At 62.5% G+C, this 56889-nt stretch carries 58 protein-coding genes and 1 tRNA gene (2 of these 59 running past the window's edge); 20 read left to right on the plus strand and 39 right to left on the minus strand.

Annotated elements, in window-relative coordinates; all coding sequences use genetic code 11:
• On the plus strand, positions 1-408 hold the 3' end of the coding sequence (locus tag GN300_RS01270; protein ID WP_063316838.1) for an amino acid permease. It extends 975 nt beyond the left edge of the window; only the last 408 of its 1383 coding nucleotides appear in the window; the start codon falls outside the window, past its left edge; its stop codon occupies positions 406-408.
• Positions 409-417: 9 nt separating this feature from the next.
• Here GN300_RS01270 and GN300_RS01275 read toward each other — a convergent pair whose 3' ends face one another.
• Positions 418-1176 carry an ABC transporter permease gene (locus tag GN300_RS01275; protein ID WP_063316837.1) on the minus strand — a complete coding sequence of 253 codons (759 nt, stop codon included), beginning with the start codon at positions 1174-1176 and terminating at the stop codon, positions 418-420.
• Positions 1176-2180: an ABC transporter ATP-binding protein gene (locus GN300_RS01280; RefSeq protein ID WP_063316836.1), complete on the minus strand. Its 1005-nt coding sequence runs from the start codon at positions 2178-2180 to the stop codon at positions 1176-1178. Before GN300_RS01280 ends, GN300_RS01275 begins: the two co-directional genes overlap by 1 nt.
• Before the next feature lie 211 nt (positions 2181-2391).
• On the opposite strand from GN300_RS01280, the gene GN300_RS01285 reads away from it, so the two are divergent.
• Entirely contained in the window at positions 2392-3612 is a 1221-nt protein-coding gene (locus tag GN300_RS01285; RefSeq protein ID WP_233405557.1) for an HNH endonuclease signature motif containing protein, read from the plus strand.
• On the opposite strand, the gene GN300_RS01290 is transcribed toward GN300_RS01285, so the two are convergent.
• From GN300_RS01290 to GN300_RS01325, 8 genes are all read right to left on the minus strand, one after another.
• Positions 3609-5210, minus strand: a complete 1602-nt coding sequence (locus GN300_RS01290) for a substrate-binding and VWA domain-containing protein (RefSeq protein ID WP_063316834.1) — start codon at positions 5208-5210, stop codon at positions 3609-3611. The two genes, GN300_RS01285 and GN300_RS01290, sit on opposite strands and share 4 nt — an antisense overlap.
• Positions 5211-5423: 213 nt before the next feature.
• Positions 5424-6836 (minus strand): acyl-CoA synthetase, encoded by a 1413-nt coding sequence (locus GN300_RS01295; protein WP_063316869.1) that lies wholly within the window; start codon positions 6834-6836, stop codon positions 5424-5426.
• Positions 6837-6848: 12 nt separating this feature from the next.
• Positions 6849-7529, minus strand: a complete 681-nt coding sequence (locus GN300_RS01300) for a hypothetical protein (RefSeq protein ID WP_007726255.1) — start codon at positions 7527-7529, stop codon at positions 6849-6851.
• 64 nt (positions 7530-7593) lie between these two features.
• A complete protein-coding gene (dapC, locus tag GN300_RS01305; RefSeq protein ID WP_063316833.1) occupies positions 7594-8697 on the minus strand; it encodes a succinyldiaminopimelate transaminase in 1104 nt (367 codons plus the stop codon).
• Positions 8698-8702: 5 nt separating this feature from the next.
• Positions 8703-9026, minus strand: a complete 324-nt coding sequence (gene fdxA / locus GN300_RS01310; protein ID WP_003945248.1) for a ferredoxin — start codon at positions 9024-9026, stop codon at positions 8703-8705.
• A 146-nt stretch (positions 9027-9172) separates the two neighbouring features.
• A complete protein-coding gene (locus GN300_RS01315; RefSeq protein WP_003945247.1) occupies positions 9173-9931 on the minus strand; it encodes a hypothetical protein in 759 nt (252 codons plus the stop codon).
• Positions 9931-12489: a bifunctional FO biosynthesis protein CofGH gene (locus GN300_RS01320; protein WP_063316832.1), complete on the minus strand. Its 2559-nt coding sequence runs from the start codon at positions 12487-12489 to the stop codon at positions 9931-9933. Before GN300_RS01320 ends, GN300_RS01315 begins: the two co-directional genes overlap by 1 nt.
• A gap of 118 nt (positions 12490-12607) precedes the next feature.
• Positions 12608-12796: a hypothetical protein gene (locus GN300_RS01325; RefSeq protein ID WP_003945217.1), complete on the minus strand. Its 189-nt coding sequence runs from the start codon at positions 12794-12796 to the stop codon at positions 12608-12610.
• A gap of 82 nt (positions 12797-12878) precedes the next feature.
• On the opposite strand from GN300_RS01325, the gene GN300_RS01330 reads away from it, so the two are divergent.
• Together GN300_RS01330 and GN300_RS01335 are read left to right on the plus strand one after the other, a co-directional pair.
• A complete protein-coding gene (locus GN300_RS01330) occupies positions 12879-13382 on the plus strand; it encodes a PH domain-containing protein (protein WP_007726268.1) in 504 nt (167 codons plus the stop codon).
• Positions 13379-14950, plus strand: coding sequence for a PH domain-containing protein (locus GN300_RS01335; RefSeq protein ID WP_082845820.1), 1572 nt, complete (start codon positions 13379-13381; stop codon positions 14948-14950). Before GN300_RS01330 ends, GN300_RS01335 begins: the two co-directional genes overlap by 4 nt.
• Here the strand turns inward: GN300_RS01335 and GN300_RS01340 are convergent.
• From GN300_RS01340 to typA, 6 genes are all read right to left on the minus strand, one after another.
• A complete protein-coding gene (locus tag GN300_RS01340; protein WP_030536223.1) occupies positions 14910-15755 on the minus strand; it encodes a uroporphyrinogen-III synthase in 846 nt (281 codons plus the stop codon). The genes GN300_RS01335 and GN300_RS01340 overlap by 41 nt on opposite strands.
• A 51-nt stretch (positions 15756-15806) precedes the next feature.
• Positions 15807-16223, minus strand: coding sequence for a hypothetical protein (locus tag GN300_RS01345; protein WP_030536224.1), 417 nt, complete (start codon positions 16221-16223; stop codon positions 15807-15809).
• Positions 16224-16315: 92 nt separating this feature from the next.
• Positions 16316-16474, minus strand: coding sequence for a hypothetical protein (locus GN300_RS01350; RefSeq protein WP_003945210.1), 159 nt, complete (start codon positions 16472-16474; stop codon positions 16316-16318).
• 107 nt (positions 16475-16581) lie between these two features.
• On the minus strand, positions 16582-17466 hold the full coding sequence (mshB, locus tag GN300_RS01355) for an N-acetyl-1-D-myo-inositol-2-amino-2-deoxy-alpha-D-glucopyranoside deacetylase (RefSeq protein WP_007726273.1): 885 nt from the start codon (positions 17464-17466) through the stop codon (positions 16582-16584).
• The gene (locus tag GN300_RS01360) at positions 17463-19247 is read right to left on the minus strand and encodes an ABC transporter family substrate-binding protein (RefSeq protein ID WP_030536226.1); all 1785 of its coding nucleotides are present in this window, start codon (positions 19245-19247) and stop codon (positions 17463-17465) included. The genes mshB and GN300_RS01360 overlap by 4 nt, the downstream gene beginning before the upstream one ends.
• Positions 19248-19398: 151 nt before the next feature.
• The gene (gene typA / locus GN300_RS01365) at positions 19399-21306 is read right to left on the minus strand and encodes a translational GTPase TypA (RefSeq protein ID WP_007726276.1); all 1908 of its coding nucleotides are present in this window, start codon (positions 21304-21306) and stop codon (positions 19399-19401) included.
• Positions 21307-21630: 324 nt separating this feature from the next.
• Here typA and GN300_RS01370 point away from each other — a divergent pair, with 324 nt between their 5' ends.
• Positions 21631-21807, plus strand: a complete 177-nt coding sequence (locus GN300_RS01370; protein ID WP_003945207.1) for a hypothetical protein — start codon at positions 21631-21633, stop codon at positions 21805-21807.
• On the opposite strand, the gene GN300_RS01375 is transcribed toward GN300_RS01370, so the two are convergent.
• Positions 21785-22210, minus strand: coding sequence for a (deoxy)nucleoside triphosphate pyrophosphohydrolase (locus GN300_RS01375; RefSeq protein ID WP_007726279.1), 426 nt, complete (start codon positions 22208-22210; stop codon positions 21785-21787). The genes GN300_RS01370 and GN300_RS01375 overlap by 23 nt on opposite strands.
• 16 nt (positions 22211-22226) lie before the next feature.
• Here GN300_RS01375 and GN300_RS01380 point away from each other — a divergent pair, with 16 nt between their 5' ends.
• The 3 genes from GN300_RS01380 to GN300_RS01390 all read left to right on the plus strand — a co-directional run bounded on the left by GN300_RS01380 (position 22227) and on the right by GN300_RS01390 (position 24021).
• The gene (locus GN300_RS01380) at positions 22227-22529 is read left to right on the plus strand and encodes a 4a-hydroxytetrahydrobiopterin dehydratase (protein ID WP_003945236.1); all 303 of its coding nucleotides are present in this window, start codon (positions 22227-22229) and stop codon (positions 22527-22529) included.
• Between the two features lie 271 nt (positions 22530-22800).
• Positions 22801-23544 carry a hypothetical protein gene (locus tag GN300_RS01385; RefSeq protein WP_003945233.1) on the plus strand — a complete coding sequence of 248 codons (744 nt, stop codon included), beginning with the start codon at positions 22801-22803 and terminating at the stop codon, positions 23542-23544.
• Positions 23545-23622: 78 nt separating this feature from the next.
• Positions 23623-24021: a hypothetical protein gene (locus GN300_RS01390; protein ID WP_042448789.1), complete on the plus strand. Its 399-nt coding sequence runs from the start codon at positions 23623-23625 to the stop codon at positions 24019-24021.
• Here the strand turns inward: GN300_RS01390 and GN300_RS01395 are convergent.
• Positions 24012-24470 (minus strand): MarR family winged helix-turn-helix transcriptional regulator, encoded by a 459-nt coding sequence (locus GN300_RS01395; protein ID WP_003945257.1) that lies wholly within the window; start codon positions 24468-24470, stop codon positions 24012-24014. The genes GN300_RS01390 and GN300_RS01395 overlap by 10 nt on opposite strands.
• Positions 24471-24555: 85 nt before the next feature.
• On the opposite strand from GN300_RS01395, the gene GN300_RS01400 reads away from it, so the two are divergent.
• Positions 24556-25986 (plus strand): MFS transporter, encoded by a 1431-nt coding sequence (locus tag GN300_RS01400; RefSeq protein WP_063316831.1) that lies wholly within the window; start codon positions 24556-24558, stop codon positions 25984-25986.
• A gap of 235 nt (positions 25987-26221) precedes the next feature.
• Positions 26222-26722 (plus strand): nuclear transport factor 2 family protein, encoded by a 501-nt coding sequence (locus tag GN300_RS01405; RefSeq protein WP_007726289.1) that lies wholly within the window; start codon positions 26222-26224, stop codon positions 26720-26722.
• On the opposite strand, the gene GN300_RS01410 is transcribed toward GN300_RS01405, so the two are convergent.
• The gene (locus GN300_RS01410; protein ID WP_042920828.1) at positions 26709-27491 is read right to left on the minus strand and encodes a DUF1906 domain-containing protein; all 783 of its coding nucleotides are present in this window, start codon (positions 27489-27491) and stop codon (positions 26709-26711) included. The genes GN300_RS01405 and GN300_RS01410 overlap by 14 nt on opposite strands.
• An 876-nt stretch (positions 27492-28367) precedes the next feature.
• Here GN300_RS01410 and GN300_RS01415 point away from each other — a divergent pair.
• The gene (locus GN300_RS01415; protein ID WP_007726301.1) at positions 28368-28598 is read left to right on the plus strand and encodes a PLD nuclease N-terminal domain-containing protein; all 231 of its coding nucleotides are present in this window, start codon (positions 28368-28370) and stop codon (positions 28596-28598) included.
• Here GN300_RS01415 and GN300_RS01420 read toward each other — a convergent pair.
• From GN300_RS01420 to GN300_RS29635, 8 genes are all read right to left on the minus strand, one after another.
• Positions 28586-29527, minus strand: coding sequence for an antibiotic biosynthesis monooxygenase (locus tag GN300_RS01420; RefSeq protein ID WP_007726302.1), 942 nt, complete (start codon positions 29525-29527; stop codon positions 28586-28588). The two genes, GN300_RS01415 and GN300_RS01420, sit on opposite strands and share 13 nt — an antisense overlap.
• A 1-nt stretch (position 29528) precedes the next feature.
• Entirely contained in the window at positions 29529-30929 is a 1401-nt protein-coding gene (locus tag GN300_RS01425) for an amidohydrolase family protein (protein ID WP_003945240.1), read from the minus strand.
• A 69-nt stretch (positions 30930-30998) separates the two neighbouring features.
• The gene (locus tag GN300_RS01430; protein ID WP_051720844.1) at positions 30999-31697 is read right to left on the minus strand and encodes a CPBP family intramembrane glutamic endopeptidase; all 699 of its coding nucleotides are present in this window, start codon (positions 31695-31697) and stop codon (positions 30999-31001) included.
• Between the two features lie 153 nt (positions 31698-31850).
• Positions 31851-32834 (minus strand): iron-siderophore ABC transporter substrate-binding protein, encoded by a 984-nt coding sequence (locus GN300_RS01435; RefSeq protein ID WP_058037415.1) that lies wholly within the window; start codon positions 32832-32834, stop codon positions 31851-31853.
• Positions 32835-32923: 89 nt separating this feature from the next.
• Positions 32924-33403, minus strand: coding sequence for a VOC family protein (locus GN300_RS01440; protein WP_007726307.1), 480 nt, complete (start codon positions 33401-33403; stop codon positions 32924-32926).
• 85 nt (positions 33404-33488) lie between these two features.
• Positions 33489-34421, minus strand: coding sequence for an alpha/beta hydrolase family protein (locus GN300_RS01445; protein WP_231915196.1), 933 nt, complete (start codon positions 34419-34421; stop codon positions 33489-33491).
• Positions 34422-34471: 50 nt separating this feature from the next.
• Positions 34472-35476: an alpha/beta hydrolase family protein gene (locus GN300_RS01450; RefSeq protein ID WP_063316829.1), complete on the minus strand. Its 1005-nt coding sequence runs from the start codon at positions 35474-35476 to the stop codon at positions 34472-34474.
• A 315-nt stretch (positions 35477-35791) separates the two neighbouring features.
• Positions 35792-35917, minus strand: a complete 126-nt coding sequence (locus GN300_RS29635) for a hypothetical protein (RefSeq protein ID WP_019744544.1) — start codon at positions 35915-35917, stop codon at positions 35792-35794.
• Between the two features lie 271 nt (positions 35918-36188).
• Here GN300_RS29635 and GN300_RS01455 point away from each other — a divergent pair, with 271 nt between their 5' ends.
• Both GN300_RS01455 and GN300_RS01460 read left to right on the plus strand, forming a co-directional pair.
• Positions 36189-37310 carry a winged helix DNA-binding domain-containing protein gene (locus GN300_RS01455; protein ID WP_063316828.1) on the plus strand — a complete coding sequence of 374 codons (1122 nt, stop codon included), beginning with the start codon at positions 36189-36191 and terminating at the stop codon, positions 37308-37310.
• A gap of 114 nt (positions 37311-37424) precedes the next feature.
• On the plus strand, positions 37425-39122 hold the full coding sequence (locus tag GN300_RS01460) for a fumarate hydratase (protein ID WP_063316867.1): 1698 nt from the start codon (positions 37425-37427) through the stop codon (positions 39120-39122).
• Between the two features lie 60 nt (positions 39123-39182).
• On the opposite strand, the gene GN300_RS01465 is transcribed toward GN300_RS01460, so the two are convergent.
• The 7 genes from GN300_RS01465 to GN300_RS01495 all read right to left on the minus strand — a co-directional run bounded on the left by GN300_RS01465 (position 39183) and on the right by GN300_RS01495 (position 43837).
• Entirely contained in the window at positions 39183-39533 is a 351-nt protein-coding gene (locus tag GN300_RS01465; RefSeq protein WP_003945214.1) for a hypothetical protein, read from the minus strand.
• Positions 39534-39585: 52 nt separating this feature from the next.
• Entirely contained in the window at positions 39586-40149 is a 564-nt protein-coding gene (locus GN300_RS01470; protein WP_063316827.1) for a mismatch-specific DNA-glycosylase, read from the minus strand.
• Positions 40150-40169: 20 nt separating this feature from the next.
• Complete coding sequence (locus GN300_RS01475; protein ID WP_063316826.1) at positions 40170-41498, minus strand: WS/DGAT domain-containing protein; 1329 nt, start codon at positions 41496-41498, stop codon at positions 40170-40172.
• Between the two features lie 32 nt (positions 41499-41530).
• On the minus strand, positions 41531-42007 hold the full coding sequence (locus GN300_RS01480; RefSeq protein WP_030536240.1) for an SRPBCC family protein: 477 nt from the start codon (positions 42005-42007) through the stop codon (positions 41531-41533).
• A gap of 75 nt (positions 42008-42082) precedes the next feature.
• Entirely contained in the window at positions 42083-42448 is a 366-nt protein-coding gene (locus GN300_RS01485) for a VOC family protein (protein WP_042448820.1), read from the minus strand.
• A complete protein-coding gene (locus tag GN300_RS01490) occupies positions 42445-42831 on the minus strand; it encodes a phage holin family protein (RefSeq protein WP_003945275.1) in 387 nt (128 codons plus the stop codon). The genes GN300_RS01485 and GN300_RS01490 overlap by 4 nt, the downstream gene beginning before the upstream one ends.
• A 40-nt stretch (positions 42832-42871) precedes the next feature.
• Positions 42872-43837 (minus strand): L-lactate dehydrogenase, encoded by a 966-nt coding sequence (locus tag GN300_RS01495; RefSeq protein WP_063316825.1) that lies wholly within the window; start codon positions 43835-43837, stop codon positions 42872-42874.
• Positions 43838-43944: 107 nt separating this feature from the next.
• On the opposite strand from GN300_RS01495, the gene GN300_RS01500 reads away from it, so the two are divergent.
• Positions 43945-44787: a PE-PPE domain-containing protein gene (locus GN300_RS01500; protein WP_037126338.1), complete on the plus strand. Its 843-nt coding sequence runs from the start codon at positions 43945-43947 to the stop codon at positions 44785-44787.
• Positions 44788-44849: 62 nt separating this feature from the next.
• Positions 44850-45947, plus strand: coding sequence for a glycerophosphodiester phosphodiesterase family protein (locus GN300_RS01505; RefSeq protein WP_172827019.1), 1098 nt, complete (start codon positions 44850-44852; stop codon positions 45945-45947).
• 296 nt (positions 45948-46243) lie between these two features.
• Here the strand turns inward: GN300_RS01505 and GN300_RS01510 are convergent.
• Positions 46244-46319: transfer RNA gene (locus tag GN300_RS01510), tRNA-His, on the minus strand.
• A 189-nt stretch (positions 46320-46508) separates the two neighbouring features.
• Between GN300_RS01510 and GN300_RS01515 the strand changes: the two genes are divergently transcribed.
• Positions 46509-47471, plus strand: coding sequence for a pseudouridine synthase (locus GN300_RS01515; protein WP_063316824.1), 963 nt, complete (start codon positions 46509-46511; stop codon positions 47469-47471).
• Between the two features lie 18 nt (positions 47472-47489).
• On the opposite strand, the gene ychF is transcribed toward GN300_RS01515, so the two are convergent.
• Together ychF and GN300_RS01525 are read right to left on the minus strand one after the other, a co-directional pair.
• Positions 47490-48569, minus strand: coding sequence for a redox-regulated ATPase YchF (gene ychF, locus GN300_RS01520; protein WP_003945278.1), 1080 nt, complete (start codon positions 48567-48569; stop codon positions 47490-47492).
• 70 nt (positions 48570-48639) lie between these two features.
• Positions 48640-49158: a CD225/dispanin family protein gene (locus GN300_RS01525; RefSeq protein WP_374229120.1), complete on the minus strand. Its 519-nt coding sequence runs from the start codon at positions 49156-49158 to the stop codon at positions 48640-48642.
• A gap of 92 nt (positions 49159-49250) precedes the next feature.
• On the opposite strand from GN300_RS01525, the gene GN300_RS01530 reads away from it, so the two are divergent.
• The 3 genes from GN300_RS01530 (at position 49251) to GN300_RS01540 (ending at position 53435) form a co-directional block, all read left to right on the plus strand.
• Complete coding sequence (locus GN300_RS01530; protein ID WP_042449196.1) at positions 49251-50828, plus strand: FMN-binding glutamate synthase family protein; 1578 nt, start codon at positions 49251-49253, stop codon at positions 50826-50828.
• Positions 50829-50940: 112 nt separating this feature from the next.
• Entirely contained in the window at positions 50941-53223 is a 2283-nt protein-coding gene (locus GN300_RS01535) for a carbon starvation CstA family protein (RefSeq protein ID WP_063316822.1), read from the plus strand.
• Positions 53224-53225: 2 nt separating this feature from the next.
• Positions 53226-53435: a YbdD/YjiX family protein gene (locus tag GN300_RS01540; RefSeq protein WP_003945213.1), complete on the plus strand. Its 210-nt coding sequence runs from the start codon at positions 53226-53228 to the stop codon at positions 53433-53435.
• A 6-nt stretch (positions 53436-53441) separates the two neighbouring features.
• Here GN300_RS01540 and GN300_RS01545 read toward each other — a convergent pair whose 3' ends face one another.
• On the minus strand, positions 53442-53846 hold the full coding sequence (locus GN300_RS01545; protein ID WP_003945253.1) for a hypothetical protein: 405 nt from the start codon (positions 53844-53846) through the stop codon (positions 53442-53444).
• A 152-nt stretch (positions 53847-53998) separates the two neighbouring features.
• On the opposite strand from GN300_RS01545, the gene GN300_RS01550 reads away from it, so the two are divergent.
• Positions 53999-55192, plus strand: coding sequence for an AI-2E family transporter (locus GN300_RS01550; protein WP_003945249.1), 1194 nt, complete (start codon positions 53999-54001; stop codon positions 55190-55192).
• Here GN300_RS01550 and GN300_RS01555 read toward each other — a convergent pair whose 3' ends face one another.
• A protein-coding gene (locus GN300_RS01555) for an AAA family ATPase (RefSeq protein ID WP_063316821.1) crosses the window boundary here: on the minus strand, positions 55193-56889 show its 3' portion. 1282 nt of this gene lie beyond the right edge of the window; 1697 of the gene's 2979 nt are visible here — the last part of the coding sequence; its start codon lies off the right edge, out of view — the gene reads right to left on this strand; the stop codon is at positions 55193-55195.

Raw genomic sequence — 56889 nt, forward strand, 5'->3', positions numbered from 1 at the left:
GCCTTCATGGCGAAATTGTCGAGCACCGGAGTTCCGACCAATGCCGTTCTGCTGTCGGTGTTCTTCGGCTTCGTCAGCGTCCTGCTCAACTGGCTGCTCCCCGACGACCTGCTCGGCATCCTGCTCAACGCAGTCGGCGCTGCGCTGCTGGTCATCTGGATCTTCATCGTCGTCTCGCATCTGCGACTGCGTAAACAACTCGAAGCGTCGGGCAAGCTGACGGTTCGGATGTGGCTGTTCCCGTATCTGAGCTACGCGACACTCGCGATGCTCGGTGTGTTCGTCGTCCTCATGCTCTTCGACGCCGATGCCCGTGCACAGTTGATCTCGACCACCGTGTTGTTCCTCGTGATCGCGGCATTGGGTTTCCTGAACGCCCGTTGGCGTAAGCAGAATCAGCCCGTCTGATCCGTGTGCCTATGCATCCCGCCTGTTCACGACGACGATGCTGAGACCGAATACGACGAGCACGAAGAGGGCGAAGTAGATCAGGCTGCCCCATGGTCCCCAGTGGAAATCGACGCCACCGCTGGAACCGAGAAAATTGTTGGCGTTCATGAACGGCAGGAACGGCATGATCTTCTCGCCGATACTTCCGAACAGGTTGAAAAGATTCTCGATCAGCAAGGGCCACAACAGCAGAAGCGCGATCGCACCTGCAGACTGCCGGAGCAACGCGCCCACTCCTACGGCTAGAACTACGCAGAAGAACGCGTAGATCGGTGTTCCGTAGACGACCCGCCAGTTCTCGTCGCCGGACAGAGTCAAGAATCTTCCGGCGTCACCTGCCGTGGCCTTCGTGAGGGCGAAGGCGCCGAACGACAACACGAGAGTCAGCACCGCTCCGAACCCACCGATGAGGCCCGCTTTGGCGATGAGCACCGAGGCGCGGTTCGGAACTGCCTGGAATGTGGTTCGGATTGTCCCGAAACGATATTCGCTGGTGATCGCGAGGGCCGCCATGATCATCAGAACCAACACACCGAAGCCGGTCACTCCACTGAGTGCCCCCGACACTGTCGGCATCATTGCACCGTTGGGGTTGCTGAGCGACGACTTGGCGCTCAGTCCGAAAACGGTAGCGAGTCCCAACCCGAGCACGATGATGATGATCGTGCACCACAGCGGCGACTTGGTCGTGGTGATCTTGATACGTTCCGCACTGAGAACAGCCATTACAGTGCACCTCCCATAGCCTGCTGCGTGTTTGCCTGCTGCGTGTTTGCCTGCTGTGTATTTGCGTGGTGTGCACCGACACCCGGATCGACACCGGATGCGTGGTACTGGACATCGTCCCCGGTCAACTTCATGAACGCATCCTCGAGCGACCCCTGCACAGAAGCCAACTCGTACAACACGATCCCCTGCGAACCAGCCAACCCACCGATCACATCGGTGGTCGAATCCACCACCACCAATGCCGGGGCAACACCGGAACCGTCCTCACGCACCGTCAACCCCTGCGAGAGCAACACACTGCGCAACGCATCGAGCTGAGGACTACGCACCCGCACCGTCGACTCCGACGAACGATCCACGAACTCCGCCACCGTCGAATCCGAAATCAACCGACCCCGACCGATCACCACCAACTGCTCCGCCGTGAGCGCCATCTCCGACAGAAGGTGACTCGACACCAACACCGTGCGGCCCTCAGCCGCCAACCGCTGCATGAACTTACGAATCCAGACGATGCCCTCCGGATCGAGACCGTTGACCGGCTCGTCGAACAACAACACCTTCGGATCCCCCAACAACGCACCCGCCAACCCCAGACGCTGCGACATACCGAGCGAGAACCCGCCGGCCTTCTTGCCCGCCACCTCGGACAATCCGACCAACCCGAGCACCTCGTCGACGCGGGACTTCGGGATCCCGTTCGAAGCAGCCATCCACTGCAGATGTGCACGCGCACTGCGATTGGGGTGCACCCACTTCGCATCCAGCAACGCACCGACAGTCCGCAATGGCGTCTTGAGCTCGCGGTACGGCTTGCCCTCGATCAACGCCGCACCCGACGTCGGCTGATCCAAACCCAGGATCATCCGCATCGTCGTCGACTTACCGGCACCGTTCGGGCCCAGGAAGCCCGTCACGATGCCCGGCTTGACCGTGAACGACAAATCGTCCACCGCTTTCGTCGGTCCGTAAACCTTGGTCAATCCCCTCAGCTCGATCATGAGGACCAGTCAACCACGAAAACCGAACTGTCGGAACTTTCAGACGCCAACGGAGAAAGGCGTTGCGTCCGTTCGCTGTCGAGGCTAGTATCGAATGTATGTTCGACACTACCGGGGGGTAAAAGTGACGACGCAAGTATCTGGACAGGCGATATCCAAACAGGCGATATCCGAAGAGACCATCGGACAATTCCGGGCATCACTCGCCAGCATGGATCGATCCATCGACAACGCAGCACGCGTGGATCTTCTGCGCGCATTGGAAGAGTTGAAGGCCAGTTGCGCTGGTGCCCAGGCATTGCTGGCTGCCGATCTCGACGCGTTCACCCGCAACGACCGCGGCGAACGGGGAGTGCCGCGCGCATACCAAGGCCGTGGAATCAACGCGCAGATTGCCCTCGCACGGCGAGAGTCGGCTTGGTTCGGAACTCAGCATCTGAACCTGGCCCGCGCACTGAACGACGAGATGCCGCACACACTTCGACTACTCGTCGACGGCTCCATCAGTGAGCATCAGGCGACGATCCTCATGCGCGAGACTTCATGTCTCACCGCCCAGGATCGCGCTACGTTGGATCGCGAGTTCTGCTGCGACGCTGCAATCTTGGACGGATGCGGCAACCATCAACTGACACAAAGAATCCGCGCACGCGCTGCCGAAATAGACTCCGACAGTGTTGCCAGACGAGCACGCAAAGCCGTGGGAGACAGACGAGTGACGTCACGGCCTGCGCCCGACACGATGTGCTGGCTCAATGTGTTTCTTCCCGCGGCCGAAGGTATCGCCGTGCACGCCACGCTCAGGCGCGACGCAGATTCCGTACTTGCCGGCGGGGACAAGCGCACCCGAGCGCAAATCATGGCTGATCTCCTGGTCGAGCGGGTTACCGGAATCGGCCGCGCCACACCGACACCCGTCACCGTGAATCTGGTTGTCTCCGACCAGTCATTGTTGGGCGAAAATTCCGACCCGGCGTACGTCCACGGGTACGGACCTGTACCAGCCGCTATTGCACGCGAATGGATCACCAAGGCCAGCGAAGACTCCGAAACGGTGGCAACGGTCCGAAAGCTCTACGCACGCCCCGATACGGGCGCGCTGACCGCAATGGAATCCACGGCGAGAACCTTCCCGAAGGGGTTGGCGCGATTGATCGAACTCCGTGATCGAAGCTGCCGTACTCCGTGGTGCGACGCGCCGGTTCGCCACCGCGACCACATTCGCGATCACTCGAGGGGTGGACTCACCAGCGCAGCCAACGGTGCCGGGTTGTGTGCGGCATGCAATTACGCGAAACAGGGCTCGGACTGGACTGCCGAACCTGTACCAGGTAACCGGCACACCTTCACCACAACGACACCTACCGGGCACCGGTATTCGTCTGAGGCTCCGCCACTTCCGGCACCCTGGACCAGTCCGGATGCGGCCTAAGTTCCTCGGTGAGCCAATGCGTTCACGAACACCTCGGAAATCTCCGAGGGGTCACGAGCGATGTACGTCGAACCGCCCGTCACGCGGGAGATATCGGCGAGCGCCGCCGCATCTGCGTCATCGGTGATGCCGATGGTGACGATGATGACCGGACGCGCCGGATCCTGCTCGCGTGCAAGAACATCGAGCAACTGTTCACGGCTGATGCTGTCAGGATCTTCGTTTGCACCGTCGGTCAAGATGATGACGCTGTTGACTGCTCGCGGATCGTACGATTCCTGAACCTTACGGAATGCGGCCAGCGTCGTGTCGTACAAACCTGTGGCGCCACGTTTGAGTTCGGTGAGCCGGTTCGCCTGATCTGCCATCAACTTTCGTTGAGTCACACCGTCGACGATCGTGTCGTAGCGCCTGATCGGCACCAATTCCTGGAAGTCCTGGGTTCCGTTCATACCTTGGGAAAACGCCCAGAGACCGGCAGCGACGCTGTCTGGGAAGACCTGATTGCCGGCCAGAGCAGCAGCAGTGGTCAACTGCATGCGCGTCTTGCCGCCTGCCGCCGGGTAGTCCATCGACGCAGACACGTCGATCGCAACGAGTGTCCGGATCGGCTTGGCCATCAGAGCCCAAGCGCCCAGCGTTTGATCGGCCACCGACTGTTCGGACACGGTCAGTGCCGTGACGTCACCGACCCCACCTTCGACGGCTCCACCGCCGGAAGTACGGAACCCGCTGCGCGTCAGCACTTCCTGAGCAGATTCACTGTGCAACAGCTCGGCGATGACGTCACTCTTCTTGGCTGCGGCGTAGTGCCGGTCCGGTGCCGAAGCACTGACAACCAGGGGGTAATCCATGATCATGGTTCCCGTCGCCGGTACTGTCGCGGAAATCTTCGACTCAGCCTTCGTGAACTCGACGACCTGTTGCTCGGTCGAAACACCGACCTTTCCGGAGCTGACCAATTCGGTGAGCATCTTCTGTCCTACCGGCTGATCTTCGGTACGAACACTCTCCGCTTGCGCATGGGGTACGAGTGCCGCTCGAACGGATTCGGAGGTGGCCCCGGTCTCCGCGAGAGCTCCGAGAATGGGCGCCGACGCAACCGCTGTGAACAACGGATTGCCCAACGCCAGGTCGGGAACCTGAAGCGCCGTGAGCCAACTGGCAAACTGTTCGCCACCGCCGGAGGCGAGAACGACAGGCGAGGTGGCGATCGAACCTCCCGCGGCAGCAACCGGCCCCTTGGCCGTCAATGCAGCTTTGCCCACCCACGCTGTCGAATCCGGTATCCACATGTCCGGCGCGTCCACGCCCTTACCCAGGGTTCCCGCAACGTCCCCGGGCAGCGCAGAGGTAACCGTGATCCGCGAACAGCCTGTCTGCTCCGGCGACGATTCTGCGAGGATCTCCGTGACTGCCGGCGCGATCGCAGGATCCGCTGCCAGCGAGTACTCGTCGACGCTCTCGCAGGAATCGGACTGTGTTGCCTTGAAGACCACCACCCCGGTGGCGATTACCGCGACGGCAACCAACCCACCCACTGCGTAGAACCCGATCGACCGCCCGCTGTCAGGACTCGAATGCCGTCCGCCCGCCATGAAATCTGCCCTTCCGAGGCCACTCGCACTCAGGCATACCGACGGTATGCGCGCGACTGGAACTGTCCCTACCGGGCGGTAGTGTAGCCAAGAACACAGAAATTCCAACTAGCGCTGAATCGTCGGAGAACCGGCGAGCCCACATTTCGGGACAGGCCGGCCGAATTCACGAACCTTCAAGCGTCGCAGCGACTTTTCAGCAAATTGACCTGCCTAGAGCAGCTCACGCTTCTGAACCTTGCCCATCGCGTTACGTGGCAGAGTCTCGGCAAATCGAACCTCACGGGGACGCTTGTGCGCAGACAACTCCGCCCCGACCAACTCGACCAATTCGGCTTCGGTGACCTCGGGAGTCCCGGGCTTACGGACTACGACGGCGATGATCCGCTGCCCCAGATCGGCGTCGGGGACACCGATCACCGCAACTTCGGACACCGAAGGGTGCCCGAGGATGGCGGTCTCGATCTCGCCGGCGCCGACTCTGAATCCACCGGATTTGATCAAGTCGATGGATTCGCGGCCGACGATTCGGTGGAACCCACCCTCGTCGATGACGGCGACGTCACCGGTCTTGAAGTAGCCGTCCTCCGTCCAGGACTCGGCGGTTGCGTCCGGACGGTTCAAGTAGCCGTCGAAAAGCATCGGCCCACGTACCTGTAGGCCGCCGATACTCTCGCCGTCGTGCGGCACATCGTTGCCCTTCTCGTCACGAAGACGAGTCTCGACTCCGCGCAGCGGCACGCCGACCCACCCCGGGCGTCGCTCGCCGTCGAAACGCGTGCTCAGGGTCAGCATCGTCTCACTCATGCCGTAACGCTCGATGGGCGTCAATCCTGTTCGCTCCCGCAGCTTTTCGAAGACCGGCACGGGAAGCGGCGCACTACCGGAGACCAGAAGTCGGGCACCGGACAACGCGCGGGCAGCTTCTTCGTCTTCGGCGATACGCGACCAGATGGTGGGGACACCGAAGTAGAGGGAGCCTTTGGCCCTTGCGTAGTTTTCCGGCGTCGGCTTGATGGTGTGGATCACCCGGCTGCCGATCCGGAGGGGGCCGAGGATTCCGAGAATCAGTCCGTGCACGTGGAAGAGCGGAAGCCCGTGTACGAGGGTGTCTCGCCACGTCCAGTCCCAGGCCTCGGCGAGCGCGTCGAGCCCGGCTGCGATAGCCGAGCGACTGAGCAGAACGCCCTTCGGTGGGCCGGTAGTTCCGGACGTGTACAGGACGAATGCTGTGGACTGCGGTGCCGGTTCGGGATAGCTGTGCCACGAGCGAGCGTGCAATCGGACGGGAACCACGGGCAGGCCTTCGCAGTGGTCGTCCGTTTCGCCGAGCCACGCCTGGGCACCGGAGTCACGCAGAATGTGCTCTCGCTCAGCCTTCCCCGAGTCCGGCGGGACCGGCACAACGGTGACGCCGGCAATCAACGCCCCGACGACGGCGAGAATCGTTTTTGCTGTGGGAGTTGCCAATACGGCAACCCGATCGGCCTGCGCCACTCGCTCCGCGACCGAGGTCGCGGCACCGAGAATGGCACTCCGCGAGAGAACCGTGTCACCGATCGTCACGGCGTCATCGAGGTCGTCACCGCGGGCAACGGCAAGGGGGTTCAAGGATCTCAGCAGCACCACGACAGCATCTCACAGCGCGGATGGTCGCAAACTTTCTCCTGCCCGACGCGCGTCCATCGAGTGCGGAGGGAACAGCGTCACCAGCGCAGCCCCCAAGAGCGCCCCGGAAAGCACCGCGAATCCGTGTGCGTCGTCGACCGTCACCAATGTTGCGCCGCCGACGACAATCACGACCGTCAGAACAATCTCAGGCATTCGCGGGCGCACCAGAACGCCGATGCCCGCGGCCGCCGCTGCCAGAGCAAGCGTGGCACCGGAGTTGCCTGCGCCGGTCGACGGGAAGACTGCGGTGGTGAGCAAACCGAACAACAGTTGACCGAGCAGGAAGAGAGCCCAGCCACGTGCGGCGCCCCAGAGCCGAAACGCAAGCGGTGCAACCACGGCCAGCGTCGCGAGATTGGTGACAGTTCCTGCGGCCCCTCCGTCCTGAACGAGCACGGAGGTCAGAATGCGCCACCATTGCCCGTCACGAATCAACGCGGGATCACGACGAAACATCTCGAGCAGTCCCGGCATCGCCGCCTGCAAGATGGAAGGCACTGCAACCATCAGCCAGAGGAGAGCTGCCGAGAGTGGGAATTCTCCGAAAACTCGACGACTTTTCAACCACACGAGCATCAGTGCAACCGAGGCAGCAACGACAGCAAAAATCAGTACCGCGTCCAAGCCGCCGGTCCCTGAGGTGGTCACAGCGCGACCTTACATCGGACCGATACCGACATCAGGGAACCTGACACCTGGGAAAGCACACGATTCAGGCGGAGAGGCGCTTTGCTGCCGCGGCGATTCGTTCGTCTGGTGCAGTGAGCGCGATCCGCACGTGCTTGCTCCCGCTCGGTCCGTAGAACTCACCAGGGGCAACGAGGATCCCACGATCGGCGAACCAACTGACCGTCGCTCGACATTCCTCGCCGCGCGTCGCCCAGAGGTACAGACCTGCCTCGGAATTGTCGACGGTGAATCCGGCGCCTCGAACAGCTTCGATCAACACACTACGACGCTCGCGGTACCGCTCGCGCTGGATGTTCTCGTGTTGGTCGTCGCCCAAGGCTGCGGTCATCGCCGCCTGGATCGGTAGCGGCAGGATCATGCCCGCGTGCTTGCGCACCTCGAGCAGTTCCGACACCAGAGCCGGATCACCGGTGACGAACCCGGCGCGATAGCTCGCAAGATTGGACGTCTTCGAAAGTGAGTGGACCGCAAGCAAACCGGTCAGATCACCGTCGTTGACACGAGGATCGAGAATGGAGAGCGCATCCGCTTCCCACGTCAATCCGAGGTAGCACTCGTCGGAGACGACGATGGCGCCGCGCTCGCGCGCCCAGGCCACGACCTTCTGCAAGTGCTCGAGGCCGAGCACCTTGCCGGTGGGATTCGAGGGCGAGTTCACGAAGATCATCGCCGCCGACTCGGGACCGAGCTTGTTCAAGCCGTCGGCGCGCAGGACGCGAGCACCTGCCAGTTTCGCTGCGACCTCGTACGTCGGGTACGCCAACTCCGGAATGACCACCAGATCGTCGGCTCCGAGACCGAGCAATTTCGGCAGCCACGCGATCATTTCCTTGGTACCGATGGCCGGCAGCACCGCTGCCGGATCGACGTCGGGAATGTTGTAGCGGCGATCCAGTGACTCCGCCACGGCCTCGCGAAGCGCGAGCGTGCCATGAGTCGTCGGATATCCGGGCACCTCGGCAACAGAGGCCAGAGCCTCCTGAATCACCGGATCCACCGGATCCACCGGCGTCCCCACGGACAGGTTCACGATGCCGTCGGGATGAGAGTGCGCCTTCGCCGTGACGTCGGCGAGCGAATCCCACGGAAAATCAGGAAGCCCAGCGGCCACCGGAGTACGAGACAAGATCTCTATTCCTCACCCATGGGAGGCAGCGCCTTGATGAACGGCGTGTCGTAGTCGACCTTGCCGAGCTTGGCCGCTCCACCCGGTGAGCCGAGATCGTCGAAGAAATCGACGTTGGTGCTGATGTACGCGTTCCACTGGTCCGGGACGTCGTCTTCGTAGAAGATGGCTTCGACGGGACAGACAGGCTCACACGCGCCGCAGTCGACACACTCGTCGGGGTGGATGTAAAGCATGCGTCCACCCTCGTAGATGCAGTCGACAGGGCATTCTTCGATGCACGCCTTGTCCATCACATCTACACACGGTTCAGCAATCGTGTAGGTCACTGCCGATCTCCCTGCCTTCCTGTCGTGCATCGCCGCCGCAACACGCAGTTGCAAGGGGCCGAAAATCCGATACGACTCTCACGTACCGCGGGAACAGCCTATTATCCCCCTGCCGACCGACTCTGAGCAGGCGGGGGTAACACATTTCAGCCTACTGCGGTGATGTTCCTCGACCGAATCGCGATCCACTTCTCCCCCAGAGCGGCCGCGCGTACCAGTGCGCCCCGCTCACCGAGGTAATCCGCCACGACGCCGACCACCGGAATCTTGCCGATGATCTCGTACGGTTTTGTCCGAGACGGCCGCTTGTGCAACTCATCCGTGATGGCACGAAAAGTCTTGGACGTGCGCCACAACGTTCCGATGAGCGCGAACGGGCGCCAGGTCTCGTCGGCGCCGCCGGCTGATTTCTCGGCGAAGTCCTCTCCGGTGAGAAGCTCTCGAGACTTCGTCTCACGCCGGCACAGCACCGACGCCAGGAGGTCCACCTGCTGATCCCGTTCGGTCACTCCGTGTTCACGAGCAACCGCAACGAGCACAACGGCCTGATTCGCGAAGGCCAGCAGGTCCTGGATCGGCAACCGATTGAGGAGGACGCCGAAGATGCCGGGGAACGCCACGGCAACGGTGTTGAGTGCACCCAACCGGGTCGTCCACCACTTAGAGCGCTGCTCGTCGGTCATCACCGACCACGCCGCCGTCCCGGGGAACTTGACGACGTCGAGGACCCAAGCGGCCGCGTCCAACACCATCGCAGCAGCGTTTCGCTCGGGATCGGTCGGCTCGAACGTCCGACGCTTGATACCGAGCGGATCGCTGTAGGCGAGGTCGAGAACCGGGTTGATCCCCCACACCGCTCGATCGAGAACCTCGACGACCTTGCGGTCCCCCAGTACGTCAGCCATCAGGCAATCGCTCCTTCGCGTCGTGCATGTGTGGTGGTTCGTTCGCGTGCCGGACGTCCGATTCCCTCGGCGATGGCGCGCAGTTCTGCGACGGTCTTCTCGGAACCGTGTTCGGAGCCGGCCATCCGCGAGATCGTCTCTTCCATCAGCGTTCCGCCGAGGTCGTTGGCGCCGCCGTTGAGCATCATCTGCGTTCCGGTGATGCCAAGTTTGACCCAGCTGGTCTGGATATTGGGTATGCGGCCGTGCAGCATGATGCGTGCCAACGCGTGTGCAGCGCGGTTGTCCCGATTGGTCGGCCCTGGCCGTGAAGCGCCCGCCAGGTACAGGGGCGCGCTCTGGTGAACGAACGGCAGCAGCACGAACTCCGTGAATCCGCCTGTACGGTCCTGGATTCCGCGAAGAACGTTCAGGTGCCCGACCCAATGGTGCGGCTGATCGACATGCCCGTACATCATCGTCGAACTCGACCGCAGCCCCACCTCGTGGGCCGTGGTGACCACTTCGATCCATTCCGCCGTCGGCAGTTTGCCCTTGGTGAGGATCCAGCGCACCTCGTCGTCGAGGATCTCCGCTGCCGTACCGGGAATGGTGTCCAGGCCCGCCTCACGAAGGGCCGTCAGCCAATCCCTGATGCTCTCACCACTGCGCGATGCACCGTTCACGATCTCCATCGGAGAGAACGCGTGGACGTGCATCGACGGCACGCGCTTCTTGACGGCCCGGACCAGGTCGGCGTAACCGGTGACGGGAAGTTCCGGATCGATACCGCCCTGCATGCACACCTCGGTTGCGCCGGCGACGTGCGCTTCCCACGCACGGTCGGCGACCTGCTCTGCCGACAGCGTGAACGCGTCGGCGTCACCCTTGCGCTGCGCGAACGCACAGAATCGGCAGCCCGTGTAGCAGATGTTGGTGAAGTTGATGTTCCGGTTCACCACGTAGGTGACGTCCTCGCCGACGGCATCCTTGCGCAGCGCATCCGCCAGTGCCACAACGGCTTCCAGGCCCGGGCCCTCCGCCGTGGCAAGGGCCAGGTACTCGTCGTCGGAACATCCGGCCGGGTCGCGTTCGGCACTGCGGAGCGCAGCCAGCAGATCGGTGTCGACGCGAATCGGAGCACTGAGTTCGAGGACCTGTTCGCGCACGGTCTCCCAGTCGCCGAACGCACTGCCCAGGTCACTGCGGGTCTCGGTGTTGCGCCCGTCCGTGTCGATCTCGGTATTGAGATCGACGCGTCCGCTCGATTCCCACGACTCGTCCGGTTCCTGCCACGGCCGGCCCACCGGCTTGGTGTCGGGCAGGGCGAGGCCGGTCTTGGGATCCGCCAGCGCCTGCACGTGGCCTGCGATGCGCGGATCGATCCACGGAGCCCCCGCCAAGACATACGCCGGCTGAGCTGCGGTGCGTTCGGTCAGGATGAAGCCGCCCTCGGCGCTGATCTCGGCCAAGGTCTCGAGGTTCGGCCACGGACGCTCGGGGTTGACGTGATCGGGGGTCAACGGTGATACCCCGCCCCAGTCGTCGACGCCTGCGCCGAGCAGCGCGAGGCACTCGCTGTTCGAGACGAGATTCGGCGGACTCTGAATCCGCATCGTCGGCCCGAGCAACAGGCGTGCGACGGCGATGGCCGCGAGAAACTCGTCGAGTCCCGCATCAGGCGTATTGCGCATCGCGGTATCAGGCTTGGCCAGGAAGTTCTGAATGATCACTTCCTGGATGTGGCCGAACGCCTTCTGCGACTTGCGTATCGCCATGATCGACTCGGCACGCTCGAGGAAGTTCTCCCCGATGCCCACAAGAATTCCCGTGGTGAACGGGATGTTCAGTCGGCCTGCGTCGGTCAGGGTGCGCAGCCGAACCGCCGGGTCCTTGTCCGGGCTGCCGTAGTGGCATTCACCCTTGTCGGTGAACAGGCGGGTTGCGGTCGTCTCGAGCATCATGCCCATCGACGGCGCAACGGGCTTGAGCCGCGAGAGTTCCTGCCAGCTCATCACACCGGGATTGAGGTGTGGGAGCAGGCCTGTCTCCTCGAGTACCCGGATCGACATCGCTCGCACGTAGTCGAGGGTGGAGTCGTAGCCGCGTTCGTCCAGCCATTGCTTGGCTTCCGGCCAGCGAGCCTCGGGGCGATCCCCCAGCGTGAACAACGCTTCCTTGCAGCCCAATTCGGCGCCTGCCCGGGCAATGTCCAAAACCTCGTCCGGTTCCAGGAACATGCCGTGCCCAGCGGCACGCAGCTTCCCCGGCACCGTGACGAATGTGCAGTAGTGGCACTTGTCCTGGCACAGACGGGTCAGCGGAATGAAGACTTTCCGCGAATACGTCACGGTGTTCGGCCGACCCGCTGCCAGCAGACCGGCATCGCGAACCTTGGCCGCCGAAGAACACAGATCGGTCAGATCGGTTCCCCGTGCCTGCAGCAGCGTTGCCGCCTCGTCGACGTTCAGGGTCGCTCCGTCGCGTGCACGACGGAGAACTCGCCGCATCGCCGACGCTGACGGGCCGGGCGACGGACTGGACGAGGCGGACGCGGAAATACCTGGCATCGGAAGCATGGTGGGTTTGCCGGAGTCATCACCAGTTCGGTTCACCTAGCGATCATGCGCCATGTGGGACGACTAGTGCCACCCGGTGCCAGAAGTAGGCGGCCTCCCCGCCCCGACACCGCCTCGATCACGACGGCCGGTAGTCGTCGTCGACCGCAACCTCGACTCGTTGATCCACCACGTCAGCCACTGGCGCGTCGAGCGGAATGTCGGTCAGATCGGGTTCTTCAGGGGCGTTCGGATCTACGGGTGTCGATTGTTCGAGCGCATCTGATTCCGGAGCCTCCGGGTCGAATGTCGCATCTTGTTCGGTCATCACGTGCTCCCTTCGCGGTCGCCACACTCCACGATAGGGCCGATGTCGACAGATCGCCCCTCACTCGACCAAAGTAGTGCCCATGACTGCGCCGCAACCGCTGACCATGGCCGACCCGTTATGGCGACCCAGCACCAAAGCCCCGAGGCTGTGGGCAATCACTGCCTCACTGTTCTGGGTACCCGTCATCGTCGCCGAAATCGTCTGTGCCGTCTTGATACCCGGAATCCCGTCCTGGGTGGTCGGCACCGTATTCGCAGTCACCGTGCTCTTCGCTGCCACCTACATTCTGATGGTCCCGGCGTGGCGGTATCGGGTCCACCGATGGGAGATCAGTGACACCGCGGTATACACCCGCACCGGCTGGTTCACCCAGGAGCGACGCATCGCACCGATCTCGCGCGTGCAGACCGTGGACACCGAGCGCGGACCGATCGACCGCATGTTGGGTCTGGCAACCGTCACGGTCACGACAGCGTCGTCGGCCGGGGCCGTGAAGATCTCCGCACTCGACCAGGAAGTCGCCGACCGCACGGTGGCTCAACTGACGGAGATCGCGGGTACCAACGTGGGAGACGCGACGTGAACGAGAAACAGTTGGGCGACCCGACCGCGATCGAGATCCCGGTAGAGGCGGAAACGGCAGCTGCCGAGGCCGCGGAAGAGGAACAGCCCTGGCTCCGCCTCGACCGACGCATGCTTCTGGTCCACCCCGTCAACGAAGTCGTCAAACTGCTCCCGGTCCTACTCGTCTCCGTAGTTCTCGGCAGCCAATCCGGAAACCACTGGTGGGGACTCGGCGTCGTCACTCTGCTCGTCATCTTCGGTTTGTTGCGGTATTTCACCACCACGTACCGAATCGGACCCGTCCACGTTCAACTGCGCACCGGGGTCTTCCAGAAAAAGCTGCTCTCCGTCCCGCGTAGCCGCATCCGATCCGTCGACGTCGAGGCCGGGGTCATGCACCGGTTGCTCGGACTGTCGATCGTGCGCATCGGTACCGGCCAGCGCGCCGGGAGCGGCCACGATTCGAACAAGTTCGAGCTCAACGCCCTGTCGACCGCCCTGGTTCCGGACCTACGCGCCGCACTGTTGGCCGGCGCCCAGCAAGCACGGCGACTGGAAACCCCGGGCACGCCGGTCGAAAACATCACCGAACCGGTCGACACCGAAATCGGTCACTGGGAACCGAGTTGGGTTCGCTACGCCCCCTTTTCGTTCACCGGAATCGCCATCATCGCAGCCATCATCGGCATCTCGTTCCAATACGGCATCGGCACTGCCGTCGCGAAATCCTCGGCAGTAAGCGACAGCTTCGACTCACTCGAGAGCCTCGGCATCGCACTGATGGTCGTCATCGCACTCGTCGTGCTGCTGGTGCTGTCGAGTGCACTCGCCTGCGTCCAGTACCTGATCGCGTTCGGCAACATGAAACTCACCGACAACGGCCGCATCCTGCATGTCAGTCACGGCCTGTTGAAGACTCGGCAAACCACACTCGACCGCGCCCGCCTCCGCGGCACGACGCTCAAGGAACCGCTCCTGCTGCGATTGGCCCGCGGCGCGCGGCTCGACGCCATCATGACCGGGGTCAGCGCCGAGAAGAAGGAATCTTCGCTACTGCTCCCGCAGGGACCGCGCAGGGAAGCCGAGCGAGTGATGGCCACCGTGATCGGTGACTCACGCCAGGCGTCCGCCCCGCTGATCCCGCACGGCCCGGCCGCGCGGCGTCGCCGGTACACCCGAGCACTGTTCCTCGCCGCGGTGGCGTTCCTGGTCTGTGTGGCGTGCGCGGCTTCTGGACTCGATGTACCGATCTACGCGTGGTTCGGGGTCGCCGTACTCGCCATCGGTGGCACCGCCCTCGCCTACGACCGATACAACGGCCTCGGCCACGCAGTACTACCCGGATGGTTGATCACCCGAAACGGCTCGCTCGATCGCCAGCGTCACAGTCTCGAATCCGAAGGTGTCATCGGATGGACGGTGCGCGAGACGTTCTTCCAACGACGCGCGGGAGTGGCAACCGTCGTCGCCGCGACGCCCGCCGGCACCGGAAGCTACGAGGTGATCGATCTCCCCGCCGAGAACGCGTGGGCATTGATCGAAGCCGTCACTCCGGGCGGTGGCGACGTGTGGGCAGGTCGTCGATGATGAGCCGCGCCAGCGAACCGAGACGCGATCGCTCCGGCTGGATGGTCGGAACACCGAGGAGTTCCAGCGGGGCGGCCGTCACCGGTCCGACGCAGTAGGTCGGTACCGGTCCGCGCATAGCTGCGACGAACCGCTCCAGCTCGCCCATTTCTTTTGCCGTGCTGAGCATCGAGGAGACCGCGGGGGCACTGGTGAAGGTCAGCGCGTCGATCGCACCGGAACGAACTGCAGCGACCAACGCGCGGACCGGCGACTGATCCGGCGGCCGGATCCACCGATAGACCGATACCGGAGTGACAACCGCGCCGATGTCGGCGAGGGAGGCGCTCAGGTCCGTCAACGGCTCCCATTCGGTGATGGTGCCGTGCAACTGGACTGCGATGCGCAAGCCTGCCACTCCCTCGCTTCCGAGATGTGCCAGAACTTCCTCGGACGACTCACCCGAAGGCGACCATTCCTCGCGCAGTCCGGCGCCTCGGATGGCGCCCGTCGCCTTGGGGCCGCGGGCGATGATGCGCGTGTGGGCGAGAGCCCCGAGGAACTCGTCGGTCAAACCCCACGAGGCGACGGCGTCGAGCCAACCCCTGAAGCCGATCCCGGTACTGATCACGACCAATTCCGGAGGATCGGCAATCAAAGCGGACGTCTGAGTCCTCAGGTCTCGATCGTCCACCAAGGGCAGCACATGGATCACCGGTGTCCGCACGATCTCCGCGCCTCGACGTTCGAGGAGCGTCGCAAATTCTTCGACACGCCGTTCTGCGGTCAAGGCGATAGTCGCACCCGCCAAATCATGTTCAGCCACAGGCTGAGTGTCCCTTATGCACGGGTCAGTTTCCTATGCGCGCGCCGAGAACTATTGCGAGCTGAGGGTGGCAAGTCTGTTGATCGCCACTTTGAAGAGGAAAACGGCGGCCGGAGCGATCGCACCGACCAGCAGCAGGAAGGTCAGAGGGGACGAAAGCACGAGTACGTCGCCGCCGGGGCCGCCCACCATGCACACCAAGAACCCGACGATCCAACCGGCGAGCGGCAATGCGGCCCTACCCGGCGTCGTAACCGTGCGGGCGGCGATCACCAATACGAGGTTCGCGGTCGCGGCTACGAGAATGCTGATGGGAAATGCCGTCGTACCGAGATGAGTCGGCAAGAACAGGACGGACAACACCGCGCACAAGAATCCGTCGAAAATCAGGACGCCGAGGATGACAGGGTCGAGCCACGACAGCGACGTTCCTGTCGAGGCGTCCGTGTTGTTCTCGACGGTCGTCATGGTTTTGATAGTGGTCTATCGGTCGTCATCGCGCGAGCGCGGGGTCCCTCCCGACAAGCACCCCGGCTCGCGCCCGAAAAGCACGAAGCTGATCAGGGAACCGGCGGGAACCCGAGCAGAGTCAGCAAATGACTCTGCTGATCTGCGAATGCGTAGAGCGACCCGTAATACAAGTCGTGGTAATAACCAGCCATCGGACGCAACGAATCGACGAAGGCGACGATCTGGTTCTGCAGGTCCCAGTTGTACATTTCTTCAGCCCCCAGGCTTTGCTGTTACCGAAAGGACCACCCATCCGGTGACACGCATCACACACCACTACGGCGTCGATCGCAATGCCTGAGAGCCGACGCCCAGGTCAGCTGTGCAGCCCGCCGAACAGATCGCGCTCGCGGCCGTCCTCACCCACCGGACCGAGCGCGCCGGCGGCCAATACGAAATGCTCGACCGTCAGGATCGGTTGGACCACGTTGTTCGACAATGCGAACTCGGCTCGGCTCGGGGCTACCGTCACCTGAGTGGCGTGGGCGCTCAATGCCCTCGCCTTCGCATCGATGACGCCTCGAACGTCGATTGCCGTCGTCACGTCTGTGTCCTCGACGCTCGGCAATTCCCCGGGCTCGGGCAGACGCCAGTTCTCCGGGAACTCGGAAATCGCCGCGATGCCGCGTTCGAGTCCGCTGCGCTCGGTCACGGTCCAGTAGAACTTCGGAGTCGACCACGGCTCGCCGGTCTCGGGATACGCGGTCGTTCCTGCAGCTTCGACGGCCGCTGTCGTGATCGCGTGCGCCTGGATGTGATCCGGGTGCCCGTAGCCGCCGTTGGGGTCGTACGTGATCACGACGTGCGGCCGAATCTCACGAATGACGGCGACCACCGCGCCGACTGCTTCGTCGAGTCGAGCATTGACAAAAGCACGGGGATTGGCGGCCGAAGGTGTGCCGATCATTCCGGAGTCGCGATACCGACCGGCACCGGCGAGGAAGCGAGGAGCGGCACTGCCCAAAGCCGACAAAGCAGCGCTCAGTTCCGCGATCCGGTAGCCACCGAGTTGATCGGCCTCGGAAGCCACGAGCCCGGCCCACGCATCACCGATCACTTCGCCTTCCTCCCCCAACGTGCAGGTGAGGACTGTGACCTCGACGCCTTCGGACGCGTATCGCGCGATGGTGCCACCGGTGGTGATCGTTTCGTCGTCCGGATGTGCGTGTACCAACAGAAGTCGCTTCGCCGACGCGGTCACTTTTCCACCCTCACCCAGTCCGTAGCGTTTCCGAATATCCCCACCTGCACCGGCCCGTCGAGGACCACGCCCTCGACTCCGGTCCCGACCGCGACCAGCGCTCGGCTCTGCACGATCGGCAAAACCGCCGCAAGATCCCACAGCTTGGGTTCCGCATCGGCGATCAACGACCCCAGATCCCCGATGCCACTGAGCGCTTCGTCGATCCGACCTTGCAACGCCGGATCACACAGCCCGGACAGGTTGCTCGGAGCCTCGACGCTTGTCGTTCGGATGGGCTCCGGTGTCTGCGACGGCGTCGGTGCGGGCACTGCCGAACTTGTTGCCGGAGTGGAAGGTGCGCTCGGGCAACTGAACCGCGAGGCCAGCGAAGTGGCCGTGTCGGCGCCTGCCCGGCTCCAACCGACGATCATGTCGACGCGTCCTGTCGTCAGGTCCTCGCCGTAGAGTTCCTCCGGCGCCACCGATTCGACGGTCGCCAGGATTCCCACGTCACGCAATTCGTCGGCAGCGGTGTTTGCCACGGCGATCGCGATGTCGTCGTTTTCGGGAGCGCCGATCAGCAGCGTCAACTGGGCGCCGTCACGGACGATCGATCCGACCGTTCCAGTGCCCGTGACGATTCCGGTGGGCGGTGCCGTCAGGTAGCCGGCTGCAGTCAGCTCGCCCAGCGCCTGCTCCCTGGTCGGTTTCGGCGGCGCGGTGGGCGCATATCCCGGATCCGACGGAGCGAGGATCTGAGCTTTCACCGGGGCCGACGCCGATTCACTCCCTGCCGCCACCACGGCGAGCAGGTCCGGATCGAGCAGTCCCAGAACACCTTTACGCACCCGAACATCCGCGAAGTTCTTGCTTCGCCCGTTCACGTTGATGTCGAGAGTGCGCGGAACGTAGGAGAATGCCGTCCTGACACCCGGGATTGCAGACAGCTGAATATCCGTGGCACTACCCGAATGAACCTGCGCCACTTGGGCATCGTCGGTACGCAGCGCATCCGCCAACTGCGCAGCCGTTCCTCCGCGTCGCAGAACTATCTGATCCGGGTCTGAAGGCTTGCCCCAGAATCGGTCGTTGCGTTCGAGCACGATTTCGTCCCGGCCGCGGTCGACCGAGCGCACGTGAAAGTGGGCTCCCGACACCGGAATCCCCTCACTCAGGCCGGTGCTGAAACCGCCGGGAGTGTCCTTGATCAGGTGGGACGGAAGAATATCGGTGAACAACTCTCGCCATGCCGGATACGGCGCACGCATCACGACGTTGACCGTTTTGCCGCCGCCGGACGAGTTCACGTCGTCGATCATCTGATAGCCCGCGGGATTGACCACACCGGGAACCGAGATCATCTGCTGCCACAGGTAGCGAAAGTCTTCTGCCGCAATGGGAGCGCCGTCCGACCATTGGGCTTCGTTGCGCAGTTGGTAGCGAATCGTGAACGGGGCCTCCGACGTCACTTCAGCGGAAACGAGGAAAGAATCGTCGATCGCCCACTCCGTCGCGCCAGGTTGTGTGGGCGAATTGATCGGGCGAAACGCACTGGGCAGTACGAGGTTGCCGACTGCGGAGTTGACCGGCGACTGATCCGCGAGCAGGTGCGGGTTGAATCCGCCTCCCACCTCGTCGATTGCCACAGTGACCTGCTTCATCGCCGGAACGACCGGAGTCGGTGTGGGCTTGACGGTTTCGGTGCTCTCGACCGGAGGCGGCGGATCGGCTGTACATGCAGTCAGTGACAACGCCGTCACTGCCACTGCCAACGCCAGGTAGCGACGTCCTGAGGCCACAGACAATTCCTTCCGTACGGGGCCGCGTCGCCCCTTTGCACTCGATTCCCTGGCAGATCTTTCGCCTGGAAACCATGAAGGCGAATGTACCTTTCCGCCGAAAACTCGGCTGAAAGGCACATCCGCCTGTCAGGTTGTAACCGACGAAAGACTACAGAGCAGCCTTGTCGCGTGCCTTACTACGTGAACGCTCGCGAGCGCGCTCGGTTGCGTTGAGGTGCACCTTGCGGACGCGAACGTCCTCCGGGGTGACCTCGACGCACTCGTCGCTGGAGCAGAACTCCATCGCTGCTTCGAGTTCGAGCTTGATCGGCTTTGCGAGGGTCTCCATCACGTCTGCGGACGACTGACGCATGTTGGTCAGCTTCTTCTCGCGGGTGACGTTGATGTCGAGGTCTTCCTGACGCGGGTTGATACCGACGACGTGTCCCTCGTAGGTGTCTGCGCCGGGCTCGACGAAGAAGGTTCCGCGGTCGGCCAACTGGATCATGGCGAACGGCGTCACCGTGCCGGAGCGGTCCGAGACGAGCGAGCCGGTGTGGCGCGCGCGGATCTCGCCGGCCCACGGGCCGTATCCGTCGAACACGGCGTTGGCGATACCGGTTCCGCGGGTTTCCGTGAGGAAGTCCGTGCGGAAGCCGATGAGGCCACGCGAAGGAACGATGAACTCCATGCGAACCCAGCCTGCGCCGTGGTTCGACATCTGGACCATCTTGCCCTTGCGGTTGGCCAGGAGCTGCGTGATGGCGCCGAGGTACTCCTCGGGGCTGTCGATGGTCAGCTCTTCGAAAGGCTCGTGAACCTTGCCGTCGACGAGCTGCGTGACAACCTGCGGCTTACCGACGGTGAGTTCGAAGCCCTCACGACGCATCTGTTCGACGAGGATGGCGAGCGCGAGCTCTCCACGACCCTGGACCTCCCACGCATCGGGGCGACCGATGTCGAGGACCTTGAGCGAGACGTTACCGACGAGCTCCTGGTCCAGGCGGGACTTGACCATGCGTGCAGTCAGCTTGTGACCCTTGACGCGACCGACGAGCGGTGACGTGTTGGTGCCGATCGTGACCGAGATTGCCGGCTGGTCGACGGTGATGCGGGGCAGTGCGACCGGGTTCTCCAGATCGGCGAGGGTGTCGCCGATCATGATGTCCGGGAATCCTGCGACGGCGCAGATGTCACCGGCGACGGCGACCTCACCGGGAACGCGCTCGACACCGATGGTCGTGAGGAGTTCGGTGATCTTGGTCTTCGTGACGACGGGCTCGCCGTCGACCTCGCGGCACCAGGACACGGTCTGGCCCTTGCGCAGCTCGCCGTTGTGGATGCGAACGAGTGCGAGGCGACCGAGGAATGCGGATGCGTCGAGGTTGGTGACGTGAGCCTGCAGCGGTGCGTCGACCGAGCCCTTCGGCGCGGGGACGTACTCCATCAGCACCTGGAAGAGTGCGGTGAGGTCCTCGGCGTCGGGAGCCTTGCCGTTCTCGGGCTGCACGGTCGATGCCTTGCCTTCGCGACCGGACGCGTAGAGGACGGGAAGTTCGAGTGCGAGCTCAGCGGCTTCGGCGGCCTCGTCGGACAGGTCCGATGCGAGGTCGAGGAGCAGGTCCTGAGCCTCGGTGACAACCTCTTCGATACGGGCGTCGGGGCGGTCCGTCTTGTTGACGACCAGGATGACGGGCAGCGAAGCGGCGAGTGCCTTGCGCAGCACGAAACGCGTCTGCGGCAGGGGTCCCTCGGAAGCATCGACGAGCAGGACGACGCCGTCGACCATGGACAGGCCGCGCTCGACCTCGCCACCGAAGTCGGCGTGGCCGGGGGTGTCGATGACGTTGATGACGGTGATGGAACCGTCTTCGTTGACCTTATGTACTGCGGTGTTCTTCGCGAGAATGGTGATGCCCTTCTCGCGTTCGAGGTCGCCGGAGTCCATAACGCGATCGACCAGCTCGGCGCGCTCCTCGAACGCGCCGGACTGACGAAGCATGGCGTCGACGAGGGTGGTCTTGCCGTGGTCGACGTGTGCGACGATGGCAACGTTACGGAAGCTGGTGATGGTCACGCGATGGCTCTCCTGGCTGAGTTGATTCGGCCACGCGAAAGTCAAGTCGCACGGCTCTTCTGGTGGCCGCTGCACGAGTGTGTGATCCGAATCAGGGCACGAATCGCCTGAGAAGGCACCGCGGCCTAGTAAATACTACTCGCTCCGGGCTGATACTCCTGCATTGTGCGGCCTCTATCACCGCCCCCACCAGCGAATAGTGATCTGCACCACGCCGATGCGCGTAGGATTACGACCTGGAGAAACAGGTCATTTAAGGGTACGCTAACCTCGTTCCAAGAGCGGGCTCTCCGCCGTAGTGAAACAGGAAAGCCGCAGCGTCACATGGGAAAAGTCAAGGCAAGCAAGGTCTCGCAGCTCAAGCCGAAGAAGAAGTGCTGCCGCAAGAAGACGCGGTGCATCAAGTGTCCCGTCGTCATCATGCGGATGAAGAAGCTCGAGAACGAGGGCGCATCCAAGAAGGAACTGAAAGCGGGTCTCAAGAAGGCTCGTGCGGCGTAAGCGCGCTCAATTCCGCGAGTAACTCGGGGATCCAGGCTCGATCGTTGTCCACCAGATCCATCGACAACAGTTCTTCGGCGTCGACCCATGTCAATTGAGCATGGTCGAGCGCGACCGGTTCTCCCGACACCAACTCCGCCCGGTAGGCCCGCAGGACCAACCCCGGCGACAGTGGCACGTCGACACCGATTCTGGCGCCGCATCTCACCTCGACCGCCAGTTCCTCGAGCAGCTCCCGCGCCAACGCGTTCTGTGGCGATTCGAATTCTTCGACCTTCCCGCCCGGCAGCTCCCAACGACCGGCCAAAGCCGGCGGACTCGTCCGCTGCGCGAGGAGCAGCCTTCCCTCGCGGAAGATCGCACCGGCGACAACTTCCCGATCCCTTGCAGGTGCATCACTCATCGCACCATGATGGAGTATGGCCACTTTGTTGTCCGACTCCGCGATCCAAAACGCTCTCGACGAACTGCCCGCCTGGCAACTGTCGCCAGGGTCGATCACTCGCACGGTCGACTCCGCGACATTCCCGGACGCCATCGCGCTTCTTCAACGCATCGCGGCAGTCGCCGAGGCCGCGGATCATCATCCCGACATCGACGTTCGCTGGCGAAAGGTCACGTACACGCTTTCGACACACTCGGCGGGCGGTCTCACGGAACTGGACTTCGACCTTGCCCGTCGAATTGACGTACTCGTCGACGATTCGGTCCGTTTCGACTGATCTTCGAGTGAACAAACCTCGCAATCTGACGTAACAGTTGCATCAACTTTCACATAGATCACTTCAGTCACAGGTATGGTCGCCGTAAATCACGATCGAGGCCGGTCATGCCATAGACTCCCCCCGGTGCGTAGCTGCTCAGCAACTGAACAGCTGTACAACCCGGGGGCTCTGTACATAGAGTGACCCCTCGAGCCGTCAAACGCGGAGCTCGCCTAGGCGCCCGCGCGGTATGACTAAGGATGGGGAAACAGTGCTTCGAACCCGAGGTATGCGAAAGGCGTTCACCGCCGTCGCTATTGCCGCAGTAGCAGGACTGGCATTGCCGGCACAGGCAATGGCCGATCCGGCAGCACCGCCCGCACCCGAAAGTGTGCCGATCGAGTTCCTCGCATCGTTTGCGCCCGCCATCATCGGCGCCGCCGCAGGTCCGGCCGATGTTGCAGGCGGACCGCAGCAAGCGTTGCTCGACCAGGCTCGCGCGATCCTGAACTCCCCCGGCATTCCGCCCGAGATCAAGGCCACCCTCGAGAAGGTCATCACCTTCCTCGACGGCAGCGGCGGCGGCGGACCGGCGATCCCGGACGAGAACGCCCCCGTCATCGCGCAGTTCCTCTACCCGACGCTTGGCAAGGGCTGCATCTCGGCCACCGCCGATTCGGTCGGAACCGCACTTGCCGTTCCCGGCCCGGCTCACCTGCCTCCTCCCGGTCCCGCTGCCGGTCAGGCCGGATTCGTCTTCACCGCTCTCGGTACGGCTCCCGCCGTCGACGACCAGCCGGTGCCGATGACCGTCACCTGGGTCAACATCGACAACCAGCGCAGCGCCACCCAGAACTTGACCAACGCCGCACGCATCAACCCGGACGGCCCAGCCACTCTGTCGGCTATCGCCGATACCGGCCCCGGACGCGTTCTCTCGGTGATCAGCGGTTCGCTGACCACCCAGCCGGAAGGCGCAGATCGCATCACCTGCAGCTTCCTTCCGACCGTGGGCATGTTCGCGGTAGCTTGATCGAAGTCTTGTGAAAGGGACCCACCGAATTTCGGCGGGTCCCTTTTGCATCTCCGATCACCGTGATAGACCCGATAGATGGGACATCTACGAGTGGACATCACGCACGGTCGTCCAGAGAAGAAATCCGGCCCAGACCAGTCGATACGGTCACACAAGTCGACGCGATCGATACTGTCCATCCGATCCGAGGGGTCCATTCTCTCGATCGGATCGGCGTACTCGATCCTGTCGATCGGTAGCGTCGGCTCTTTTCTTTCGATCGGAAGCATCGGGTCTACGGCGTCAGTCCTGAGTTCGGGCTCGTTCGCCAGTCTCGGGTCCGCGCTGTCCGGTCTCTCACGTTGGTCACTGCTCTCCTGGCGTGGAAATCATGCAGCCCCCGAAGAACACCCGAAACTTGTTGTCATTGCGCCGGAATCGGATTCGAGCGATCCGGACCGCTCACTACGATCCGTCTCGCACTCTCAGACCTGATTCGGTCGCGGCCATTCGCGGCCTTCCAGCGCTTCGACCGAGGTATTGAATTGCCGCAGTAGGTCACCGAGCGCGAGACGCTGCTCCGGCGTCCACTCGCGGAGGACCTTTTCGACACCGGCTGTCGAATGTTCGCGATCAGCACGAAGTTTCGACAGCCCCTGCGCCGTCGGCCGGACCTTTCGCGCGAGCCCTCCGTCCGGATCCTCCACTCGCTCCACCAAGCCCTGACGCCTCAGCGCGCCGATCTGCCGGTTGATGGTGGAGATGTCGAGCGAGAAAGCGCAGGAGAGCTCCTTGAGGCTCATGGGATGTTGCAATTCCAGTCGACCGAGCAGTAGATACGCCGACCGGTCCAGATGAAGTTCGGCCCGTTGTGCGAGCGCGTGGTAACGCGAGAGCAGAGTCAACTCGTACTCGATATTCACCAGATCAGGGTCCCGGTCCATCCTCATATTGTGCAGACTACACACGATGTGTAGCGTGCACACTGGGGCGAACGCACCAATCAGAACACGCCATGGCGGGAGCCGCATGTCCGTTCACGCAGGGTCGTCCAATGTCGACGAGAAAATCCCCGACACGAACTACGCATCCTCGGGTCCAGTGCTCACCGTTCTAGGACTGTGCGGAATCGTCGTCGCCTTGATGCAGACGCTGGTAGTCCCCATCATTCCGCAATTGCCGCACCTGTTGAACTCCACTCCCGCCGACACCTCGTGGGCGGTCACCGCAACACTCCTCGCCGCCGCGGTGATCACGCCGATCAGCGGGCGCCTCGGCGACATGTTCGGCAAGAAACGAATGCTGCTGGTCAGTCTCGGGATGGTCGTTCTGGGCTCGGCCATCTGCGCGATCGCACCTTCACTGATCATGCTCGTTGTCGGCCGAGCACTTCAAGGAGCATCGGTCGGGGCAATTCCATTGGGCATAGCCATCATTCGTGACGTTCTTCCACCGAAGAAAGTGGCCGGCGCCATGGCGGTCATGAGCGCCACCCTCGGCGTCGGCGGTGCGATCGGACTGCCGATCGCCGCGGTGATCGCCCAGAATGCCAACTGGCACTTCCTCTTCGTCACATCGGCAGCGTTCGGGCTGATCTGCATCGCACTGGTTGCGTTCGTCATTCCCGAATCGACCGTACGACGCCCGGGACGTTTCGACTTCGTCGGTGCGCTCGGCCTCACCGTTGGTCTGATCACCCTGTTACTCCCCATCACCAAGGGCGGAACCTGGGGATGGGGCGACGCGAAAACCCTGGGGCTCCTTGCGGTTTCCGCGCTCAGCTTCCTGGTGTGGGGATGGTGGGAACTTCGACGCAACGCACCGCTGGTGGACCTCCGCGTATCGGCCCGGCCGCAAGTTCTCTTCACCAACTTCGCGTCGATCGCCGTCGGTTTTGCCATGTACGGCAATTCCCTGACGCTCCCCCAACTGCTCATGGCACCGACGTCCACCGGTTACGGACTCGGACTGTCCATGGTTGCAGCGGGGCTCGCACTGGCCCCCGGCGGACTCGTCATGATGGCGCTCTCGCCCGTCTCCGCTCGAATTTCGGCGTGGCGCGGCCCGCGAATCACGTTGATGCTCGGCGCCCTCGTCATCGGATTGGGTTACGCCTTCGCATATTTCACGGTGTCGAGCGTCTGGCAGGTCGCCGTGGCCGGAATGTTCATCGGAGCGGGCGTCGGGCTCTCGTACTCGGCCATGCCGGCCTTGATCATGGGCGCAGTCCCCATCACGGAATCTGCAGCCGCGAACGGACTGAACTCACTGATGCGATCGATCGGCACGTCGACGTCTGCCGCGATCGTGAGCGTCGTCCTGGCCGGAATGACCATCACCGTCGGCACCGCAGTGATCCCCTCGTTCGAGGCGTTTCGTGCCACGTTCCTGATCTCCATCGCCGCCGCCGTCGTGACGATGGTGTTCGCCGGGTTGATTCCCAAACAGAAAGTCTCGTAAGGGAATCAGCCCGGCGGAGGACTCACTTCTCCGAAGAGCCTTCGATGCTGCCCGTCTGCAACTTCGACAGAAGTGTGTAGATGAAATTGATGATGATATCCACGTGGTGCCCTCTCACATAACGGGTCCCCGACCCGACAACGACGGTACCGCAGAACTCTTCTCCATCGAATCGCCGACAATCAATTCTGCAACGTGTTCTAATTTGAGGCGACGACTACCCGAGGAGCCTTTCATGACCTGGACACGCACCGAACTCGAAGACGCCTTCGCGGGTTACCAGAACACCGTTGTCGAGTGCACTCGTTCCGGCGATTGGAACGCCTTCGCGGACATGTTCACCGAGGACGTCGTCTACGTGGAACACGCTTTCGGCACCCTCAATGGCCGAGAGGCCGTACGCAAGTGGGTCACTCGCACGATGACGGAGTTCCCGGGGCACCGCATGACCGAATTCCCGGCCAACTGGTTCGTGGTCGACGAGCAGCGCGGATGGATCGTGTGCGAGATCGACAACCCGATGGAGGATCCGGGTGACGGATCCAAGCACGGAGCCGCCAACATCACGATCCTGCATTACGCCGGCAACGGACTGTGGTCTCGCGAGGAAGACGCCTACAACCCGATGAACTTCCTGTCGATGGCAAAAGCATGGTGCCTCGCCGCGGAAGCGGCGGGCACCCTCCCCGACGACGCCAAGGCCTGGCTCGCCAAATTCGGCGCTATGGTGCGATAGATCCTGTCGGCAACGAGGATCCGACCGGCTGGGCCGGACCGACCGCACCGGCCAACGACCACTGCCCGTAGTCCCGAGTGAGGATCGAGTTCAGATCCACGCCGACGCCGTCGACCTTGCGCTTGTCGATCTCGAACTGATGCAGGTTTGCCCGCGGGTGCACATACCCTGCGGGCGAGCCCCAGTTGTGCTGCCAGAACCAGGTTCCGACGCCGGCACTGATCATTGCGTCGATCACGCGAGTGTTTCCGTAGACGCCGAGCGCTCCGTTGCCGACAACCGAGGCCCACCCCTCGAGGTACGGCGCGATCAGCGTAGTGATTTCAGTACTGGTCGGGTTGTCGTCGATCGACGCGTAGATCGGGCGACCGGACGGCCCACCAGCCGCCGCATGTAGTTCGAGGCCACGGGCAGCATGACGCTTGCCCGCTTCGCGGGCCCCGCGCCAGTCCGCCGTTCCGCCCTTGCCGAATTGATAGCAAGAAACGACTTGAAGTCCGGCCGCGGTCAACGCGTCGGTTTCCCGCGCCAGTACGGGCTTGCCGACCATCCAATCGGCGCCCGGGCGCCTGTCCGAGACGTATCGAATGGCGCCCGCATACCCGGCGGCCTTGATTGCCTGAGCGGACGGCACACCGGCGGCGTAATCGAGCAGGGTCCCGAGCGAACCGGCATTGGCCACCGACGTCGTACCGCTCAATGCAGCGAGTCCGGCAGCCGCCGATCCAGCCGCTGCGTACTTGAAGAGGTTTCTTCGCGAGACGTGCACAAAGCTCCGATCATCGGCGTGTCCCGCTCGAAGTGGCGGGCAGGCAAGCTATCTTCTTTCGCTCGCATTCCACCACAGTCACATCAACCCCGCCATGCACTTGGCCAACAATGCTCACATTGTCACCAAATTGGACGCCTGACAGACAACAGTGGCCCCCGAAGGCATCGCCTTCGGGGGCCACTGAGTCGGCCTAGCGGCCGGAAGCTATCAGCTGAGCGAGGTGAAGAAGCTCAGAGCGCTGAAGAGATCAGACGCGTTGCTGAAGAAGTCGTTGAGGAAGGTGAAGGCATCCGAGAATTCTGCGCTGCTCATGCGATGTGCTCCTGTCGAAGATACGGTCCAGAGGATTGCCGCCACGTGAGTGGCTGCTGGCGATAAGAGTAGAGGCCTTCCGTTACTTCCGCGACACCAAATGTGTCCGGGACGTTACATTTCGACCCCTTCGGGGCGCGGACATACACACAGGTAACACCCACCGGCAGTGATCAAACTGTCACCTAAGGACGATTTATTGACGTATTCCGAACATCGTTCCCGATAGCAGCTACCGAGCAGCATCAAACCTGTAGGCCGACCACAAGATTGGCAAGCCTTACTTAACAGGATGGGTGTTGCTCCCGATAGAGGGCGTACCAGCAGATTGGCCAAATCCCCCGCGGCAATGTAGCCACGCGAGCTTAGTGCGGGCGCAAACATTCAGCCACAGTTCGAGTTAGCGAGATCTTTACGCCGAAAACGACCGGCCCGACGGCCCGCGGGACCGTACCTATCGGTCATCATGGTGACGCTATTCACACTGATTTGAGGAACTCCCGGCACCGATAACAACCGGATCTCGACACCGATTGGACGTTCGAGGGCACAGTGGAGTTCATGAACCTCACAAAGAAGAAGTCCTGGAGTGAGCTGTCACCCGCGCAACGCCGCGTCGTCGCCGTGCTCGCAACGATTCAGTCCCTGTTGGCGATCGCCGCGTGGACAGACCTGGCGCGACGCCCTGCCAATACGGTCAACGGCAGCAAGAAGAAGTGGGCGGCGATCATCTTCGTCAACTTCTTCGGGCCACTCACCTACTTCCGCCGAGGCCGGATTCAGTCGAAGTAGTCCCAGAACTGCAGCCACTTCACCGACGCAAAGAGCGTCAGAGTCACTGCGTACACCGCAATTACCGCCGCGACGCCGCGCCAGTTGGTGCGGGGAACGGCGCCGTCGACCGGGTCCAGCCAATGACGGAACCATCTCGTGACCGTCGGCATCAGGAACCACGTCATGGCGCCGACGCTGACTATCTGGCTCAACCACATCGACAGCCACGGCGGCGCTCCGATCCCGTCGAGCAACGGCCCGAGAAACCTCGACAGCGTCATCACCGTCGGATAGAGGACGAGCAGGATGATCATCGCCGTCTTCCAATTCGGCGTCGCGCGAGTCTGCCCGTTCTCCGTACGCAGAATGGTGCCGAACGGTGTCGACCGCGTGGTCTCGGTGAAGTCCTCGGCCAACTCGGCCCGCAGTTTCGGTAGTGCTGCGGCCCTCTCGGGCGACGCCATCCACACCGCCAACTGCTGCTCTGTCCGAAACCGAAGGACGGACTTCCACTGGGTGGAGTCGGTGACCGACCGCAACAACATCACCGACTCGTAGCCGGAGAATCGCGAACTGAGATCGATGAGGTGTCGTTGCGTTCGCAGAAACTCGTTCTCCTTACCCACGACGACGGCGTGGTCGTACACACCGATACCGGGCGGCGGCAGCACGCCGTCGATCAGAACGAGATCACTCGTCTGCGCCAGAATTCCCGTTGCAGCAGCTGATCTTTCGAGATCGCGGCGATCAGTCGACTCCAGCCAACGATGAAGATCGTCGGCACTGTCGAACGTGACGGACACGCCGTGCGACACCGGTTCCGGTTGATCACTGATGCCACAGCTCAGGTAGCCGTCGAATCGACCGGCGGTCTCGGCCGCACGCTCGACCCACGCCCGGAATCCCGAACTCGTTCGGTGGTACCCGGTGATGGCAGTTGCGGACACGTCAGCCCGATATCCGGCGCCCTTGCACGTACACGTGCGCAATCGCGGGCTCGCGCATCGCCATCAGGAGCCCGAAGAGCGTCTGGTCGCGGGCGAGTATCGGATCATCCGAACGCGTTCCGTAGTTGACGAGCCCGGCGAGCGGCGGCCACCCGGACGGATCGATCACCAGGAAGTCGGCCTCTTTGCCCTCGTCGAAGTTGCCGATCCGGTTCTCCATGTCCAGCGCGCGAGCACCGGCGAGTGTTCCGGTGAACAGCAGTTCGGCAGGGTGCATCGACACTCCGTCGTCGCCGGCTTCGGAGATGTGAACCTTGAAGGCGTCGCCGAGGACTCGGGTGAGCAGGCACTCGTCGCCGCCACCGAAGTCCGATCCGATCGCGATGTTGACCCCTGACGCAACGGTTCGTTTCCACGGCATGGTGCCGGAGCCGAGAAACTGCTGGGAAGTAGGGCAATGTGCGATCGAGGTTCCGGTCTCGGCCATTCGTGCGAGTTCGGAGTCCTGGCAGTGCACCGAGTGCGCGAGTATCGCGCGTGGACCCAGGAAGCTCTTTCCGCCGACCTGTGAGCCGGGGAGGAACTTGCCGTCGTACGTGTCGAGATAGGTCTCGACCTCGTACTCGGCGAGTGTGGTCGCCACCTCGCCGGTTCCGGGCCGATTGTTCTCGTTGAGATGACTGTGGAAGTAGACGCCCCGGTCACGGACGGAGTCGTACAACTCCCCCAAGTCCTTCAGCGTCCGTGTTGTCACCGCGAGAGAGAAGCGGGGAACCACTGCGACGTGAATGAGCGCAGTGTTCACGTCGCCGGTGTCGGCCGCGTGCCACTTGTCGATCTCCTCGCGGGTGAGTCTGATCGCGTCCTCTTCCGAGGTGATCAGTGCAGCGGCGGAGGCCGGGCCGGTGGTCTGAATCCCGCGTCCGCTGACCACTCGAAGGCCGCGTTCCAGAGTTTCCGAGAACAGGGCGTCCTGCGCGTGCGGGAAGGCCGATCCGAACACCATCGCGGCCGTGGTTCCCGTGGCGATTCGGCGAGCGCAGAAGGCCTCGGCAGCGTGCTGGGCGAATTCCGGATCAGCGAATCTCGATTCGGAGGGAAAGACGCACAGGTCGAGCCACTCGAGGAGTTGGCCGCCGCCGTAGGCGTCGCCGGCGTAGGTCTGCGGGAAATGAATGTGTGCATCGACGAATCCGGGCAGCAGGAAACCCGGTCGGTGGTCGTGAATTTCGCCGCCCGCGAGGTCTCCGGGGAGCGATTCGAATTCTCCGCAGTAGACGATCGTTCCGGCATCGTCGATCGCCAAGACGCCGTCGGGGATCGAGACGAGCGACTGCGCCGCATCCTCTACCGTCGGACGACCGGAGATGTGGAAGACATGGCCTCGATGAAGGTGCGTCACTTACTGAGCAAAGCACAAAACTACCCGGCGCCGCGCGGCGAATGCTGTCCTTTTTGTCAGATATTGGGATCAAGCAAGAGTTGCATGCCAAACAAGAGCCGCAGCCAGCGCACCTGCACCGTTCAACGACCAATGCAGAGCAATCGGCGCAATGAGGCTGCCGCTGCGATGACGAAGCCAGGTGAATACGAGACCGGCCGCAGCGGTGGCGAGAACAGCTCCGAGGATGCCGGCGACCTGGCCGACGACTCCGGTACCGAGAAAGCCGGACAGCCCTTCGTTACCACTGGTCAAACCCATCGAAGACGCGATGTGCCACAGTCCGAACATCAGAGAACCGGCAGCGGCGACGCCGCGGAATCCACTGACCCGGTTCAACGTGCCGTGCAGGACGCCACGGAAAGCCAACTCTTCGGGAATGACGGTCTGCAGCGGGATCACGATCATCGACGCGACGATCGCGCCGGAAATTGTGGCGTAGCGATCCGCCATGAAGAAGGGGCGTGTGAGCGGAAGCAACGCGCCGACGGCGACAACGGTCAGGACCAGGCCGACGGCGGCAAGGGCGTACTTCGAACCCCGTCGGAGATCGCGAGGGGACAGCCCCAATTCCGCCCAACCCATTCCCCGGCGCTTGGTGAGCGCCAACAGGACGAGAGCAGAGATGGGTACCGTCGCGATGCTTGCCCAGGCGGTGGTGAAATGCGCGATCAGATTGGTTCCCACCAGCACCACGATCACAACAGCGATATCCACGTATGCATGCATCCGCGGAAAACGAGGAGCGGTCGCTTCGATCTCCACTGGGCCGCCGCTCGTTAGCTGAAAGTTCACTTTGTCCAGTGTACCGGCGCACGAGAACTGCCCGCCACTGTTTGCGAACACGCTCACAGTGACGGGCAGGTCCCGAAACAGCTCTGATCAGGCGCCGAGCGTGCTCGCAAACTTCGGAACGGCGTTGTCGATTGCGTAGGTCAACCCCGGTACCGAGCCACTCGAGAACGCATTGACGAGTGCCGGGTCATCGAGGATCAACAGATGTCCCTCCTGAGCCGACGGGATTGCGCGCAGTAGCGGATCGTTCGCAAACGCACTGCTGTCGAGGAAGATCGGAAACAGCACCGTGAGATCCGCGTCGAACAGGTTCAGGTTCTCGTTGGCGACCGGGATGTAGAAGTTTCCGGTGGCTTTTTCGGTGATCGCCGTCGGGATCGTGAAGCCGAGGCGGGTCATGAAGTCTGCGCGTGCGTCGCCGGGTACGTACGCGCCGTAACCATCGGAACTGTAGGCGCCGACGGCCGCTGTCTTACCCGCAAAGCTCGGATTGGCGGCAATTGCAGCGTCGAACTTGGCGTTGAGGCCGGACAGTAGCGCCTTTCCTTCTGCTTCCTTGCCGAGAGCCTTCGCGACGAGTTCGGTCTGCTGCTCGACCGTCGTCCCGTAGGCCGTGGCGAGACCTGGAGGCGGCCCGACCGTCGGCGCGATGGCACTGAGCTTGTCGTAGGTGGCCTGCGTGTTGTCGCTTCGCGTCCACAGAATGAGGTCCGGTTCGAGCGCGATGACGTCTTCGACGCTCAAGTCCATCGTTCCGAGGATCTTCGGGTCCGTGGTGAACTCGTCCGCAATCCAGGGTCCGACGCCCTTGCCACCGAACGCCATCCAGTCCGCGACACCGACCGGCTGTGTTCCGAGGGCAAGTGCCGTCTCGGCGTCCGACCAACCGAGCGCGACGACGCGCTGCGGGTTGGCCGGGACCTCGACGTCGCCGAACATGGTCGAGACGGTTGCTCCCGCCTCCGCGGGTGCGTCAGCGCTGTCGCTGCTGCAGCCGGCAAGTCCGGCGACGGCGAGCGAGGCGGCCAAGGCGGTGACTGCAACCTTCATTCGAGAGACTTTGATTCGCATGGTTACCAGCACTCCTCCAACGCTCCAGCGAGAATTAGGGAAGGCTAGCATCAGCTAACGAAGGCTGTCGCCCATCGGCCAGATCGTGTTCAGGACGCGTCTGCGGCCCGTTCGAGCTCCGCGATGTCGATCTTCTTCATCTTCATCATCGCGTCCGTGGCGCGTTGCGCCTTGGCCCGATCCGGATCCTTCATCAGTTCGAGAAGGCGATTCGGGACTACCTGCCAGGACAATCCGAACTTGTCCTTGGCCCATCCGCACGGGCCCTCTTCCCCACCCTCGGTCAGCCTGGACCAGTAGTGATCGACCTCAGCCTGATCGACGCACGGAATCTCGAAAGACACTGCTTCCGAGAACGTGAACATCGGCCCGCCGTTCAATCCGGTGAATCGCTGACCGCCGAGTTCGAAGCTGACGGTCATCACCGAGCCTGCCGGCATTCCGGAGGGCGATCCCTCGACGTACCTTTCGATTCCGAGTATCTGCCCGGAACCGAACACCGAGATGTAGAAGTTGGCTGCTTCTTCTGCTTGGTTGTCGAACCACAAACAGGGAGTGATGGAAGGCATGTTCTGTCCTTGTCGGAGAGGTTACGAAACAGGTGTACAGGGTTATAGACCCGACCCGAAACGAAAACTCATCGCCAGGAACTGCTCAAGCGGACAACGCAGATTCGAGCATCGGCCAGGAACGAACGAGTTCGTCGCGCCAGTACGGCCAACCGTGCGTCCCCACCGGCTGAGCGCTGCGGGTGACATCGACTCCGCGATCACGCAACACCTGAGTGATCTGGTCGGTGCACAGGTTCGATCCCAGTTCCATGACCCCGCCGACGACCAGTACCCGGCCCAGGGCAGGAGTATCGAGAGTTTCGTGCGGACCTGGTAGTCCCGATCCCGAGGCGAGATACACCTTGGTGCCGCGCAGCTTGTCGGCATTGGCGAAAATGTCGTGCTCTTGCCAAGCCTCACTGCCGGCCGGACCCCACATCTGCTCCGAACGGGCATTTCCGTTGATCACCACAAGATCGGTCAACGCCTTGCCGAATCCTCCGACGGTTGTGTAGCAGCCGCTGTAGCCCGCGACCACGTCGTACAACCCGGCCGAGCGTTGGGCCAGGATCAGCGCGGCTTCTGCACCCATCGAGATCCCGCCGATTGCGTTGTGCCCGTTGGTGGCGAACCTCGTGTCGATCAGTGGGGGAAGCTCTTTCGTCAGGAACGTCTCCCACTTCAGACGACCGAATTTCGGGTGGTCTTCCTGCCAATCGGTGTACATGGTGCCGGTTCCACCGATGGGGAGTACGACGTTCACATTCTTGTCGGCAAAGAACGGGACGATATCGCCGTTAGCCGGGGCCAACCAGTTGTTCTCTTCGATCTGCCCGGAATTGCCGTCCAGGAGATACAGCGTCCCGCGCGGTTCCGAGCGGTCGGCAGGAAGCAGCACTTTCACCGCCATGGTGCGCCCCATGGCGGGACTCGCGACGTCGAGAAGAACCAAGCGCGAAGACAGTTCGGTGGCACTCGTTATCTTCGGGGTCTCGTCGGCGAGCGCGGTCGAAGGCGGCGCCAGTACTGAAATCAAGGCGAGCGCGCCTACGAGAACGACGCTTCGAAGACTTGCTCGTTGGGGCCTCACACGCCGAGCGACGCGGCGATCATCGGCCACGAGTCGTGTAAGTCGTCTTCCCAGTATCCCCATGAATGCGTTCCTGCCGGCTTGAAGTTGTAGCGAATGTTGTTCATACCCAATGCGTTCGTCCTGTCCGCAAGCTGGGTGGTGCAGTAGTGAGTTGCCGCCTCGATTCCGCCACCGAGAACAAGCTGCAACGCCAAATCTGTGACGTCGTTGTCGATCCGCGGATCGGCAAGTCTGTCGTACGGACCCGGAATTCCGGTTGCGGTTGTGATGTACATCGGGATTCGAGGTAGCTTGTCCGCGTTGACAACCGGATCGTGAGCCGGCCAACCCGGACCATCGTACGGACCCCACATGTTTTCCGCGTCACCCCCACCGACGGCGACCACGAGTTTCACGAAGTCCTGCCCGATGCCCGGACTCGTCATCGCGCACCCGCTGAAGGACCCGACACTCTTGTACAGCGCGGGCGCCGCCATAGCCAGATCCAGTACCGACGTGCCTGCCATCGACAGGCCTGCCAGTGCGTTCTCGCCGGTCGTCCCGAACGTCGAATCAATGACTGGCGGTAGTTCTTCCGTCAGGAACGTGGTCCACATGTTGACCCCGTTGTTGTTGCCGGATTTCGCGAGGCCGGGGTCCGGCCGCTCCCAATCGGTGTAATAGCTGAATGCTCCACTGAGAGGGGTGACCACGTTGACGTGCTTGTCCGCGAAGAACTTCGGTGCGTCGGTCCGCACCGACCACGTCGCGTCGTCTTTTCCTCCGTCTACTCCGTTGAGTAGGTAGAGCGTCGGAGCAGGCGTCGAAGTATCAGCCGGCCGCAAGACCTGCAACGGAATGTCGCGCCCCATCGACGGTGAGTGCACCGAGATGTCGACCAGCCTGCTGTCCGCCGACTGAGCGTGACCTGGTGCGGTGAGGAGCTGGAACCCACACACTGCCGTGGCCAACGCCACGAAGACACGGAAAACCGTTCGTAACGCACGAGTCTCGATCATCCGGGTCACTCTCTTCCGCAGCGGAACCTTTCGAACGGTACCGCCTGAAACAGGCAAACCCGACGTGATCGGAAATACTCGATCCGGTCGACACGGAAAGGCTCACGCACCGAGTGCGTGAGCCTTTCTCGTCAGACGACGCTTACTTGGGCGTAACCGTGCCGCCGCTGAGCGTGGTCAGTGCGTCGACGAGACGCTGACCGAGGTTGTTGACGCTTCCGATGGCTTCACCGAGAGATCCCATGAGTTTCCTCCTGCAGTTTGTCGAAATTGAAGTAACTACACCCGGAGCGGGCGTGGCAATGTCGCGCTGAATTAGGGGGTGGGGTCCTTGGAGATGGTCTCTACCGATCCCATGAAGGTCTTGAGCAGACCGTCAGCGCTGAACAGTGATCCCAGGCCCTGAACAACAGCGCCGAGAATTCCTTCCATTGAACCCATGTGAATCTCCTTGAGAGGTCAGAGGTCAGCTGCCAAAAGCACCCGACAGTGCTGTGACAGCTGCGTCACATCTGTAATGTATCCGTGACGTGGGTAACAGTAATCATACGAACGACCAGTTGGCAAAGGATTCCGACAATGGGGTCATTATTTCGACTAATAAGGTCTGCTACTGAAAAAATTCCGGCCAATCGGTCGAATTTGACCAATTCTGTCGCCGCATTGATCAACCGCCCCAAATCCTGCGGTTACCCACCAGTAAACTGAAATCATGTCTAGCGCAACCTCACTCACGCAGGTAGCTAATTTCCGGTGGCACCGCCATCAACTCGACCGAGCGGTTGTCGGTGACGCCGATCACAGCGATTGCAGCATTCTCGATCTCGGGATTCAGAACACCGGACCTGACGGAGCCGCCTGGGCCCTGCGGATCCGCGGCGTCCGCGTCGACGCCACTGAGCTCGCTCTTGCCTGGACGTTGCGCGGAGCCCCCCACTATTACCGTCGGGGCGACCTGCCTGCCGTCGCCGCCGCCACGTCGCCGTTCAGCGAAGCCGATGCAGCCAAACGCATTTACGACGCGAATCGGCCCCTGAAGGCCGCCGGCATCCCGACGCTGACTGCCCTGCAAACAGTTGCTGCTGCGATGCGGGACATCGTCTCGAAACCAACCGTCAAGGGCGAGATGTCCGCGCAGTTGACCAACCGAGTGACCGAGCCCTATCTGAGATTCTGCCGCCCGTGCAACGCCACTCATCTGTACGAGATGCCGTTCCGGCTCGCGGCACTCCAGGCAGGCCTCGAGCTACAGCCGGACACATCTCCCCCAGTGCTCGAACGCATTCCGGGTTGGCGCCGACGCCCATTCAGCGCCACGGGCGCAGACGCAGATTCCCGCTTCGACGTGATCCGGGGTTATCTGCGGTTCTACGGCCCCGCGACTCCTGCTCACGTCGCGTCGTTTCTCGATGCTCCGGTCAGGGACGTCAAAGCCCACTGGCCAATCGATGCCGAGGAGATCGAGGTGAACGGCGAGAAGCGGTGGATTCTCGAACAGGACCGCGAAGACTTGTTCGGCTCCCCCACCGATTCGAGTACGCGCTTGCTCGGGCCTTTCGATCCGTATGTACAGCTCAAGGATCGGGAGACCCTGGTTCCCGATCCGACCGCCCAGAAGACGGTGTGGCCGCCCCTCGGGCGACCGGGCACGGTGGTGGTCGGTGGCACGATCACCGGATTGTGGCGACCACGAGCATCCGGAAAGAAGCTGAAGGTCGCGATCACCCCGTGGGGAACGTGGTCACGATCGGCCCGCGCAGCAATGGCCCAGCAGGCCGAAATACTTGCCGAATTTCGCGGCGTCGAGCTCTCCGAACTGGTCGAAGTATCTTGATCGAGCCAGTGGCATCCGGATAATTCCAGCTCACACCCGCCCCGATTCGGAGAAGGAAACCCCCAACGATAACCTGAATGCGACCTTCGCACGCACCCTTGTTCAGGAGAGATGATGGCCGACTTCCTCTATGAGGACCTGTTGCCGATCGGTGATGACACCACCGAGTACCGATTGCTCACCACCGAAGGGGTGTCGACAGTCGAGGGACCGGACGGCCGCACCTTCCTGCAGGTCGAGCCGGAAGCGATGCGCTTGCTGACCGAAACGGCGCTGCACGACATCTCTCATTACCTGCGCACGGATCACCTGACGCAACTCGCGAGCATCCTCGACGATCCCGAAGCGTCGAACAACGACAAGTTCGTCGCGCTCGATCTGCTCAAGAACGCCAATATCGCCGCTGCCGGGGTTCTGCCGATGTGCCAGGACACCGGAACCGCCATCGTCATGGGCAAGCGTGGACAGCATGTGCTCACCCCCGGCGACGACGAGAAGTCCATTGCCCGCGGTGTCTACGACGCCTACACGCGTCTGAACCTGCGCTACTCGCAGAACGCCCCCATCACGATGTGGGACGAGAAGAACACCGGCAACAACTTGCCCGCGCAGATCGAGCTGTACGCCGATACTGCTGCCGGACACGAGAACTCGTACAAGTTCCTCTTCATGGCCAAGGGCGGCGGAAGCGCCAACAAGTCCTACCTGTACCAGGAAACCAAAGCGATCCTGAACCCCGACTCGATGATGCAGTTCCTCGAGGCGAAGATCCGCTCACTCGGCACCGCAGCCTGCCCGCCCTACCACCTTGCAATCGTCGTCGGCGGTACTTCGGCCGAGTTCGCGATGAAGACGGCCAAGTACGCGTCCGCGCACTACCTCGACGAGCTCCCCGCCGAAGGCGCCATCACGGGCCGCGGCTTCCGCGATCACGAGCTCGAGAAGAAGGTCTTCGAGCTCACGCAGAAGATCGGTATCGGCGCACAGTTCGGCGGTAAGTACTTCTGCCACGACGTCCGCGTCGTCCGACTCCCCCGCCACGGCGCTTCGTTGCCCGTCGCCATTGCGGTGTCCTGCTCGGCAGATCGACAGGCGAAGGCCAAGATCACCCCGGAGGGCGTGTTCCTGGAACAGCTCGAATTCAACCCGGGCCGTTTCCTGCCCGAGGTCACGGACGCTCAGCTCGACGAAGAGACGGATGGCATTTCGGGTACCGGCAAGGGCGCTGCGGTCAAGATCGATCTGACCAAGCCGATGTCGGAGATCCTCGCCGAGCTCTCCAAGCACCCGGTGAAGACTCGTCTCTCCTTGACCGGTCCGCTCGTCGTGGCACGCGACATCGCGCACGCCAAGATCAAGGAACGCCTCGACGCAGGCGAAGAGATGCCGCAGTACCTCAAGGATCACCCGGTGTACTACGCCGGCCCCGCCAAGACGCCCGACGGTATGGCATCCGGTTCGTTCGGCCCGACCACGGCCGGCCGTATGGACTCGTACGTCGAGCAGTTCCAGGCCGCCGGTGGCTCGATGATCATGCTCGCCAAGGGAAACCGCTCCAAGCAGGTCACCGACGCCTGCAACTCGCACGGCGGTTTCTACCTCGGATCCATCGGTGGACCGGCCGCTCGCCTGGCGCTCGACTGCATCAAGAAGGTCGACATCCTCGAGTACGCCGAACTCGGGATGGAAGCCGTCTGGAAGATCGACGTCGAGGACTTCCCCGCGTTCATCGTCGTCGACGACAAGGGCAACGACTTCTTTGCGCACACCGGTGAAGTGACCCTGACGATCGGTAAGCGTCCAGGCCTGTAGACACGTCAACAGCAAAGAGCCCCGGCGAGTTTCGATCGCCGGGGCTCTTTTGTGTCTTTGTCAGGTCCAGAGCGCGGCCACGAAGACGGTCACGATCGACAACCCGCCGACGACGTGTACCAGATTCGGATTGGGCTGGCCCTTCTTCTGCTTCGCCCGGGTGATCTCGGCAAGCGCCACGATGACCAGCGAAAGCACCAGCTTCACAGCGATCTTCGCGTGAATGTAGTTCTTGTCCAGGGCGCCTTCGCCCAACCCGACGATGATCAGGCCGGACACGAACTGCATCCTGGCACCCCACACCATGACCTCGGTGATCGAAGGAGCCTTGAGGACGGTGAAGTAGCTACCGACCAGGGCAGCCATGCCGAGTAGGTGAATCACTACAAAGACGTTGTATAGAACAGACATACAAGCACTTTAACTTGTACCTTGTTCTGGCCGAACGGAACTGCGACTTCTCTCAGAGAATTCCGGCTTCGGATGCGGCGGAACGATATTTCGCTGCCAAGGTGTCCACCGTCTCGTGTGCGTTGAGACCACTGGGATTGGGCACGATCCACAGTTTTGCCCCCTCGAAATCACGGTCCTGACGCCCGGCCTTCGCCTTCTTGTCACCGAAAGCTGTTCGATAGGCGGTGATCCCGGCGAAGGCAACGACTACTGGATTGGTTGCGCGCACGATGTTTCGGACCCGAACTCCGCCAGTTGCGAGTTCCTCCGACGTCAATTCATCGGCGCGCGCAGTTGCCCGCACCGCCAAATTGGTGATCCCCACTCCCCGATCGATCAGATGCTGTGTGTCAGCGTCCGACATACCCGCGGAAGGATCGATCGCATGCTTGATTATGCCTGCCCTCAGCAGTGCCGGATAGAACCGATTACCCGGCCTGGCGAAATGCGCGCCGGTCGCCGCCGTCCACAGTCCCGGATTGATACCGACGAACAACAGCCGACAATCCGGCCCGATCAGATCCTCGATCTCGGCGTCTCGGAACGATTCCAGTTCGGCGCGCGTGAATCCCATGCAGCCAGTACATCAGGCCGTCACGACAGCGCCTCGCGCACCTCGTCGATCGCGTCGTGCATCATCTGCTCGTACACATCGATGTCCGGAATCGAGGCCGGACTGCTGGTGATGCTGATCGTCACCGTGTCCCCGATCCCGTGTACGCCGTGGGTCAACGACATGACCGGCGACAAACTCGGGAAGCCCGCTGTGAACCGAACGACGCCGCCTCCGAGCACCAGATCCGCGTCACCGCGCGCGACACTCGACACCACGGTGTTTCCAGTGACCTCGTCGGGTACTGCCGTGAAATCGTATTGCTGCACGCCCCAACGGACCAGCGGGCCGGGAACAGCGTTCAGCGCGAGATCCGACGCTGCGCTGGATGGATGGGACGCACGTGCGCGACGCTCGTCCATCGACTCCTTGATCAGTTGGGCTCGCTCACGAAGATCATCGACTTCCGGGAACAGTCCGACACCTGCATTGCGGAAGTGATTGCGCGCCGTGGGTGTACCTGCCTTGGCGATGGTCACCTCAGCTCCCAATTCGGGCGGTACCGAGCCGTCTCGCTCGGTGAGGTAGTTCGCCATCGCTACCGAGATGGCTGTCATCGCTCCGACTGTGACGGATACGCCGTCGCCACGGAAATCTGCGCTGTCCCGCACGACCATGCGCACCAGTCGGTGCGGTCCGGGAGGGATGTTCGAGCGCACCTTCGGACGGCTCGCCGCCTGCGGCGCAACAACTCCCGATTCGGTGTCCGCCTGGAGCTGTAACTGTGCTCGGTGCCCCGCCCGGCCGTCGCGGAACAGCGAAACGAGTTGACCCGGAAGGCGCAGGGCGGCGCGGCCCAGAATCTCGGCTGTTCCGCTACGCCGCACGTCCGTCTTCTGCTTCGCGGGCGGTTGCGGCGAGAACAGCTGGCGAGCAATCGCCGACGCGCGTTTGCCGTCCGCCAGAGAATGAGCGACCTGCAGAACTGCGATGAGCGCCGGGCCACTGCAGCGCGGGACGCCGGTGACGCCGTGAAACAGGTGCAGCGTCCACGGGGACTCGCGCGGGTCGACGTGGTTCTCGAGTAGTTTCTCGATTCCGTGAATGCACGAGAGCCACGAGTTTTCGGGCAGCTCATGCACTCTCGCCAAGGAGGCGTCGACCGGCATGGGCTCCCACACCGGATAGTCGAGGTGCCACGGTGATTCACGAATCCGAACATTGAGATCCGGAATGAGCGACGCTCTTTCCACCACCGAGCGTCGTAGCTCGTCCATGTGCTGGCTCTGCCCGTCGAAACAGTAGAGCAGCAGCTGATCGTTCGGGATCTTCTCCGAAATCCAGAAGGTTTGGGCATCGGTGGGCGTCATCCGTAACACCGGGAGACGGTACCACCGGCTTGTCAGCTCTTTTCTGCAGCAGCTTTCAGCTGGGACAGGCCCTTCTCGAAATCCTTTCCGACAAGCTTGTCCATGCTGAAGATGAAACCAAAGATCTTGAAGAACAGATTCTTCTTTCCGGTCATCTTCCACGTCACCTGAACTTCACCGGAATTCGGCGAGATGAGAAACGTGGTGACGTTCTGCGCCTTGAACGGCTTGAGGAAGGCCAGGTCCAAAACTACTCGTTCATTCGGGACGGATTCGGTGATCACCATCGAACCGGAGCCCGCCTTCTTGTTTCCCGCCCAGGCGTACGAAGCCCCGACGCCCGCGTCAGGCCCCGCGTACGTCCGCTGCATCGCCGGGTCGAGACCTTCCCACGGCGACCACTGAGTCCACTGATGGAAATCGTTGATCAACGCGAAGACGACCGGTGCTTCTGCCTTGACGATCTTCGTACGTTCTACCAGGAATTCGTTGGAATTCTGCGAAGCCATCGTCGATCTCCAATTCTCGGGCGTGACAAGTGTTCGGAATTATCCACGGTCGACGAGATCGGAGCGAGTCGACATTCAGTCCCGCAGGCACAGGCAGAAATAGTGACCGACCGGGTCGCGGTACACGCGGAAAGTCTGATGCTCCGGAATGTCGGTCACCCGCTGCGCTCCAAGGTTCGTCACCCAAGCCTCGGCGGGGTCGAGAGAATCCACGAACAGATCCAGATGGATCCCGACACCGGAGGTCGGCCAGTCCACCGGAACGAAATCCGGAGCGAGCTGAAACGCGAGCCGCTCCCCGCCGGGTCCTTCGATCACGTGCCAATCATCCTCGTCGCGAACACTTTTCCACTCGAGGACCTGGACGTAGAAGCTGGCCAATGCGGCCGGATCCGGGCAGTCCAGGACTGTGTAGTCCATACCGATGTTCGGGCGCGTCACTGTGCCTTCTTCTCCTGAACTTTCTTACGCACGAACAACAACGGAAGAACCAACGTCGCAACGGCGGTTACCAGCCACACGACGACGGTTCCCAGAATCCACGTCGAGACACCGGAGATCGACAGATTGGAGAAGAGCGACGCCACCAACAGCGCGACAAATGTCGACACCAATCCGATTCCGCCGAGAAATGCCGGTGCATGGCGCTTTGCCACCGTGGCGATGAACGGCGCCAGGACCGACTGCGCAATCGCAAAGATCACGACCGCAACGATGAATCCGGATGTGGGCGCCGAGAAGCCCGAAAGAATCAACGACGCAACTAGAAGCCCGACAGCGGCAGAACCCAGGAAGATCGCGGCGCGAATCAGGAAGCTGATCATTTGTTGATCCTATATGTCGGATATCAAGGAGAACAGATATTCACAATCCCAGAGATTCCTGCACCTCTCGCAATGTCCGGGCAGAAGATCGGAGCCCCGAAGCCTCCATTTTCGATAGCGGCACTTCGAGGACTCGGCCGGCACCAGCACGACCAACCATCGTGGGAAGGGACAGGCAAACGTGCTCGAGTCCGTGGACGCCGCTCTGCAAAGTCGACACCGGCAGAACCCGTTGTTCGTCCCGCAACACGACTTCCGCGATGAATGCGCTCGACAATCCGATGGCGAGGTTGGTCGCACCCTTACCCTCGATGATCTCGTAAGCACTCTCGACTACAGACTTCGCTACTTTCGCGCGTAGGTCGGGGCCGAGGACGCCACCCGACGGTCCCACGAACGAGGTTGCCGGCACTCCGCCGATGGTTGCGCTCGACCAGAGCGGAATCTCGGAATCCCCATGCTCGCCCACGATGAAGGCATGAACGTTCTCCACCGCGACTCCGAGTTCGGTAGCCAGCAGGAATCGCAATCGGGCCGTGTCCAGCACGGTCCCAGATCCGAAAATTCGCCCGCGGTACGACGGTCCCGCAGCCTGGATCGCTGCGTAGGTCGCCACGTCGACCGGGTTGGTGACGAGGAGAAGGACCGCGTCCGGTGACACCGCCAACAGTTGTTCGGTCAGTGTCTGCGCGATCTTGACGTTCACCGCGGCAAGTTCGAGCCGCGACTGACCGGGATGCTGTTTGGCGCCCGCGGTGACGACGACCAAGTCGGATCCCGCGGTGACCGAGATGTCATCGCCTCCGTCGACAGTGCACGGCGGTGTGAACTGGGTGCCGTGGTTGAGATCGAGAACTTCGGCCCGGACCTTTGCGCTGTTGGTGTCGTAGAGGGCGAGCGCGTCGGCCGATCCGCGTATCAGGCACGCATACGCAATTGCGGTGCCGACGCTTCCCGCACCGACAACGGACACTTTTCGTCTGGATGAACGATTCGGCGTCATCATGGGTAAATGGTGCTCGCTCGATAACGATTTCGCAGTACAACGGATTGCCAGTCTCTTCTCAGGGTTTGGATGCAGACCTCTCAGAATCGACGTGGATGATCGCTGACATGGCTGAGGTAACCGTTCTTGCAGTTGGCGGCACCGGCGAATCCCACGTCGGCGACCACGGCGCCCGTGTGCGCGGACTCCTCAGTGCCGTCACCGACGAACTCGACAGTCGATTCGATTCTCGCTGGGTCGCTTATCCCGCATCGTACGGTCCGGTCGCCGACGGTGGCCTGAGCTTTCGGCACAGCACCGCGATGGGTGTGAAGGCCCTCACCGCCGAAATCGCACAGACAGACGGCCCGGTCATGCTGATCGGATACTCACAGGGATGCACCGTGATCCGCTCGGCTCTTCCGACGCTGAACCGCGCCAACATCATCGGAGTCGGACTGATCTCCGATCCTCAACAACCGGCAGGCGTGATCGAAGGTTGTGAGGGACACGGAGTTGCCGGCGACGGACCCGAGATCCAGCCGTGGATTCCGGTCAAGTGGATCGGGCACCCGCAGGACATGATCTGTAATGCCAGCGACGACAGCTACATTCGCGACATCGCAGACTTGACGCGCTGGATGTCCTTCTCGCAGGCACGCGTGTGGGCAGGAAAGGTCTGGGAACTACTTCGTAGCAATGCTTTCCAGAATGCGCAGAAGACTCGTTTCAGTCCGAAACAGTGGCGTACCGATCTACGACGTATTCGCACCGCGTTCCTCGAAGTACTTGGTTACCTGCCGACGAAGTTGAACCTGAACCGATTTCAGCTCAAGAACCCTCGCGGCGGTAGACACATCAGCTACGCGATCGAACCTCTCGACGAGAGCGGACTGACCGGGTGTGAGCTTCTGGCGTCGTGGATGAAGGTCCACGCGAGCGGCGTCGGGCAGCGCATTCACGCGGCCTGACCTTTACCGTTAGTTTACCTAACGAACCCCGGGGAGCCATTCGACGCCTCTACGTTCCTTTCATGCAACTGAGCAGAATATTGTCGTGTGCCGCCGTGACCGTCGCACTCCCCCTCACCGCCCTGGCGGCCCCGGCCGGCGCATCGCCAACCGGCAGTCTCGACTGGTCCGGTTCGTTCGGTAGTTCAGCACCCCAGCCGGTTTCGACGTTCGACGTCCAAGCCCACCGCGGCGGGCTCGGCCTGTACACGGAAAGCAGCCTGGCCGCGTTCGCGAATGCCCTCGAAATGGGCGTCAGCACACTGGAACTCGATACCCAGATCACCGAGGACGGGATCGCTGTCGTCACGCACGATCGTAAGATCTCGAACAAGAAATGCCTCGACACCGAGCCCGCAACTGCGGGTGACCCGGAGTTCCCGTACGTCGGCAAATTCGTCAACACGCTGAGCCTGCAGCAGATCAAGACCATGGACTGCGGCACTCTCCCCCTTGCCGGATACCCTGAACAGCAGAATGTTCCGGGAGCGAAAATGCAGACGCTCGAAGAAGTGCTTGCCCTGGTGAAGTCGTACAACGCACCCGGAATCAAGCTCAACATCGAGACCAAGGTGGAAGCGGGAGCGCCTCACGAGACCGCCCCGCGTGAGCAGTTCGTCTCTGTAGTCCTCGATACGATCCGGGCAGCCGGATTGTTGGACAGCGTCACCATTCAGAGCTTCGACTGGGGCTCGCTCATGCTCACCCGTCAACTCGCGCCGAGTGTCCCCGTCGTTGCGCTCACAAACGGCGACTTTCTCCAGGTAGGCAAGGACGGAGCGTCACCGTGGCTCGGCGGTCTGGACATCGATGATTTCGGTGGCGACGGCATCGCGGCGGTAGCAACCTTTGGTGCCTCCGCCTACTCCCCCGTCCAAGGAACTCCGCAGGGCGGAAAGGTCGGGGATCCCGGTTTCACCCTCTATCCGACAGCCGACATGATCGCGAGCGCACATGCGCGTGGCATGAAGGTCATCCCGTGGACCGTCGATGATCCCGCCACCATGCACGCCCTGATCGACCTCGGTGTCGACGGGATCATCACCGACTACCCCGATCGTCTCCGAGCCGTTCTGGCCGAGCGAGGCATGCCACTACCTGCACCTGCGGTCAAGAAGTAGCCTCCACCGCGCACCGAAGCAGGTACCTGAACAGGTACTACGGCCGATGTCCCCGGGGTCCCGTCGGCCGCATCCTGGACAGGTACTTGCTCGGGTGATCGGAGGTGAATTCTGATGATGTCTTTGAAGGATCAGTTGGACAACTGCGAATACCTACTTGCCGACGCGGAAATGGCGGGTGACTGGAATGCGGTCCGGCGATTCAGGGAATACCGGCTCAGGCTCGTTCGACAACTGTGCAGGCAAAGGGCCGCCGGCCTCTGCGCCTAGAGGCCCGACCTCAACCGTATCTGAGCTGGTCCCTCTGGGCGGTTACGATCCGCCGTCGCCCGAGTCACAGTCGGGTGCTCTCACCAATTGAGCTACAGAAGGTATGGCCCGCAGTGCTTTTCGACTGCGATCTTTCTCTGCCGAACCATACGGGCCCGCATCTCGTCCGCGCTACTGATTTTCGAGTAGACGATCTACACCGACCACCGCTGTGAGTTCGGTTTCCGCGTCCCCGCGGGGACGTCCCCGTCGGAGGCCACACCGAATCACCGCTGACCAGTAGTCGATGGGATGATGACCTGCGTGTCCATGTCCCCACCGCTGCCCGTCAAGAACGGGGTTGGCCCGACGCGCCTACGCATCCCGCTCTCTGGGCCGTGGGCGACGATCGCCGAGTACGTCGTAGCCAAGTTCGACCATCTGGACGCCGAGAACCTGTATCGGCGGTTCGACGACGGCGAGTTCGTAGATACCGACGGCCACTCGATCTGCCTGAACACAGAACTCAGCGCGCACCGGTTCGTCTGGTACTACCGTGAGTTGCCGGCGGAGGACCCGGTGCCGTTCCACGAGGAGATCCTGCACACCGACGACGATCTCGTCGTCATCGACAAGCCACATTTTCTCCCGACCACTCCGAGCGGGCGATACCTGCGTGAGTCGGCGCTCGTCCGACTGCGGGTCCGTCTCGACAACCCAGATCTGACCCCGATCCATAGACTCGACCGCGGCACCGCAGGGGTGGTGATGTTCTCGGCCCACCCCGCGACGCGCGGCGCGTACCAGTCGCTGTTCGAGAAGCGGCAGGTCACGAAGGTCTACGAGGCGGTGTCGGCGCGACCGCCCCGGTGGGGCCAGGACGCACCAGCGCTCGACGTCCCTCTCGTTTACCGCAACCACATCGAAGCCCGACGCGGCGAGTTGCGAGTCGTCGTCGACGACAGCCGTGAACCCAACTCCGAGACCATGATCGAGGCACGAGGGACGGGCGTGAGCGCCTCCGGACGTGCTGTGCTGCACACGGTTCTACGTCCGCGCTCCGGACGGATGCACCAGTTGCGGGTGCATCTGGCAGCTCTCGGCGCCGGGATCCTGGGCGACCGGCGATACCCCGACCTGCTTCCCGACGCCCCGGACGATCATTCTCTCCCACTCCAATTGCTCGCGAGGGAACTCGAATTCACCGATCCGTTGTCGGGGAGAGCGCGGCGGTTCGTCACCCGTCGGACGCTCAGCGAGATGCCCGTGGGGTGACGACCAGGAGCCGTTGATTTAGACGTTGAAGCGGAACTCCACCACATCGCCGTCGGCCATGACGTATTCCTTGCCCTCCATGCGGACCTTGCCGGCAGCCTTGGCTGCGGCCATGGAACCCGCCTCGACGAGGTCGTCGAAGGACACGATTTCAGCCTTGATGAAGCCGCGCTCGAAGTCGGTGTGAATGACGCCGGCAGCCTGGGGAGCGGTGTCACCCTTGTGGATGGTCCAGGCGCGAGCTTCCTTCGGACCAGCCGTCAGGTAAGTCTGCAGTCCGAGGGTGTGGAAGCCGGTGCGTGCAAGCGCGTGCAGGCCGGGCTCGGTCTGACCGATCGAGTCGAGCATTTCCTGGCGATCTTCCTCGTCCAGCTCGAGCAGTTCCTGCTCGACCTTCGCGTCGAGGAACACGGCGTCGGCCGGTGCGACGGATGCGCGCAATTCCGCAATCTTCGCTGCGTCGGTGAGCACAGACTCGTCGGCGTTGAAGACGTACAGGAAGGGCTTGGTGGTGAGCAGGCTCAGCTCACGAAGCAACGAGAAGTCGAGCTTGTCCTTGACGCTGAACAGCGTCGTGCCCTCGTTGAGGAATGCCTGAGCCTTGAGCGCCTCGTCGTGGGCCGGCTTGAGCTCCTTGTTCTTGCGAGCTTCCTTGTCCAGACGCGGGAGAGCCTTCTCGAGAGTCTGCATGTCGGCGATCACGAGCTCGGTCTCGATGACCTCGATGTCCGAGGCCGGGTCGACCTTGCCGTCGACGTGGATGACGTCGTCGTCGGCGAAGACGCGAACTACCTGGCAGATGGCGTCCGCTTCACGGATGTTGGCCAGGAACTTATTACCCAGGCCTGCGCCCTCGGACGCTCCCTTGACGATGCCGGCAATGTCGACGAACGACACGGTCGCGGGGAGGATGCGCTCGGAGCCGAAGATCTCGGCGAGCTTCTGCAGCCGCGGATCGGGCAGCTCGACCAGACCGACGTTGGGTTCGATGGTCGCGAACGGGTAGTTCGCTGCCAACACGTCGTTGTTGGTCAGTGCATTGAAAAGGGTGGACTTGCCGACGTTGGGCAGTCCGACGATTCCGAGGGTAAGGCTCACGGTCTGTGGATTCTACGGCCTCGCAGCGACGTGACGGGTACTCGCCCCACCGTCACGTCGCGGCAGGTGATCAGTTGTAGGTATACGAATCGACGGACGACACGATCGCAACCAGGAAGATGACGTAGAACGCGATGAACAGCACCCAGCAGATCACGGCTATGAGGAGCGAGATCTGACCGAGCTTCTTCACCCGCTCGGACGCGTACTGCGCGCCCTGTTGATCGCCCATCGCCCACTTCGGGTAGATGTCGTGGAGATGATTGAACGCGGCGAACGCGATAGGCCAGAAGAAGATGATCGACGCGACGGCCCATCCCGCGTTGGACTTCGGCGGACCGTACTGAGGCGCCGCGTACGTGGGAGCAGCGCTGTACTGCTGGGCTGCGCTGTACTGCTGACCGGTCGGATACTGCTGTCCGGCTGAGTACTGCGGGTCGGTTGGGTACTGCTGACCCGTCGGATATTCCTGGCCTGCTGAATATTGCTGACCGGCTGAATACTGCTGGCCTGCCGGATACTGCTGCTCCTTCGGATACTGTTGCTCCTTCGGATCCTGCGGGTCGGTCGGATATTGCGGTTCGGTCATCATTCCCCCAAAGAGTCGGATTCGGTTCTCTATCGCAGAACCTAGTGGAGACTTACCGCTGCCGTGTCACAGTGAGCGCCTACGCTCTCGAGGTGACTCGGATGCTGATCGTGCTCTTGATATGGATAGTGGGTCTCGGCACCGCCGCGCTCGCAATTGTCGCCTCGCCCGGATGGTGGGTGATCGCTGTCGTCACACTCGCGCTGGCGGCCATGGGCACCTACGACCTCACTCAGAAGTCCCACAGCATCCTCCGTAACTATCCGGTCCTGGGGCACGCGCGATTCCTCCTCGAGAAGATTCGACCGGAGATTCAGCAGTACTTCGTCGAATCATCCACCGATGGAATGCCATTCGATCGCGAAACGCGAGATCTGGTTTACGAGCGGGCAAAGGGAACACTGGCGGAAGAGCCCTTCGGGACCGAGCGCGACGTCAATGCGATCGGCTACGAGTTCATGACGCATTCGATTCGCGCACGGACCGCCCCCGACACCGTTCCCCGAGTTCGCCTCGGCGGACGCGATTGCACGAAGCCGTACGACATCGCTCTCCTGAACGTCTCCGCGATGAGCTTCGGGTCGTTGTCCGCCAACGCAATCGAAGCCCTCAACGCCGGCGCCGCCAAAGGCGGCTTCGCCCACGACACCGGCGAAGGCGCGATCAGTCCGTATCACCGCAAACACGGCGGCGATCTGATCTGGGAAATCGCCTCGGGATACTTCGGATGCCGAACCGAGGACGGCCGATTCGATCCTGACCGTTTTGCCGAGCGTGCCGGACTCGATCAGGTGAAGGCCATTTCGATCAAGCTCTCGCAAGGTGCGAAACCCGGGTTGGGTGGCGTGCTTCCCGGAGTCAAGGTCTCCCCCGAAATCGCCGAAACCCGCGGGGTACCCGTCGGCCAGACTGTGATTTCGCCACCCGCGCACACCGCGTTCAGCACCCCGGTCGAACTGGTCGATTTCATCGCGACCCTGCGAAAACTTTCGGGAGGCAAGCCGGTCGGGATGAAACTGTGTGTCGGCTCGCGTCGTGAATTCCTCGGAATCTGCAAGGCGATGATCGAACGCGGCATCACGCCCGACTTCATCATCGTGGACGGTTCCGAAGGCGGCACCGGCGCAGGTCCGGTGGAGTTCGAGGACCACATGGGCATGCCGTTGACCGAGGGCCTGATGCTGGTGCACAACGCTCTGGTGGGAACTGGTTTGCGCCCTCTCGTGAAAGTCGGCGCTTCCGGAAAGGTGGCGAGCGGTTCCGACATCGTCAAACGCATCATCCAGGGCGCAGACTTCACGATGGCGGCCCGCGCAATGATGTTCGCAGTGGGCTGTATTCAGGCCCAGATGTGCCACACCAACCGCTGCCCGGTCGGCGTTGCCACTCAGGATCCGGCACGCACCCGCGCACTCGACATCCCCGACAAGAGCGAGCGCGTCTACCGCTTCCAGAAGGCAACTGTCGCCAGCGCACAACAGATGATCGCGTCGATGGGCATCGATTCCTTCGACCAACTGCAACCGGGAATGCTCAACCGCCGCGTCGACGGTCTCACCACTCGCACCTATGCCGACCTGTTCGACTGGCTGATGCCGGGCGAACTGCTCGACTCCCCGCCGCAGAGCTGGCTCACCGATTGGATCGACGCCGACGCTCACCGATTCTGACGTCGGTCGACTCCCGCGTTTCAGATCGCGCGGATTCACCCTTCTGGTCCTACAGTGACAGATGGCCCGCTGTGACGGCGGCCACACGTGCACTAGTGGACGGAGTTCGACGATGAGCTTGACGACTGCGCCGGAACCAAATGTCGAGTACCTGAAAACCGATCCTGACCTGCCACCTGTCGGCGTCATCGACAAAACACCCATCTCCACGACTGCGCGCGTCGTCTTCCTTGTTCTCGGACTGGTCGGCGCGGGCGCCTGGTACGTGATTGCGATCGTCCGCGGTGAACACATCAGCGCTGTGTGGTTCGTGTTGGCCGCAATCTGTACCTATCTGATCGCCTACCGCTTCTATGCGCGGTTGATCGAACGCAAGATCGTCAAGCCTCGCGACGACGTCGCCACTCCCGCCGAGATCATGGAGAACGGCGCCGACTACATGCCGACCGACCGTCGGGTGCTGTTCGGTCACCACTTCGCGGCAATTGCCGGTGCCGGCCCCCTGGTCGGACCCGTGTTGGCCGCGCAGATGGGATATCTTCCGGGAACGATCTGGATCATCGTCGGCGTCGTGTTCGCCGGGGCGGTGCAGGACTTCATGGTCCTGTGGATCTCGTCGAAGCGCCGCGGGCGCAGCCTCGGTCAGATGGCCCGCGAAGAACTCGGCCTTGTCGGCGGCGTCGCCGCACTGATCGGCGTGTTCGTCATCATGATCATCCTCATCGCGGTGCTCGGACTTGTGGTCGTCAATGCGCTCGCCGAGTCCCCGTGGGGAGTGTTCTCGATCGCGATGACCATCCCCATCGCGCTGTTCATGGGCGTGTACCTGCGGTATCTGCGGCCGGGCAAGGTTTCCGAGGTCTCCTTGATCGGCGTCGTCCTGCTTCTCCTTGCCATCGTCTCCGGCGGATGGGTTGCCGATACCGGTTGGGGCGCAGACTGGTTCACACTCTCGAAGGTCACCATCGCGTGGCTGATGATCGCGTACGGATTCGCCGCATCGGTGCTGCCGGTCTGGCTGCTCCTGGCACCGCGCGACTACTTGTCGACGTTCATGAAGGTCGGCACCATCGCGCTGCTGGCCATCGGAATTCTGGTCGCACGACCCGCGCTGAACATGCCGGCAGTGACACCGTTCGCCTCCAACGGCGAAGGCCCGGCCTTTGCCGGTTCACTGTTCCCGTTCCTGTTCATCACCATTGCCTGTGGCGCGCTCTCGGGCTTCCACGCACTGATCGCGTCCGGTACGACGCCGAAGCTGCTCGAGAAGGAAAGCCAGACCAAGATGATCGGGTACGGCGGCATGCTGACCGAATCGTTTGTCGCGATCATGGCTCTGGTCACCGCCTGCATCCTCGATCAGCACCTGTACTTCGCACTCAACGCTCCCGCGGCACTGACCGGTGGAACACCGGAAACCGCAGCCGAATACGTCAACAATCTGCCCCTCGGCACTGCCCCCATCACACCGGACGTGCTGACTCAGGCAGCCGAGGCCGTCGGCGAAGAATCGATCATCTCGCGAACCGGCGGCGCCCCGACGCTCGCGTTCGGAATGTCCGAAGTGCTCAGCGACGTCTTCGGCGGCGACTCGCTGAAATCGTTCTGGTACCACTTCGCGATCATGTTCGAGGCGCTCTTCATCCTCACCACGATCGATGCCGGCACCCGCGTCGCTCGATTCATGCTCTCCGACTCGCTCGGCAACTTCGGCGGTCCGGCAAAGAAGTTCAAGGACCCGTCGTGGCGCATCGGCGCGTGGCTGTGCTCGCTGATCGTCGTCGCTGCCTGGGGCGCGATTCTGCTCATGGGTGTCACCGATCCGCTGGGCGGAATCAACACACTCTTCCCGCTCTTCGGCATCGCCAACCAGCTACTCGCCGCGATCGCGCTGACGGTGGTCATGACGATCGTCATGAAGAAGGGCCTGTTCAAATGGGCCTGGATTCCCGGCGTCCCGCTGGTGTGGGACCTGGTCGTAACCATGACCGCGTCGTACCAGAAGATCTTCTCCGACAACCCCGCGATCGGGTACTGGGCTCAGCACAACGTGTTCAAGGACGCGAAGGCTGCCGGCGAGACGGCGCACGGTTCCGCGAAGACTCCGGAGGCCATCGATGCCGTCATTCGCAACACCTTCATCCAGGGCACGTTGTCGATCATCTTCGCGTCACTGGTGATCGTCGTGGTCATCGCCGGGATCATCGTATGTGCCAAGGCAATCCGAGCGGGCGGGCTGCCGACCACCGAGTCCCCGGAAGAACCGTCGAAAATCTTCGGACCCGCCAGCTTCATTCCGACGCCCGCGGAGAAGGAAATCCAGAAAGAATGGGACGAGCTGATCAAAGCCGGGAAAGTCCGGGCGCCCGGCGCCGCACACGGAGGTGGGCACTGACCATGACGACGGCGACCATGACGGCAAAACTCACCACAGCGTTCCGCGGAACGCTGTGGTGGGTTCGCTCGGTGATGGGTGATCTCGACTATCAGCGCTACGTCGAGCACACCCGACGCCACCACGCCGACTCACCGGTGATCAGCGAACGAGAGTTCTGGCGCCGCCGTCACGCAGCAGCCGACGCCAACCCAGGCGCCCGCTGCTGCTGAATCCGGTCAGGGGCAGGTGGCCTTCGCGAGTTCGTAAATGTGGCCGGCCTGCTCGTCGGTGGGCTTGTTGCCGTTGTTCTCGGCCAGGTCGGTGATCTTGGTCTTGACCTCCGCCTCGTCAGTGCCGTTGGCGACCTCGGTACACGTGGTCGTCAAGATCTCCTCGATGTCTGCGTCGTCGCGGTTCTCCGCCAACGGTGCGTAAGCCCCACGGAACGTGGCGACGAACAGCGCCGTCTTGCCCTGATCGATGGCGTTGCCCGCTGACTGTTTCGCCGTCTCGAGCGCCTGTTGCCCGCTCGTGACTGCCTCGCTGATCTTGTTCTGCGCGTTGTCCTGATCCTCGGTGCTACACGCGGTGAGCCCGAGAACGACGATTGCTGCTGCCCCGACTGCTGCTGCGATTCTCATGACGGAAATGTTAGTCCGATCAGCATGCTTCAAAACACAGTATTGCAGCGCAACACACGAGTTATCGCATGCAGTCGTTACGATCAGCTCAGCTAGATCACCGGATTCGCACATCGGCGAGGAAATCCCTGCGCCGACGGAAAGGACGATCAGTGAGCGAGCAAGACAAGGGGACGTCCGCAGGGGTGCGCAAGCGCGACCGCGGCGAGATCATCGGGCAAGGGGGTATGTGGCTCGCAAAATGGTCGTTGGTGTTGGCGTCGATTTCGCTGGGCGCCTGGATTTTCGGCTGGCTGATCGAAAAGCTCTGGGTCATCATCCTGCCGGTGGCTCTGGCTATTGTTGTTGCGACAGTCATGTGGCCGCCGACCCGCGGCATGATCAAGCGCGGGATGCCACCGGCCGCGGCAGCCGGCATCACCCTGGTGCTCTCGATCGGAATCCTGGCCGGTGTGATCGCAGGCATCGTTCCGTCAGTGGTCAGCCAGGCCCCCGAGCTCGCGAACAAGACCACCGAGGGCATCAACCAGGTTCAGGACTGGCTCCAGGGTCCGCCGCTGAACCTGAAGGACGACCAGATCGACAACGCCGTCCATGCCGTCATCACCAAGGTGCAGGAAAGTGGAACCGCCATCGCTTCAGGCGTTTTCAGCGGCGTGAGCACAGCGAGCTCGTTGTTGGTCACGCTCGGTTTGGTCCTGATTCTCGCTTTCTTCTTCATCAAGGACGGACCGAGGTTCATCCCCTGGCTCCACGCTGTCGGCGGCGGCCGCGCCGGTCGGCATCTCGAAGAGGTCCTCACCCGCATGTGGGACACGCTCGGCGGATTCATCAGGACACAAGCACTGGTGAGTCTGATCGACGCGGTCTTCATCGGCGCAGGACTGCTGATACTCGGGGTCCCGCTGGCACCGGTGCTGGCAATTCTCACGTTCATCGGTGGCTTCATCCCGATCGTCGGTGCCTTTGTCGCCGGCGCCCTGGCCGTGTTGGTTGCGCTGGTGGCCAACGGTCTCACCACCGCCATCATCGTGTTGATCATCATCCTGGCCGTTCAGCAGATCGAAGGAAACGTCCTTCAGCCTGTGCTGCAGAGCAAGTCGATGAAACTCCACGCCGTCATCGTGCTGCTTGCCGTGGCCGCCGGTAGCTCGCTGTACGGCATCGTCGGCGCCTTCCTCGCAGTGCCCGTCGCCGCTGTGGCAGCAGTTGTCATCCGGTACATCGGCGAGCAGATCGACGAACGCGCAAGCGACAACGAGCCGATGCCCGCCGGCGATGCGTCGGACATCCTCGAGGATCAAGACGACGACGCCGAGTCAGAGGTAGAGAACAAAAAGGCCTGATCAGCCCGCGATCACCTTCACCGAGGAGCCTGCACGTCCGCGAATGACGTGCAGGCGACTCGGGATTCGCTGCCTCATCTCGTCCACGTGACTGACGATGCCCACCACTCGTCCACCGTCGCGAAGCTCATCCAACACAGCCATCACCGAGTCGAGGGTGTCGGCGTCGAGAGTGCCGAATCCTTCGTCGATGAACATCGTGTCGAGAACGATTCCGCCGGACTCCGCCGCAACCACATCGGCAAGTCCGAGGGCCAAAGACAATGACGCCAAGAATGATTCACCGCCCGAGAGCGTCTTCGCCGAGCGAACGACACCCGTGAAGTCGTCCCGGATGTCGAGCCCCAGACCGCCGCGGCGACCCCGAGAACCTGCCTCGTCACTGTGCACGAACTCGTATCTGCCCCCGGACATCCGCTGCAGCCGAACCGATGCCGACACCGCGATCTCTTCCAACCGCGACGCGAGTACATAAGCCCTCAGCGACATCTTACGACTGTTCTGACCTTTGCCGGCGATCACGTCGGCAAGCGCCGCGAGTTCGTCGTGCAGTTCCCGCTCAGGTGCAACCGATTCGTATGCCTTCTCGAGTTGTCCGCTGAACCGTTCGAGATCCGACACACGGTTCTCGGCCAGGGAAGCAGCTGCAACAGCCGAGTTCACCACCTCGGCGCACTGAAGAGCACGCTCGCGAGGACCGTCGACGTCGACTGTCTCGACTTCGCTCACCGCAACGACCTCGGGGTCGTCGAGGACCGTCCGAGCGGCCACCTCGAGGTCGCGTGCTTTGGCGAGTTCCGTTTCGATCGCCGCGATTCGGGCCGGCGATCTCACCCCTTCGATCGCAGCCTCGACCGAATCGAATCCAGCAGCGGCCGCCGCAGCGGCCAGTTTGGTCGACAGTTCCGCCGATCGCGCCTGCGCACGAACGGCGTCGTCACGCATCTCAGACGCCGCCGAGGCAGCGGAGGCAAGCCTTTCGAACCGCGAGCGCTGAGCAGCGATGGTCGAATCTTCTCCCACCGCAGCGACGATCGCCGCTCGAATCTGCTCGACCGTGGCCGACAGAGTCGTCGTACGCTCGGTCAGTGCCGCCAATTCGGCCGTCAGAGAAGCGGATTCCTGTTGCAGCTCGCCGTCACGCTCGTTGAGATGCCCGAGCTTGTCGGCCAACCCTCCAACCTGACCGGCAGAGTGGGTCGCCTCGTCAACGGCGTTCCGAGCCGCGGCGCGGAGCCTGTCGAGTTCTGCGACGTCGCCGTCCCCGCCGCGGGCGATCACCCGGTCGATGTCACGGTCGACGGTTACCTGGCGGTCGACTACCTTGCTCAGGGCTTTCTCGGCCGCACGCTCGGCTGCGGACGCGACTTCCAGATCGGGCTCGGTGACCGTCACGACATCAGACTGCGCCGGCGCAGGGTGTTCACGCGAACCACACACCTGGCATGGGTCACCGGGCGCGAGTGAACTCGCCAACTCCGCAGCCATGCCCTCGATACGCTTCTGCACGAGGTCGAGCCAGCGCCCGCGAGCACTCTGATGGGCGTCGCGCGCATCCAACACCTGCACACGAATCTTCTCGGCTTGCGCACGCAGAGAGACGAATTCATGAGCCGCTGCCGCAGCATCCGATGCTTTGGCCAGTGCAGCTTCGAGGCCGGGCAGAGCCGCGTGCGCGCGTTGCGCATCCTCCAGTC

Source organism: Rhodococcus sp. Ni2 (assembly GCF_021352185.1).
GTDB lineage: Bacteria > Actinomycetota > Actinomycetes > Mycobacteriales > Mycobacteriaceae > Rhodococcus_F > Rhodococcus_F qingshengii.

What these genes read in the sequence shown, in the direction of transcription:
- GN300_RS01275 (WP_063316837.1), bottom strand. Translation starts at nt 1,176, where the DNA reads ATGGCTGTTCTCAGTGCGGAACGTATCAAGATCACCACGACCAAGTCG.
- GN300_RS01280 (WP_063316836.1), bottom strand. Translation starts at nt 2,180, where the DNA reads ATGATCGAGCTGAGGGGATTGACCAAGGTTTACGGACCGACGAAAGCG.
- GN300_RS01285 (WP_233405557.1), top strand. Translation starts at nt 2,392, where the DNA reads ATGGATCGATCCATCGACAACGCAGCACGCGTGGATCTTCTGCGCGCA.
- GN300_RS01290 (WP_063316834.1), bottom strand. Translation starts at nt 5,210, where the DNA reads ATGGCGGGCGGACGGCATTCGAGTCCTGACAGCGGGCGGTCGATCGGG.
- GN300_RS01315 (WP_003945247.1), bottom strand. Translation starts at nt 9,931, where the DNA reads ATGGCTGACGTACTGGGGGACCGCAAGGTCGTCGAGGTTCTCGATCGA.
- GN300_RS01320 (WP_063316832.1), bottom strand. Translation starts at nt 12,489, where the DNA reads ATGCTTCCGATGCCAGGTATTTCCGCGTCCGCCTCGTCCAGTCCGTCG.
- GN300_RS01325 (WP_003945217.1), bottom strand. Translation starts at nt 12,796, where the DNA reads ATGACCGAACAAGATGCGACATTCGACCCGGAGGCTCCGGAATCAGAT.
- GN300_RS01330 (WP_007726268.1), top strand. Translation starts at nt 12,879, where the DNA reads ATGACTGCGCCGCAACCGCTGACCATGGCCGACCCGTTATGGCGACCC.
- GN300_RS01345 (WP_030536224.1), bottom strand. Translation starts at nt 16,223, where the DNA reads ATGACGACCGTCGAGAACAACACGGACGCCTCGACAGGAACGTCGCTG.
- GN300_RS01350 (WP_003945210.1), bottom strand. Translation starts at nt 16,474, where the DNA reads ATGTACAACTGGGACCTGCAGAACCAGATCGTCGCCTTCGTCGATTCG.
- GN300_RS01370 (WP_003945207.1), top strand. Translation starts at nt 21,631, where the DNA reads ATGGGAAAAGTCAAGGCAAGCAAGGTCTCGCAGCTCAAGCCGAAGAAG.
- GN300_RS01375 (WP_007726279.1), bottom strand. Translation starts at nt 22,210, where the DNA reads ATGAGTGATGCACCTGCAAGGGATCGGGAAGTTGTCGCCGGTGCGATC.
- GN300_RS01380 (WP_003945236.1), top strand. Translation starts at nt 22,227, where the DNA reads ATGGCCACTTTGTTGTCCGACTCCGCGATCCAAAACGCTCTCGACGAA.
- GN300_RS01385 (WP_003945233.1), top strand. Translation starts at nt 22,801, where the DNA reads ATGCGAAAGGCGTTCACCGCCGTCGCTATTGCCGCAGTAGCAGGACTG.
- GN300_RS01390 (WP_042448789.1), top strand. Translation starts at nt 23,623, where the DNA reads ATGGGACATCTACGAGTGGACATCACGCACGGTCGTCCAGAGAAGAAA.
- GN300_RS01395 (WP_003945257.1), bottom strand. Translation starts at nt 24,470, where the DNA reads ATGGACCGGGACCCTGATCTGGTGAATATCGAGTACGAGTTGACTCTG.
- GN300_RS01400 (WP_063316831.1), top strand. Translation starts at nt 24,556, where the DNA reads ATGTCCGTTCACGCAGGGTCGTCCAATGTCGACGAGAAAATCCCCGAC.
- GN300_RS01405 (WP_007726289.1), top strand. Translation starts at nt 26,222, where the DNA reads ATGACCTGGACACGCACCGAACTCGAAGACGCCTTCGCGGGTTACCAG.
- GN300_RS01415 (WP_007726301.1), top strand. Translation starts at nt 28,368, where the DNA reads ATGAACCTCACAAAGAAGAAGTCCTGGAGTGAGCTGTCACCCGCGCAA.
- GN300_RS01430 (WP_051720844.1), bottom strand. Translation starts at nt 31,697, where the DNA reads ATGCATGCATACGTGGATATCGCTGTTGTGATCGTGGTGCTGGTGGGA.
- GN300_RS01435 (WP_058037415.1), bottom strand. Translation starts at nt 32,834, where the DNA reads ATGCGAATCAAAGTCTCTCGAATGAAGGTTGCAGTCACCGCCTTGGCC.
- GN300_RS01440 (WP_007726307.1), bottom strand. Translation starts at nt 33,403, where the DNA reads ATGCCTTCCATCACTCCCTGTTTGTGGTTCGACAACCAAGCAGAAGAA.
- GN300_RS01450 (WP_063316829.1), bottom strand. Translation starts at nt 35,476, where the DNA reads ATGATCGAGACTCGTGCGTTACGAACGGTTTTCCGTGTCTTCGTGGCG.
- GN300_RS29635 (WP_019744544.1), bottom strand. Translation starts at nt 35,917, where the DNA reads ATGGGTTCAATGGAAGGAATTCTCGGCGCTGTTGTTCAGGGCCTGGGA.
- GN300_RS01455 (WP_063316828.1), top strand. Translation starts at nt 36,189, where the DNA reads ATGTCTAGCGCAACCTCACTCACGCAGGTAGCTAATTTCCGGTGGCAC.
- GN300_RS01460 (WP_063316867.1), top strand. Translation starts at nt 37,425, where the DNA reads ATGGCCGACTTCCTCTATGAGGACCTGTTGCCGATCGGTGATGACACC.
- GN300_RS01465 (WP_003945214.1), bottom strand. Translation starts at nt 39,533, where the DNA reads ATGTCTGTTCTATACAACGTCTTTGTAGTGATTCACCTACTCGGCATG.
- GN300_RS01470 (WP_063316827.1), bottom strand. Translation starts at nt 40,149, where the DNA reads ATGGGATTCACGCGCGCCGAACTGGAATCGTTCCGAGACGCCGAGATC.
- GN300_RS01475 (WP_063316826.1), bottom strand. Translation starts at nt 41,498, where the DNA reads ATGACGCCCACCGATGCCCAAACCTTCTGGATTTCGGAGAAGATCCCG.
- GN300_RS01480 (WP_030536240.1), bottom strand. Translation starts at nt 42,007, where the DNA reads ATGGCTTCGCAGAATTCCAACGAATTCCTGGTAGAACGTACGAAGATC.
- GN300_RS01490 (WP_003945275.1), bottom strand. Translation starts at nt 42,831, where the DNA reads ATGATCAGCTTCCTGATTCGCGCCGCGATCTTCCTGGGTTCTGCCGCT.
- GN300_RS01495 (WP_063316825.1), bottom strand. Translation starts at nt 43,837, where the DNA reads ATGATGACGCCGAATCGTTCATCCAGACGAAAAGTGTCCGTTGTCGGT.
- GN300_RS01500 (WP_037126338.1), top strand. Translation starts at nt 43,945, where the DNA reads ATGGCTGAGGTAACCGTTCTTGCAGTTGGCGGCACCGGCGAATCCCAC.
- GN300_RS01505 (WP_172827019.1), top strand. Translation starts at nt 44,850, where the DNA reads ATGCAACTGAGCAGAATATTGTCGTGTGCCGCCGTGACCGTCGCACTC.
- GN300_RS01515 (WP_063316824.1), top strand. Translation starts at nt 46,509, where the DNA reads ATGATGACCTGCGTGTCCATGTCCCCACCGCTGCCCGTCAAGAACGGG.
- GN300_RS01525 (WP_374229120.1), bottom strand. Translation starts at nt 49,158, where the DNA reads ATGACCGAACCGCAATATCCGACCGACCCGCAGGATCCGAAGGAGCAA.
- GN300_RS01535 (WP_063316822.1), top strand. Translation starts at nt 50,941, where the DNA reads ATGAGCTTGACGACTGCGCCGGAACCAAATGTCGAGTACCTGAAAACC.
- GN300_RS01540 (WP_003945213.1), top strand. Translation starts at nt 53,226, where the DNA reads ATGACGACGGCGACCATGACGGCAAAACTCACCACAGCGTTCCGCGGA.
- GN300_RS01545 (WP_003945253.1), bottom strand. Translation starts at nt 53,846, where the DNA reads ATGAGAATCGCAGCAGCAGTCGGGGCAGCAGCAATCGTCGTTCTCGGG.